The 57,671-nt window shown below is 45.4% G+C and carries 31 protein-coding genes (2 of these 31 cut by a window edge); 4 read left to right on the forward strand and 27 right to left on the reverse strand.

Annotated elements, in window-relative coordinates:
- From LKD42_RS02805 to LKD42_RS02820, 4 genes are all read right to left on the reverse strand, one after another.
- On the reverse strand, nt 1–2,545 hold the 5' portion of the coding sequence (locus tag LKD42_RS02805) for a DUF4430 domain-containing protein (RefSeq protein WP_248834758.1). It extends 2,369 nt beyond the left edge of the window; the window shows 2,545 of its 4,914 coding nt (coding positions 1–2,545); the start codon lies at nt 2,543–2,545; the stop codon falls past the left edge of the window.
- 151 nt (nt 2,546–2,696) lie between these two features.
- Complete coding sequence (locus LKD42_RS02810) at nt 2,697–5,954, reverse strand: hemoblobin-interacting domain-containing protein (protein WP_248834759.1); 3,258 nt, start codon at nt 5,952–5,954, stop codon at nt 2,697–2,699.
- Between the two features lie 70 nt (nt 5,955–6,024).
- Nucleotides 6,025–8,382, reverse strand: coding sequence for a leucine-rich repeat domain-containing protein (locus LKD42_RS02815; protein WP_248834760.1), 2,358 nt, complete (start codon nt 8,380–8,382; stop codon nt 6,025–6,027).
- Between the two features lie 42 nt (nt 8,383–8,424).
- On the reverse strand, nt 8,425–10,671 hold the full coding sequence (locus LKD42_RS02820; protein WP_248834761.1) for a S8 family serine peptidase: 2,247 nt from the start codon (nt 10,669–10,671) through the stop codon (nt 8,425–8,427).
- A 335-nt stretch (nt 10,672–11,006) separates the two neighbouring features.
- Between LKD42_RS02820 and LKD42_RS02825 the strand changes: the two genes are divergently transcribed.
- Complete coding sequence (locus tag LKD42_RS02825) at nt 11,007–11,624, forward strand: sensor histidine kinase (RefSeq protein ID WP_248834762.1); 618 nt, start codon at nt 11,007–11,009, stop codon at nt 11,622–11,624.
- Here LKD42_RS02825 and LKD42_RS02830 read toward each other — a convergent pair.
- The 7 genes from LKD42_RS02830 to LKD42_RS02860 all read right to left on the reverse strand — a co-directional run bounded on the left by LKD42_RS02830 (nt 11,621) and on the right by LKD42_RS02860 (nt 27,969).
- The gene (locus LKD42_RS02830) at nt 11,621–13,108 is read right to left on the reverse strand and encodes a glutamate synthase subunit beta (protein ID WP_248834763.1); all 1,488 of its coding nucleotides are present in this window, start codon (nt 13,106–13,108) and stop codon (nt 11,621–11,623) included. The genes LKD42_RS02825 and LKD42_RS02830 overlap by 4 nt on opposite strands.
- A 12-nt stretch (nt 13,109–13,120) precedes the next feature.
- The gene (gltB, locus tag LKD42_RS02835; RefSeq protein WP_248834764.1) at nt 13,121–17,674 is read right to left on the reverse strand and encodes a glutamate synthase large subunit; all 4,554 of its coding nucleotides are present in this window, start codon (nt 17,672–17,674) and stop codon (nt 13,121–13,123) included.
- Between the two features lie 464 nt (nt 17,675–18,138).
- The gene (locus LKD42_RS02840; protein WP_248834765.1) at nt 18,139–18,747 is read right to left on the reverse strand and encodes a CPBP family intramembrane glutamic endopeptidase; all 609 of its coding nucleotides are present in this window, start codon (nt 18,745–18,747) and stop codon (nt 18,139–18,141) included.
- A 64-nt stretch (nt 18,748–18,811) separates the two neighbouring features.
- On the reverse strand, nt 18,812–22,951 hold the full coding sequence (locus LKD42_RS02845) for a CBM35 domain-containing protein (RefSeq protein ID WP_248834766.1): 4,140 nt from the start codon (nt 22,949–22,951) through the stop codon (nt 18,812–18,814).
- 138 nt (nt 22,952–23,089) lie between these two features.
- Nucleotides 23,090–25,600 (reverse strand): hypothetical protein, encoded by a 2,511-nt coding sequence (locus LKD42_RS02850; protein WP_248834767.1) that lies wholly within the window; start codon nt 25,598–25,600, stop codon nt 23,090–23,092.
- 52 nt (nt 25,601–25,652) lie between these two features.
- A complete protein-coding gene (locus LKD42_RS02855; protein WP_248834768.1) occupies nt 25,653–27,041 on the reverse strand; it encodes a serine/threonine protein kinase in 1,389 nt (462 codons plus the stop codon).
- A gap of 1 nt (nt 27,042) precedes the next feature.
- Nucleotides 27,043–27,969: a hypothetical protein gene (locus LKD42_RS02860; RefSeq protein WP_248834782.1), complete on the reverse strand. Its 927-nt coding sequence runs from the start codon at nt 27,967–27,969 to the stop codon at nt 27,043–27,045.
- Between the two features lie 392 nt (nt 27,970–28,361).
- On the opposite strand from LKD42_RS02860, the gene tnpA reads away from it, so the two are divergent.
- Both tnpA and tnpB read left to right on the forward strand, forming a co-directional pair.
- Nucleotides 28,362–28,784: an IS200/IS605 family transposase gene (gene tnpA / locus LKD42_RS02865; protein WP_248834769.1), complete on the forward strand. Its 423-nt coding sequence runs from the start codon at nt 28,362–28,364 to the stop codon at nt 28,782–28,784.
- Nucleotides 28,784–29,881 carry an IS200/IS605 family element RNA-guided endonuclease TnpB gene (gene tnpB / locus LKD42_RS02870; protein WP_248834770.1) on the forward strand — a complete coding sequence of 366 codons (1,098 nt, stop codon included), beginning with the start codon at nt 28,784–28,786 and terminating at the stop codon, nt 29,879–29,881. Before tnpA ends, tnpB begins: the two co-directional genes overlap by 1 nt.
- Before the next feature lie 156 nt (nt 29,882–30,037).
- Here tnpB and LKD42_RS02875 read toward each other — a convergent pair whose 3' ends face one another.
- The 16 genes from LKD42_RS02875 to LKD42_RS02950 form a co-directional block, all read right to left on the reverse strand.
- Nucleotides 30,038–30,586 (reverse strand): hypothetical protein, encoded by a 549-nt coding sequence (locus LKD42_RS02875; protein ID WP_248834771.1) that lies wholly within the window; start codon nt 30,584–30,586, stop codon nt 30,038–30,040.
- Nucleotides 30,587–30,808: 222 nt separating this feature from the next.
- A complete protein-coding gene (gene argS, locus LKD42_RS02880; RefSeq protein ID WP_173897462.1) occupies nt 30,809–32,575 on the reverse strand; it encodes an arginine--tRNA ligase in 1,767 nt (588 codons plus the stop codon).
- A gap of 62 nt (nt 32,576–32,637) precedes the next feature.
- On the reverse strand, nt 32,638–33,402 hold the full coding sequence (gene truA, locus LKD42_RS02885; protein WP_147631760.1) for a tRNA pseudouridine(38-40) synthase TruA: 765 nt from the start codon (nt 33,400–33,402) through the stop codon (nt 32,638–32,640).
- Between the two features lie 410 nt (nt 33,403–33,812).
- On the reverse strand, nt 33,813–35,189 hold the full coding sequence (locus LKD42_RS02890) for an ABC transporter substrate-binding protein (RefSeq protein WP_248834783.1): 1,377 nt from the start codon (nt 35,187–35,189) through the stop codon (nt 33,813–33,815).
- Nucleotides 35,190–35,191: 2 nt separating this feature from the next.
- On the reverse strand, nt 35,192–36,964 hold the full coding sequence (locus tag LKD42_RS02895) for a sensor histidine kinase (protein WP_248834772.1): 1,773 nt from the start codon (nt 36,962–36,964) through the stop codon (nt 35,192–35,194).
- On the reverse strand, nt 36,961–38,478 hold the full coding sequence (locus LKD42_RS02900) for a response regulator transcription factor (protein WP_248834773.1): 1,518 nt from the start codon (nt 38,476–38,478) through the stop codon (nt 36,961–36,963). Before LKD42_RS02900 ends, LKD42_RS02895 begins: the two co-directional genes overlap by 4 nt.
- A gap of 73 nt (nt 38,479–38,551) precedes the next feature.
- Nucleotides 38,552–38,812, reverse strand: a complete 261-nt coding sequence (locus LKD42_RS02905; RefSeq protein ID WP_022119805.1) for an HPr family phosphocarrier protein — start codon at nt 38,810–38,812, stop codon at nt 38,552–38,554.
- Nucleotides 38,805–39,773: a DNA-binding protein WhiA gene (gene whiA, locus LKD42_RS02910; protein ID WP_147631756.1), complete on the reverse strand. Its 969-nt coding sequence runs from the start codon at nt 39,771–39,773 to the stop codon at nt 38,805–38,807. The genes LKD42_RS02905 and whiA overlap by 8 nt, the downstream gene beginning before the upstream one ends.
- Before the next feature lie 11 nt (nt 39,774–39,784).
- On the reverse strand, nt 39,785–40,642 hold the full coding sequence (rapZ, locus tag LKD42_RS02915; protein ID WP_022119807.1) for an RNase adapter RapZ: 858 nt from the start codon (nt 40,640–40,642) through the stop codon (nt 39,785–39,787).
- Nucleotides 40,643–41,554 (reverse strand): UDP-N-acetylmuramate dehydrogenase, encoded by a 912-nt coding sequence (gene murB, locus LKD42_RS02920; protein WP_248834774.1) that lies wholly within the window; start codon nt 41,552–41,554, stop codon nt 40,643–40,645.
- Nucleotide 41,555: 1 nt separating this feature from the next.
- Nucleotides 41,556–42,737 (reverse strand): aminotransferase class I/II-fold pyridoxal phosphate-dependent enzyme, encoded by a 1,182-nt coding sequence (locus tag LKD42_RS02925; protein WP_248834784.1) that lies wholly within the window; start codon nt 42,735–42,737, stop codon nt 41,556–41,558.
- A complete protein-coding gene (locus LKD42_RS02930) occupies nt 42,727–45,807 on the reverse strand; it encodes a GtrA family protein (protein WP_248834775.1) in 3,081 nt (1,026 codons plus the stop codon). The genes LKD42_RS02925 and LKD42_RS02930 overlap by 11 nt, the downstream gene beginning before the upstream one ends.
- Nucleotides 45,808–45,968: 161 nt before the next feature.
- Nucleotides 45,969–49,610 (reverse strand): helicase-exonuclease AddAB subunit AddA, encoded by a 3,642-nt coding sequence (gene addA / locus LKD42_RS02935; RefSeq protein ID WP_248834776.1) that lies wholly within the window; start codon nt 49,608–49,610, stop codon nt 45,969–45,971.
- A complete protein-coding gene (locus tag LKD42_RS02940) occupies nt 49,610–53,002 on the reverse strand; it encodes a PD-(D/E)XK nuclease family protein (RefSeq protein WP_248834777.1) in 3,393 nt (1,130 codons plus the stop codon). Before LKD42_RS02940 ends, addA begins: the two co-directional genes overlap by 1 nt.
- 107 nt (nt 53,003–53,109) lie before the next feature.
- A complete protein-coding gene (locus tag LKD42_RS02945) occupies nt 53,110–55,761 on the reverse strand; it encodes a valine--tRNA ligase (protein ID WP_248834778.1) in 2,652 nt (883 codons plus the stop codon).
- 149 nt (nt 55,762–55,910) lie between these two features.
- Complete coding sequence (locus tag LKD42_RS02950; protein WP_248834779.1) at nt 55,911–56,054, reverse strand: hypothetical protein; 144 nt, start codon at nt 56,052–56,054, stop codon at nt 55,911–55,913.
- A 258-nt stretch (nt 56,055–56,312) separates the two neighbouring features.
- Here LKD42_RS02950 and LKD42_RS02955 point away from each other — a divergent pair, with 258 nt between their 5' ends.
- Nucleotides 56,313–57,671 carry the 5' portion of an AAA family ATPase gene (locus LKD42_RS02955; protein WP_147631749.1) on the forward strand. The gene runs 135 nt beyond the window's last position, so only the first 1,359 of its 1,494 coding nucleotides appear in the window; the start codon lies at nt 56,313–56,315; its stop codon lies beyond the right edge, outside the window.

The raw sequence follows: 57,671 nt of genomic DNA on the forward strand, positions 1-57,671 counted from the left end.
TTGTATAGTATGCGATCGTTCCGTCCAGATCATCACTTGTGATCGTTACTTTATCTGCATTGGTTGCATTTGCCGGTGTGACAACTGCCGAACCAAGGATTGGATTAAATGCAACTCTGCCATCCGTTTCCTGTCCGTCGCTGTTTGCATTTCGGCTGTGTATTTCTTTTGTGCCGGAAATTGCCGGAACAACGGATGTTACCGGCACATAAGCAGAGGTTACCGTCACGGTTTTGTGAATTTCCGGCTGATTTTTTGCAGTTACTGTAAAGACTGCACTTCCGGTCTCTTTAAAGGAAAAGCCGCTGGAAGAATCGGTGCGGTTATGCAGAAGTTTTGCACCCGCTTCATCCGCTGCATAGATAAAGGAAGCGTAAGAAACATCCTGATACTCTTCACTGCCCTGATACTGTGCTTTTACGGTAATATGCTTGTATTCAGAACCCTGTACCGTAACTTTTCCGTCCGTTACATCTTCTCCATCCACATACAGTTTCATATCTGTCATCTGGATTCTGCTGGAACGGATCGCTACAGATGCCAGGATTTCCTGACTGCCGTCGCTGTTGTTCTTTACTGCCTGAAGCACTGCTGTTCCGGTTCCGTTTACACAGAATGTTCCATCTTCATAAATTTCAAAGGCACGTTCCGGTTTTCTCTGCTGAAAGCTCCAGGAAAGGCTCTCGCCTTCCGGCAGAGTATAATCCACAAGAGAAAAAGTTCCGGCTATGTTTGCCATTCCAACAGCATCCGGGCTTACTTCCAGTCTTGCATTCTCCAGAACGGTCGGTTCTGTTTCGTTATTTGCCTGAAATGCAATATCGTATTTGTTTTCGCCTGTCTCCGGCCATTCATACTGTCCCGGTGTATAATCCTGATTTTCGCCAAAGTATGGATAACCGTCACTTCCCTGTCCCCAGGAAGTTCCGTTTTCGCCTTTATTGGCATTTAACTTTTCTACCAGATCCAGCGTTTTTATGTCCTCTTCGGACATTGCACCGGAACCGCTGCCCAGTGTATCCAGCCAGTAGCAGTTCTCAACGATCGCCGCACCGCTGTTGTTGCTGCTGCTGTTACAGAGTGCCCCTTTTCCGGTATCTCCCACTGCGATACAGTTTGCGATCACACCGTCGCGGTCATCGGAAGCACTTGCTCCCATATAGGCTCCGGTCTTCCCGATAAATCCTGCCACGTTTGCTCCGCTGATCTCACTTTTACAGTTCAAAATGGAAGCACCATAGGCGGTCGTTCCAAACGGTCCGGTCACATTACTGCTGCTTCCGGTCATCGTTCCTTTTACCGTCAGGTTCTGGATCACAGCACCTGCTGACAGATTTGCAAACAGCGAGCCTGCGTTTTCAAACGTAATGGTATGTCCCTGTCCGTCCAGAACCCCGGCAAACGGAGAATAATTCATATAAAAACTTTTATCTTCATAATCACTGTTTACCGTGATATCCTGTGTCAGGACGAAATATTTGCCTTTTGCATTGTCCATCTTGGAAAAATCTGCCTGGGAAGAGATGGAGATCACATTCTCCGGCAGTGCCACCGGTTTTGTCGTCGGTCTGTTTTTCAGTGCTGCGATCGCATCGGTGATCGCCTTTGCTGCCGCTGTGATCTGCTCCTGTGTCACCTCTTCGCCTGCTTTTAAAGCATTTCCGGCTGCTACTGCATCAGAAAGTGTCTTCCAGCTCTCTTCCGTATAGTTTTCCTCTTCATAGCCTTCTGCCTGCTTCAGTGCATTTTCAAGCGGTGTCCAGCTGATTTCGGCCGCTCCCTTTACCAGAACCGGAAATCCACCATCTTCGGAGACTGCAAAGATATAGCCGGTATCGACGATACCTGTATTTAACAGAGCAACGGTGTCTGTTGTTTTTAATTCATCAGCAGATTTGGATGCACAGTCGCTGACATCTGCGTTGGAAGCTGCCATGGCAACTGTCTCAATCATAGTTCCGGACTGAAAATAGCTGTTTGAGATCTGCGATCTTGCATCACTTGCTGCATAGGCTGCAATTCCGCCATTCATCATCTCCAGCTCTGCTGCATAGTAACAGTTACGGACAGTTCCGCCTTTTATCGTTCCAGCCAGTCCGCCAACAGTATTCCAGTTGTCATTGATCTTTGCCTGAGAATAAGAATTCTGAATGGTTCCGGTCAGATTGTCTGCAATACTTCCTCTATAGCCGGAAGTAACATCAACAGATCCTGCAACTCCTAGGTTCTGGATCGTACCGGATACGTTTTCCGCCAGTGCTTTCCCGGAAAGGGTGATCACATGTCCCTGTCCGTCCAGAGTTCCGGCAAGATCTGTGATCTGCTGTCCGTCTGCCAGCTTAATATCCGCCGTCAGTGTATAGGTTTCACCTGCTGGAATTTTGGTCGGAAATTCTTCTGCAGTTGTGATTTCATTGCTGCTTTTTGTCGTACTCGCTGCATTTACGGTCAGGCTTGCTGTATTTGCCGGAAGAATGCCGGTAAACAGCAATGCCAGAGCAAGCATCCATGCAAAGATACGCTGTGTGACTGCTTTGTGCTTCATCGCTTTTCTCCTCTTCTTTGCTGATCTTATATTACAGAGAAACAAGCCCCGCTTTTGCGAGGCCTGCCTGTTACTGTTCTATATTGTAACACATTTTGAAGATATTTTTTCCAACCAGAAGGGGGAATTTTGTTATTATTTGCAGTTTTTGTTATTTTTTGATCTTCACTTTTCTGACAGCACTGAATTTTCCGTTTGCTTTGTTTCCTTTTACGGTCTTATAAGCTCTTACTTTATAATAGTAAGTTTTGCCTTTCTTTACTTTACTGTCTGTGAATTTTACAACAGATGCTTTTTTGATTGTTTTGATCTTTTTGTACTTGCCGTTTTTCTTTGTGGCACGATAGATTTCGTATCCGGTTGCTTTGCTGTTTTTCTTCCATTTCAGAGTTACTTTTTTCTTCTTGGAAGTTACGGTCAGTTTTGTTACTTTTGCCGGTTTGCTGACAGTCTGTGTTCCTGGACTCTGATTTCCGTTTGTGCCATTGTCTGTGTTGCTGTTATTATTATTGCTGTTATTATTTCCGTTGTTATTGTTGTTATTGTTGTTTCCGCTGTTTGCAGACAGATCGATCACGTTGGAATATGCAGTAAAGCGATACTGTTTGGAACCGTTCAGGGTTGTATTTACCATTTTCATGATACGGTATACGCCTTTATCCGTTACTTTGAAACTTCCGGTCAGTGCTTCCGCCTCTCTTGTTACGGTGTTGTCGGATACGGTTGTCCAGCTTCCGTCTGCATTTTTCTTCTGCACTTCTGTGATAACATCCCAGTCATAAGAATCGTTCTTTGCAAGAAGGATTTCTGTGATGGTTTTGCCTTTCCAGCCGTTCTGCTCCAGCATTGCCCGGTAATCTTCCGGTGTCTCCAGTTCTCTCTGCTCATCGCTTACGGTCTGATCAAACCAGAATACCAGATCCAGCATGCTCAGATCCTGACTCCAGCTGATCTGGGTGTCACTGTCTTTTTTCAATGTCAGGGAAAGTGCTGTCTTCTGCGGATAAAATTTGTTGATGGAGGTATCACATTTTTTCATTAAAGCCGGATCTACGACGCGGATGTTGTTGAGGGTGATATCCAGTTTCTGCAGTTTGCCATCTCCTCTGCTGTTCTCAAAGGTACCTGCAAATACACTTCCTGAGAGGTTTGTCAGCTGATTGTCATGCAGATCAACGGACAGCAGGTGGCTGTTCTTTGCAAAGGTTCCGTCTTTGATCTCTGCAATATAGTTTTTCATGAAGTTAATTTCCGTAAGATCTGCCATTTTACTGAAATCCACATCGGCAATGCTGGTCAGTACGTTATTGTATGCGATCAGTTTCTTTAATTTTACTGCATCGCTGATGGCAGATGGCAGTGTCTCAAACATATTTCCGGAAATATTCAAAAAGGTCATGGATGCTCCGGCATCTTTAAACAGACCTTCCGGAAGGCTTTCCAGGAAGTTGCCGGATAATCCAAACTGATCCAGTGCCGCATCGCCGTCAAAAGCTCCCTTTGCGATCGTTTCGATCTGATTGTTGTCCAGCTCCAGATATTTCAGCTCTGTAAGTCCCGCAAAATCGCTTTTGTTGATCTTCTTTAATTTATTTGCACGCATGGATACCCACTGCAGGTTTTTATTGTTTGCAAAGAAGTTTTCCGGAAGTTCTTCGATATAGTTGGAATCTGCATAAAAGCTGCTAAGTGCGGTCATATGATCCAGCAGTCCGTCCGGCAGGCTGGTGATCTGGTTTTCGGAAAGATCCAGGCTGGTTACTTTATCTGTCAGCCCTTTTAATAAGGAAACGTCTGTCAGTCCGCAGTTGGAAAGATCAACACTCTCAGAGATTGCTGCCAGCTCATCTGCACTGATCTCACCGTCATCATTCAGGTCATATCCCTGCTCGATCAGCTTGTTGATCAGTTTCTGCTCACCGCTCACTTCATCGGTATAACCTTTCCATCCTTTTGCAAGGGATGCGAAACTGATGTTTGCCTTCATATATTTATCATAATTACCTTTGTCCGCTTCGCTTCCGCCCATCATGGTAACGAGTGCTGCCGCAGAATGTACTTCTGACAGATCCGAGATTTCCATACTGTACTCGTATGCGGTATAAGAACCCTGTGCATCTGCCTCTCCGTATCCTTTCTTCTCAGCGGTCGGATAAGTGCCGTCTTTTCCGATCGTAAAGTCAAGCATCATTCTGGCACTTCCGGTATTTAACATGGTCAGTGTCATTTTTCCGTCTTTTACCTGCAGTTTTGCTTTTGCTGCAAAGAAACTGCCCAGCATGGAGTCTCCTTCACTGTCGGTTTTTGTTGTCTTAAAAGTTAAAGTATATACACCGTCTTCGGTCGGATCTTTGATGGTTGGCTGCGGCGGTGTGACAGGTTCGCTGTCCCCGTCTGTCTGACTGATCAGTACGCAGGTATCACCGGATTTTGCAAATACAACCGTTTTATCTTTGTAACCTTTTGCTTTGATCACGATCGCGTTTCTTCCTTCTGTAAATTTGCCGGAACCGATTGTCAGTCCGTGCAGTACAGAAAGGCTGTAAACGCTTTTCGGATCATCATCATTGGTGTATTCTTTGTATTCGGTTCCGTTTACGGTCACTCCGGAAATGGACTGTCCGTAAGCTTTCCAGTTGGCATCATCGGAATAATGATTGATCTCTTTGATGGTCAGTTCGTTGCCATCGTAAGCAACTGCGGTAACAGTCGGTGCAGTCAGCCCTGTGGTAAATTTCTCCATTGCTTTTGTCAGATCTTCCAGTGCAGTATTTAAGGAAGCCTGCGTGGTTGCCACGCTTAATGTATGTTCTGCTGCTGTGATCGCACTCTGGAGATCTTGCCATTCCTCGTCGCTCTTATCGCCTTGTATCAGTGCTTTTGCTTCTTCCAGTTTTTCCGTCAGAGCTGTTTTATCCAGTACTTCCGGTTCCTGACCACCGGTTCCGTCGGACTGGCTTACAAACGTGCACTCATTTTCTGCTTTTGTAAAGAGGATGGTTTTGTCCAGGTAACCGTCAGCTTTGATCACGATCGTATTTTCGCCTTCTTTGAATGCTCCGCTGTAGATCGTCATACCAAGCCAGCCGGCACTGTATACCAGTGTATCATCTTCTTCATTCCAGTCTGCCACATAATCTACACCGTTGACGCTGATGCCCGTAATCGCCTTGCAGTAAGCAGAATCGGAAGTAATCTCAGAAAGCACGATTTTTTCCAGGGTCCCTGTCATCCAGCTGGTTGATCCTTTAAGCTGTGTGATCTCTGTTCCGACTTTTGCTTCTTCTTTGAGCTGTGCCTGCTGTGTATTTGCTGCAGATGCGGCAAATACCGGCAGTCCTGCCTGTGGAACTGCCATGACAGCAGTCATGGAAAGGGCAAGCAGCTGGCATACAAATTTTTTCTTCATATTCTGTTTCCTCCTCGTTTTGGTACATTTTCCTTTAAATCTGTTGCGTTGTGATATCTTACTTTAATGTTTACTTTATTTTTACTTTTTTTGCAGCCGAATCGTTTCCATACACTTTCGCAACAGCTGTTTTTCTGTAAGCTCTGACTTTATAGTAATAAGCGAACCCTTTTTTCAGCTTTTTGTCTGTAAAACGAACCGTTCCTGCTTTTTTGATCGTCTTGATCTTTTTGTATTTTCCGTTTTTCTTTGTAGAACGGTAAACTTCATAACCGGATGCACCTTTTACCTTTTTCCAGCTGATCACTGCAGTGCGTTTTTTTGCCTTTGCCGTTACTTTTTTCACCTTTGCCGGTTTTTTCACCGCTGTATTTCCCGGATTTGCACTGTTTCCGTTGTTACCGCCGTTTGTATTGCTGTTACTTCCATTATTCGGCTTGTCTGTACCCGATGTCACATTGTTCTGCTGTGCTGTATTGACCTCGTTTGAAAATACGCTGAAACGATAGAACAGCAGTCCGCTGTTTCCGGAATACAGATCTTTTACGACGCGGTAGGTGCCTTTTTCTGCTGTTGCAAAGGCTCCTCCTGCCAGGTCTGCCTTATCATCATCCGTACTCTTCCATACGGTTTCGTAGGTTCCGTCTGCGTTTTTCTTTTCGATGCTGGTAATAATCTTCCAGTCATAGTACTGGTCATTTAAAACATCCACGATATCGCGGTCTTCATAGCCTTTGTCTTTCAGAAATTCTCTGTATTCATCAACAGACTGTGCTTCTTCGACTTTTGCATCGTTCGTTGCATCGAACCAGTACAGCAAATCCAGAATACTCAGTTCCTGTGACCATTTCACGCCGTTTTCGCCGTCTTTTTCGATCTTCAGACTCATCGCACTTTTCTGCGGATAGAATTTGTTAAAGCTCTGGCTTTTCATGATCAGTTTGCGGTCTACGACCTGAATGTTGTTCAGGCGGATATCCAGTTTTCTCAGAACTGCTGTTGCCGGAAGGGTATCCGGTGACATCGTAGTCAGCAGATTGTCATACAGATCCAGCCCTGCCAGCTTTTCATTCTTCGCAAACGTTCCGGACGGGATTTCACGAATCTCATTGTGCATGAAGTTGACTTCCTGAAGCTGTGGAAGTTTTGAAAAATCCACTTTTGTGATATCTTTCATACCGTTATCGTATGCATAGAGTTCCTCAAGGAAAAAAAGATCTTCCACGGTCTTTGGCAGGCTCTCGATGTTATTTTCCTGTAAAAACAGCCACCGCAGAGATCCGGCAAGCGGTTTTAACACATCATCCTGCAGATTTTCCAGTCCGTTTCCGGCAAAGGAGAGCTGCTGAAGTTTCGGCATGCCGGTCAGGGCATTTTGGGAAACCTCCCGGATCTGGTTTCCTTCCAGATCGAGGATCGTCAGAGCATCCAGCCCTTCAAAGGTGTTATTTTTCAAAGAGGAAATCTGATTGCCGGTAAAAGAAATCCAGTCCAGGCTGTGGTTGTTTTTAAACAGTCCTTCCGGAATTTCTGTGATCTTGTTGTGCTCGATATAGAAATTTTCCAGACTGGTCAGGTTATCCAGCAGTCCTTCCGGAATCGCTGTAATCTCATTGTTTGAGAGATTTAACGTTATGATCTGAGATGGCAAATAACGCAGAAGTCCGATCTCGCTTAAGTTGCACTCACTTAAATCCAGTGTGGTTCCGCCATACCGAGCTACTTCTTCTGCTGTAACGGTTCCGTCATTGTCTTTGTCCATGCCGTAATCGCGAAGTGCTTCGTTGAGTGCTGCTGCCCCGGTCGGTTTGTCTTCTGTTTTGGATGCATCGTATCCGCTCCAGCCTTTTTCCAGTGTCAGGAAAGTGAAGTCCGTCTTGAGGTATTTGTCAAAATTTCCAATGTCACTGTTCTGACCGCCCATCGCTGAGACAAGTGCTGCTCCTTTGTTGACTTCCGATGGCTTTGTGATCTCCATCTTGTACTCATACATGGCGTAGCTTCCGGTTCCGTCCGGCTCACCGAAACCGGTCTTCTCAGTCTGTGCATACGTTCCGTCTGATGCCACTGTGAAATCAAGAAGAAAATCGGAAAGCTTGGTATTTAAAAAGGTTACATACATTTTTCCGTTCTCAACGGTCAGTTTTGCTTTCGGGTCAAAATAGCCTGCCAGCATGGATTCTTCGTCGCTGCCTTCCTGTTTTGCCTCAAAGGTCAGAGTGTATTCTCCGTCCTCGGTCGGATCTACGGATGCGGCTTCTGCCTTCAGTTTTGCAGACTCCTGTGTTTCGACCGCTGTTTTCTGCTGCGGTGTCCGGATCTGCCCTTCGGCTGCTTTTGCCGTTGTCTGATACATTCCGGCTCCGGATACGATCATTGCCGCTGTAAAGATCGCTGCCATTGCCTGATAACCAAATTTCTTTCTCATGCTTTTCTTCCTTTCTCTGCAAAGATTTCTTCCTGTACTTTTCTATTTCACACGGACGCTCTTTTTCGTGCTCCATGCTCCCTTTTTCACTGCGGTGCCGTTCTTTTTCACAGCTCGTACCTGTATATAATATCTTTTACCTGATTTCAGCTTTTTGATGGTAATGCTGCTCTTTTTGCCGTTTACCTTCACCGTCTTTGCATTTTTCATGTTTTTCTTAAGTGCATAACGGATCTCGTAGCTGCCTGCTGCCGCCTGTTTTTTCCAGGTTACTTTGACCTGTGCTTTTTTCGGCTGCACTTTGCGGATCACTGCTTTTTTCACGGATGCCGTGTTCTGCTGATTCTGATCTCCGCTGCCGTTCTGATTCTGATCATCATCCGGCTTTGGCTGCGGTTTCGGATCTTCCTCTACGGTGACGGTGATTGCATCGCTGACCTGTCTTACAAAATTGTCGCTTGCTTTTGCCACTGCGTAGATCTGTGTTGTACCGGTTCCTAAAATGGTGACATAGCCATCTTCGGTCACTTCCAGCACATCGTTTTCATTTGCCAGAAATACCAGTTTGCCGTCGCCCGGTTTTTCGATGCTTGCCGTTACCTTGAAGTTTTTATCGGAGAGGTATTTGTGGTATTCGGTCACCGGAACGGTGATGGTCTGTTGTCCTTTTTCCACACGGATCCTTACCCTCTCTTCGGTTTGATAATACTGGTCTGTTTCGGATGCGGTGATCACGATCTCACAGCTGCCGACTCCCGTTACCTGAACCTGACTGCCGTTTACTTTTGCTACTTTTTCATCGGTACTTGCAAAGCTTAAGGTTCCGTTTCCTCTGGAAAACTCTATATCGATCGTAAATGGCTTATCCAGATCATTCATCGTTTTATTAATCTGAGCCGGTGCTGTGATCGCCTGATATTTTTTTGCTGTGTTCTGATCTTCTGCCGCATAATTTGTGAAATCTACGTATCCATATCCAAACTCGGTATCTTTGCCCGGCTCGCCAAGATCTACGGCATAATCACGGAAAACGGAGTAAACTTCTCTCTGGTTGTAATCCGGATGTTTCAGTTTGACATAGGCTGCTGCCGCTGCCAGATGCGGCGTTGCCATTGAGGTTCCGCTTGCGATCTCGGTTGTCTCGCCCTCGCCGATCCATGCACTGAAGATGTTTCTTCCCGGTGCTGCAAAATCAAGCAGGGTTCCGTTGTTGGAAAAATCAGAGCGAATGTAAGAATTTCCGTCTTTATCCGGCTCCAGAGATCCGACTGCGATCGTCCAGCGGCTGCTTGCCGGATAACTTCTTGCCGTATCGGTATACTCGTTTCCGGATGCCACGCAAACCGTTGTGCCGGCTTTTAAGGCTCTTGCAAAGGCTTCATCCATCAAATCGGTGTCATCGCTTTCAAATCCCGGCAGGATCTCAAATCCAAGACTCATGTTGATAACATCGGCATTATGCTGTACCGCATAGTCAACGCCAAGTGTGATCGTTGTGTAAGAAGCAGAACCAGTCAGGTCAAATACTCGCACGGCCATGATCTTGACCTGCACCGGTGTTGCCTGGGTTACGATGCCGGCAACGTGTGTGCCGTGTCCCTGGTTCGGATCATTGTATGCATCTTTGCCTAAACCGTCTGCTGCCAGATTGACACTGTTTTTGCGATCCAGTCTTGTTGTAAACCACGGATGATCCTCATCGATTCCGCTGTCGATGACTGCGACGGTTGCATCGCCGCTCCAGTCTTTTGCATCCTCTTTCAACTTGTCCATACCCATCATATGGATGCCGTCAAATGCCTGGATTTCCGTCTCTGTTTCGCTCTCGTCTTCTTTTTCGGCTGCATCCTGTATTTCTACCTGCACATCTGCATCGCCGTCTCTTGCTGCCTCTTCCAGTGTGACCGGGATATCCTGAAAAATGTGTACTCCCGGGTAATCTTTTTTCAGGTTTGTCACTGCAAGCTCTGCCTGATCTGCACTGTCATACAGTAAGATCTGGTAGCCACCCACCGTATAGTAATACGTCTTTACTGCTCCGTATGTATTTTCCAGAGTCTGTGCACTCTCTACGATCACACGTTTGCGAATCTCATTTTGTTGATCCTGTGCCGTGACCCCCTTACTCTTTCTAAGAGATGCATTCTGCCTGTAAAACACTTCTGCCACTTCTTCCGGTGTTTCCAGCAGATTTACGTTCGTTGTTCTCCCATTTGCCTTTACACTGCACGGCAGCAAAGATGCCAGCATACCGAAACAGCACACAAACGCCAGAAATCTTCGTCTCATTTTATTCTCCTCCATATCAGCCTCACACCGCACAGCTTTTCCGGTATATCTATTTGTATACTTGTAACTTTTGTACGTTTCAGCTTTCTTTTGTTAGTCTAAACTATTCTATGTTTTATATTGGTAACATATTTAAAAACGTCTGTCAAGCACAGAAAAAGGCTCCATGCCTGTGTAGCATGAAGCCCTTTTCGCCTGAAAAATCCGTTTTTTCAGCCTTTTATTTTTTTGTGTAAAGAAGGAAATTTTTTCAGGTTTTATTTCAAAAACCTGCTTTTAGAAGGAAGTGATCTCTTCTGCTGCGTACTGAAGAAGGCTTGCACTGTCTATGGCAAATGACAAGCGAATACAGCAGCCGCATACGGCTCCAGCTGATCAACCAGCAGAATGCCTATCAGAAGCAGCATATGAAGGAACTGAAAACGATCGTGACGGAATACCATCATCTGCGTCATGACACGAAAAATCATTTTGCCTGTATGGACCGTCTGCTCAGCCAGAACAACTACGATGCCCTGAAAGAATATTTTTACAGTCTTTCCAAGGAAATCTATGCTCTCGATAATCAGATTGAAACAGGAAATGAGATCGTCAACCAGGTGATCAACATCAAATATGCAATGGCACACAAGCATCAGATCCCGATGGATATTCAGATCGTACTGCCGCCACATTTGTCGATCCCCGATCATCATCTCTGTTCTCTTGTTGCGAATCTTCTGGACAATGCGATCGAAGCATCCAGAAAAATCGAAGATCCGAAAATTGTGATTGAAATGAAAATGGTCAAGGATTATCTCTCCCTGACCATTCGAAACAAAATGGATCCTTCCATGCAAGACAAGGCACTTACCATCCGCACGACCAAGGCGGATAAAAAGCAGCATGGGCTTGGCCGTCAGATCATCTATGATATCGTCCGCCGTTACAACGGTTGCGTTCGTTTTCTTTAAACGAGGTTGGTATATCCCATCAGGGATTCATCTACCGCCTTGGCCGCTTCCCTTCCTTCGTGGATCGCCCAGACAACAAGAGACTGTCCCCGGTGCATATCACCTGCCGTAAAGACATTCTTTACGGCAGTCTGATATTTTTCCGGTTCCGTTGCCACGTTCGTACGTGGTGTCAGGTCTACTTTAAAGGCATCGGTCACGTATTTCTGTGAGCCAAGAAAACCGGCTGCGATCAGTACGATATCCACTTCAACCGTCCATTCGCTCCCTTCCACCGGAACCATCATCATGCGACCTGTTTTCTCATCTTTTTTGCTCTGTAATTTGACCAGCACTGCTTTTTTCAGTCTGCCTTTGTCATCGGCAATGAACTCTTTTACGGTGGTCTGATAGATACGTGGATCGTGTCCGAATACAGTAATCGCTTCCTGCTGGCCATAATCAGTCTTGCAGACTCTCGGCCACTCCGGCCATGGATTGTTTGCCGCTCTCTGGTCCGGGGCTTTCGGCATCATCTCCAGCTGTACCACGGAAGATGCACCCAAGCGGATGGCTGTTCCGACACAGTCGTTTCCGGTATCACCGCCTCCGATGACCATCACTTTCTTATTCTTGCAGGCAACAAATTTCTGATCCGCCAGATCTGAATCCAGCAGGCTCTTTGTCACGCCTTTCAGAAAATCAACGGCAAAATAAATGCCTTCTGCCTCTCGTCCCGGCACTTTGATATCTCTTGGGTTTGATGCTCCGCAGCAGAGTACCACACGGTCGAAATCTTTCAGAAGTTTGGCTGCTTTGACATCCACGCCGACGTTGACATTGGTTTTAAAGATCACGCCTTCTTCTTCCATCAGACGGACACGGCGGTCGATCACGGATTTTTCCAACTTCATGTTCGGGATTCCGTAGCGGAGCAGACCTCCAAGGCGGTCATTTCGCTCAAATACGGTCACCTCATGACCACGGCGGTTCAGCTGCATGGCAACGGCAAGTCCGGACGGACCGCTTCCGATCACGGCTACTTTTTTGCCGGTACGCACTTTCGGCGGCTGTGCTTTCACAAGACCTGTCTCATAAGCACGCTCGATGATCGCACGTTCGTTCTCTTTTGTGGAGACCGGGTCTCCGTTTAAGTTGCAGGTGCAGGCTGCTTCACAGAGTGCCGGGCACACTCTGGAAGTAAATTCCGGAAAACAATGTGTTTTCATCAGACGGTTGTAAGCCTGTTCCCAGTTTCCGGTATAGACAAGATCATTCCATTCCGGGCAGAGGTTGTTCAGCGGACAGCCGGATGCCATGCCGTTTATCATTTTTCCGTACTGGCAGAACGGCACTCCGCATGCCATACAGCGTGCTCCCTGAAGCTGCTGTTTTTCCAGCGGCAGAGGGATATGAAATTCGTTAAAATTTTTAATACGTTCAAGCGGTGCGATCTCTTCACTCACTCTTCTTTCGTACTCTAAAAATCCGGTTGGTTTTCCCATTTCTTTTCCCTCCTATCTCGCTTTATTTGCATAAAATGCTTCAATCTGTGCCTGCTCACTGCTCAGACCTTTTTCTTCCATCTGCACGATCGCCATCATCATACGGTTATAATCATGCGGGATGATCTTCTTGAATTTCGGCAAGTATTCTTCAAAATGATTCAGGATTTCTTTTCCTTTTGCAGAATTGGTGTATGCCGTATGCTCTGCGATCATATCTTTTAATTCCTGCACATCGTATTTATTGCCAAGTTTTTCAACGGAAACCATCTGCTTGTTGACTTTTGTATACAGATCGTTGTTTTCATCCAGAACATAGGCAACACCGCCGCTCATACCGGCTGCAAAGTTCTTGCCGACTTTTCCGATGACAACAACACGACCGCCCGTCATATATTCACATCCGTGATCTCCGACGCCTTCTACTACAGCTTTTGCACCGGAATTTCGCACGCAGAAACGTTCTCCGGCAACACCGTTGATGTAGGCTTCTCCGCTTGTTGCACCGTACAGTGCCACGTTTCCGATAATGATGTTTTCATCTTCTTTGAATTTTACACCGGTTGGCGGATATACGATCAGCTTTCCGCCGGATAAACCTTTTCCGAAATAGTCATTGCTGTCGCCGACCAGCTCCAGTGTCAGTCCTTTCGGGATAAAAGCTCCAAAACTCTGTCCGCCTGCACCTTTACATTTTACAATGTAGGTATCAGCATCCAGTGTATCACCGTAACGTTTTGTAATCTCAGCACCAAACTGTGTGCCGAAAGCACGGTTGATGTTGGTGACATCGACTTCGATGCTCCGTTTCTGTTTTTTCTCCAGAGAAGCTTTCAGTTTCTTCATTAAAATGGTCTGATCCACCGTCTCTTCCAGTTTGAAATCATATACCTGAGAAGGATCGAATGTCACTTTCATCTCTTTGCCTGCATACGGGTTATCCAGAATGCGGTTTAAATCCACTTTCGCTGCATTTACATTTGCAGCATGTTCTTTTTTCTTCAGCAGTTCGCTGTGTCCAACCATCTCATCTACGCTGCAGAATCCAAGTTTTGCCATGTATTCACGCAGTTCCTGTGCAATGAACCGCATGAAGTTTTCCACGTATTCCGGTTTGCCGCGGAAACGTTTTCTCAGCTCCGGATTCTGTGTTGCCACGCCGACCGGACAGGTGTCCAGGTTGCAGACACGCATCATCACACATCCCATTGTAATCAGCGGTGCGGTTGCGAAACCGAATTCTTCTGCTCCAAGCAGTGCCGCGATCGCTACGTCACGTCCGCTCATCAGTTTTCCGTCTGTCTCAATGCGGACTTTGTTTCGAAGTCCGTTCATGATCAGCGTCTGATGGGTTTCTGCAAGTCCGAGCTCCCACGGAAGTCCGGCATTGTGGATGGAACTTCTCGGTGCAGCTCCGGTACCTCCGTCATAACCGGAGATCAGCACGACCTGTGCTCCTGCTTTTGCAACACCGGCTGCAACTGTTCCGACACCTGCTTCCGATACCAGTTTTACGGAAATTCTCGCGTCTTTGTTTGCATTCTTCAGGTCGTAGATCAGCTCTGCCAGATCCTCGATTGAATAAATATCGTGATGAGGCGGCGGTGAGATCAGGCTCACACCCGGTGTGGAATGTCTGGTCTTTGCGATCCACGGATAAACTTTTCCGCCCGGCAGATGACCGCCTTCACCCGGTTTTGCTCCCTGTGCCATTTTGATCTGGATCTCCTGTGCACTGACCAGATATTTGGAGGTAACTCCAAAACGTCCGGATGCTACCTGTTTGATTGCAGAACAACGGTTCCTGTTCGGATTGGTAACGATCATACGCTCCAGATCTTCGCCTCCTTCACCGCTGTTTGACTTACCATGCAGACGGTTCATGGCGATCGCCAGTGTTTCATGTGCTTCCTGAGAAATGGAACCGTAGGACATCGCTCCGGTCTTAAATCGTTTTACAATGGATTCGACACTCTCTACTTTCTCGATCGGCACACCTTTTTCCGGATAATCAAAATCCATCAGGCTTCGCAGATAACCGGTCTCTTCTTTGTCTACCAGATTCGTGTACTGTTTGAACAGGTTGTAATCGCCTCTCCAGGTCGACTGCTGCAGCAGATGAATGGTTTGCGGATTGTAACGGTGATGTTCTCCGGCACTTCTCATTTTGTGCCGTCCGATGCTGTACAGTGTTTCATCTACATCCAGTCCCAGCGGATCAAATGCTCCGGAATGCAGTTTATCCGTTTCTTCTGCAATATCTTTCATTGTGATACCACCGACACGGCTGACCGTATTTGTGAAATATTTATCGATCACTTCTTTATCAATGCCGATTGCCTCAAAAATCTGAGATCCCTGATAAGACTGGATTGTGGAAATACCCATTTTGGAAGCAATCTTTACGATTCCGCTAAGGACAGCCTGATTGTAATCTTCCACAGCTGCATAATAATCCTTATCCAGCATCTTGCTGTCGATCAGCTGATGGATCGTATCCAGTGCCAGATATGGGTTGATCGCACTTGCACCATAACCAAGCAGTGTAGCAAAATGATGTACTTCTCTTGGTTCGCCGGATTCCAGAACGATTGCAAGTGAAGTTCTCTTTTTCGTCTTTACAAGGTGCTGATGCACAGCGGATACTGCCAGCAGTGAAGGGATCGGCACACGGTTTTCATCAACGCCTCTGTCTGTCAGGATCAGGATGTTTGCTCCGTCTCTGTGTGCTCTGTCTACTTCGACAAACAGATAGTCAATGGCTTTTTCCAGGCTTGTGTTCTTATAATACGTGATCGGAATTTCCGCTACTTTAAAGCCTTCGACATCCAGATTTTTAATCTTCAGCATATCGGTATTTGTCAGGATCGGATTGTTGATCTTCAGTACCTGACAGTTCTTTGCCTCTTCCTGAAGCAGATTTCCGTCTTCACCGATGTAAATGGTCGTGGATGTTACCACTTCTTCACGGATTGCATCGATCGGCGGGTTCGTCACCTGTGCAAACAGCTGTTTGAAATAATTAAACAGCGGCACATGACATTCCGATAAAACAGCCAGCGGTGTGTCAATACCCATGGAAGCGATGCCTTCTGCACCGTTCTTTGCCATATTTAAAATAGAAGTACGGTACTCTTCGTAAGTATAGCCAAAGGCTTTCTGGAGTTTTGCACGCTCCTCATCGCTGTACTCTTCCACACGTTTATTCGGAATCTTCAGATCAGAAAGATTTACCAGATAACGATCCAGCCACTCACCATACGGCTGCTTTTTTGCATAACTTTCTTTCAGTTCATCGTCATCGATCACTCTTCCTTTTACCGTATCCACCAGAAGCATCTTGCCCGGATGCAGTCTTTCTTTGAGCACGATCCTGGTCGGATCGATATCCAGCACACCGACCTCAGAAGAGAGGATCAGATAACCGTCATCGGTGATATAGTATCTGGAAGGACGCAGACCGTTACGGTCAAGCACGGCTCCTACCACATCTCCGTCGCTGAACAGGATCGATGCCGGTCCGTCCCACGGCTCCATCATCGTTGCATGATACTGATAAAAATCTTTTTTGCTCTGGCTCATGGTCTTGTTGTTTGCCCATGGTTCCGGGATCGTGATCATCACGGCCAGCGGCAGATCCATACCACTCATCACCATAAATTCCAGTGTGTTGTCGAGCATTGCCGAGTCAGAACCGGAAGTATTGACAACCGGCAGAACTTTGTGCAGCTCTCCTTTGAAATGCTCGGAGAACATCGTCTCTTCGCGTGCAAGCATCTTGTCGGCATTTCCACGGATCGTGTTGATCTCACCGTTGTGTACGATAAAGCGGTTCGGATGTGCTCTCTCCCAGCTCGGATTTGTGTTGGTACTGAAACGGGAGTGTACGATTGCGATCGCAGATTCATAATCTGCATCCTGCAGATCACGGAAGAAGGTACGGAGCTGTCCTACGAGGAACATACCTTTGTATACGATCGTTCTGCTTGAAAGAGAAACCACATAGGAATTGTCATTGCTCTGTTCAAACACACGTCTTACCACATAAAGTCTGCGGTCAAAATCAATACCTTTTGCCAGGTGTTTTGGTTTTGCTACAAATCCCTGCATGATACACGGCATACATTCCAGTGCTTTGTGTCCGAGAACTTCCGGAACAACCGGAACTTCCCTCCATCCCAAAAATTTAAGACCTTCTTTTTCCACAATGATCTCAAACATTTTCTTTGCCTGGTTCTTTTTCAGTTCATCCTGAGGGAAGAAGAACATACCGATTCCGTATTCCCTCTCAGAACCTAAAAAGATGCCGAGGGACTCACAGGTTTTGGAGAAGAACTTGTGTGAAATCTGAAGCATGATTCCTACACCATCACCTGTTTTTCCTTCGGCATCTTTGCCAGCTCTATGTTCTAGATTTTCTACTATCTTTAATGCATTTTCGACGGTTCCGTGGGATTTGACACCCTTAATGTTTACGACTGCTCCTATACCGCAGTTATCGTGTTCAAATTCCGGCTGATACAGCCCAGGAGTCTGAACGGCTTCGTTCAATTTTGCTGTACTCATACGTCTTTCCTTTCTTAAGTTGTAATATTCTGTTCAGATAAGCGGACTGACCAGATTGCCATGTCCTGCTGCATCCTGCTAACTTCTGTGTTCGCTAATGCAACTTTTTCTCAAATCTTGTCATTGACTATACACCCATTTTTTTCATTTGTAAAGACGTATTTTTCTTTAAATTATCAGATTATTTGCGAATTCACTTTTAAAACTGTATTTTTTTGATTTTTTATTTATTATTTTTCTTTTGTTTCTATATTTTGCTAGTTGTGTCTATTTTGTTTCTCATGCAAATTTTAAAAATATATGCAACATTCTTCTGTGCACCTCTGTAATCTGCCAAAGACTCCTGTCAGATAGAGATTGCATCCCGCCACTGATGCAAATTTGCTGTTCTCCGTCTGTAAAGTTAAGGATCACCCACTGCTTATTGCTTTTCGCAATTGAAGCAGGGGACTTACTTGATTTGGTTAAATTGCAGCCAGTAAAACAGCCATCAGGTTAGAGACCGCATGAAACAGGACTGGCACTCTCAGATCTTCAAATCGATGGTAAAGCAGATTCAGGATGATCCCCATCGGAAAAGCAAACAGGATCTGCAGCAGATTGCCATGATAAACCGCAAAGATCGCCGCTCCCAAAAGGACTGCCTTCTTTACGGAAACATAGCGTTCCAACTTGCGGTAAACAAGTCCACGGAAAATCAGCTCTTCTGTGACCGGCACTGCGATACCCATTCCAAGGATCTGGAACAGCATCCGGCTTGAGAGCAGGGCATCCTGTGATTCACTGGTAATCCCATAATCCGATACCAGAAACGACATCAGTGCCGAAAACAGGATATTCAGTCCGGCCGCCGCCGCGATCACGATGATCCACTGTATCCAGGTTATCTTTCTTTTTTCTTTTCTCCACAGGTTCTGATCTTTCCGGTAGAGCCAGAAGAACAATGGCATTGTGATGACGGCCGCCAGCATGGTCTGAAAAGCCGCATCTCCAATGCCGAGTATTCCAGTAAGCTGCAATGCCAGAAAATGTACCAATATCGGAAAAACAAGATCTATGATTTTATATTCCAAAGCCCATCACCTCTTAAGTTTTGAACCATCATAGCATATTTTTCCGTTCAGAACAATCTCTTTCTTACTGTTCCGTTTTTTCAGATGCATACTGCAAAATCCATACTGCATCCTGGGTATCTGCCGCTTTATCTCCGTTCACATCCGCACTTTCTGCAGATATTTCATCCAGTACCGTCATTTCCGCTGCATACTGTAAGAGCAGAACACTGTCGGAAGTGCCAATCTTTCCATTGCCGTCCACATCGCCTTTCAAACGTGCTTCTGCAACTTTCAAAGTCAGACTTTTTACTGCTTCATTTACTTCCTGCTGCACGGCATCTTCCTTCTGATACACTTCTTTTGCATCAGCAAGTAGTTCTTCCAGTCCATCCAGGGTGGAAGCAGTATAGCAATCCGAAGATGCCAGAACTGCTTCTGCTCTTGCAATGACTGCCTGCAATGCTGCTTTGTTTGCTTTTCTCTCTAATCCGATGATCGCCTGCAGCAGTTCTTCGTATGCTTTTGCTATCTCATCTTCTTCTCGCTCTGTGTTGCTTAGAACTGCTTCTGCTTTTTCAATCTGATCCTGCAGATTTTTAAAGCTTCCAGATGTGAATTTCTCATTTGTAAACTTATTTGCCTGTTCGATCAGGCTTTCCAGTGATTTTACATCCGCTTTTTTGGATGATTTTGCAAGCAAAGTAAGAATCCTCTCTGCTGCCTGATCTGCCTCTTCCTGTGTCGCTGCCGTATTGGATAAAAGTGCTTTTCCTTCTTCCACCGCCATCTGCAGTGCATCCATATCTTCATAATTTACTGCTTCGGCAAGAAGCTGCTCTGCCGTCTGCACTGCAACTTCCAGATGTACTTTCTGTACTGCATATTCCAGATTTCCGAACGTCTTCAGCAGTGCATCCAGTGCCTGATCCAGCTTTTTCTGTGAAGAATGTTCATTTGCCCATACTGCTTTTGCCTCTTTTACAGCCGTCTCTAGGTCCTTCCAACTTTCATCTGTATACTGGGAATCATCCAGATTTTCCAGCATCGTGATGATCTGATCCAGACCTTTTGCTGCCGTTTCTCCTTTGCCTTTTCTCTCTCCTAAATACTGAAGTGTCAGTGAATCATAAGAAACACTGTTTTTCTTTGTTCCACGTATCGTTGCCATATTCGTATCATACCAGTCACTTACGTTATAACGAATTTCAACGGTATGTTTTCCTTTTTCCAGATTGACATACAGATGCGGACTCTGCTGGAAATCAAAGTTAACGATCGGGAAAATCAGGGTTCCTATCTCTTTTCCGTCTACATAAACCGAACGCATCGCACAGTCCTGACCGGTCGTTGCATTGCCGTAATTATTGTATATCATGCTGAGTTGATAATTGCCGGACTGCAATACATCCACCTCAATGGCCAGATCCGTCTTTCTGTCAAGGAAATCTACTACATAACCGCGTCCACTGTAACCCTGTGCCGTATTTTCAAAATTTTCGGCATTGTAAGTTCCGTCTTCTGCTTCGTACACCAGTTTGCTGTTCTCCGGAGATACCATGATTGGCTTCGACATTTCAGAGGTAACACCATTCTGATCTGTCGCTACCAGGCTGTATGTTCCATATTTGCTTCTGTCCGGCTGATAACTTCCACTGCTGACCGGAACGTATTCGCTTCCCGTCCAGAGTTTGTACGTATAATCCGGATTTTCATCCCAAGTCAATCTTCCGTCACTTTCTTCTGTCAGAACCGGCATATCCGGACATACTGCAAAACTGTCTTCCTCTAGATGGATCTTGCTTCGTTTTCCGCTGTCGCTTACTTTCATTACGATTTCATAGGTACCTGATGCATCCGCCGGCAGTACATAATCCAGCGGTTTCTCTTCTCCGTTTACCGTTATAGATTCAAGTGTGTCCCCTTTTCCGCTTACGGTAAGATTCAACACTGCATTGCGGTATTTGTAATTTTTCAGAACAAACGGACCATTCATCCACTCCGGAACATACGGTGTAAACAAAATGCCGTCCGTGTCATAATTCATACCGAACAGTACCCGGTAATATCCTGCCAGAGTGCCTGCAATAGACCAAAGCTGACGATCTGAATGAACTCCTTCTCCTGTTTCAAAGTTGATAACTTCTTTATTTGTCAGGCTCATACCTGCTCCCCGTACGCAGGACTTAAAGATTTCATCTGCCAGCTGGAGATTTCCATTTTCTTTTGCACCGATCATCATTGCTGTTTCCCATCCAGGCCATACACCGCGGTTATGGTAAATGGCAGAAGCCTGTCTTCCGTTTTTCTGCGGCCATACCGTATCTGCTCCATAAATAACCAGCGGATAATTCTCCATGATCTGCTGTTTCTGCGATTCGCTTGCAACATCTGACAGCAATGCGTAACCATTTGCGATCACATCTACTTTATCTGCTACCGGAGAGCCCATATACTGCGGATATTCCCAGGATGCATACATTTTCCGTTCTTCCAGCCAGAAATGTTCATTGATCGCCTTTTTCAGGGATTCATAGCGGCGATTCCACTCTTTCACTTCGCTTTCATCTTTTCCGAGAATCTCTGCTGACTCTTCCATGATCTGAAGTGCCTGTGCAAAAATGATATTTGCATTTGCTGCCTTTGATTCTGTAATGTTGTAAATGCTATTCTGTTCTCTTTCATCCATCCAGTCCGGATAAGTCTTTGAGCGGTGATCCAGTCCGCCTGTTTCTCCCTTGAACAGACCGCTCTGTTCATCGTATGCTACATGATAATCCTGCTCCAGTGTATTTTTTGATATTTCATAGATCTTTTCCAAGAATTCCTTATCTCCGGTTGTCTTATACAGTTCAAATCCGGCAATTTCCATGATAATACGATCCACGGAATTCGGATAAGAACCTCCTGTTCCGGTATCCTCTTCCCATACCCGCGGATTTTCGGTTCCGCCGACAATTTTTTCCAGAATACTGTTTTTTGTCTCTTCCGGAAATATCCACGCCAGCGAATATTGTACGGACATCGCAGTATCTCTTGTCCAGACTTTATGCCAGTTCGTACCTGTCCAGAATACTTTTCCGTAAAGTCCGTCATTGATGTTCAAAAGACTTTCTTCTATGCTCAGGTTATAAACTGCCTCCATGATCGGCATATTTTTCGCTTCAAAGATCGGCTCCCCGCTCACATCCTGTGACAAAGTCCATTCTTTCTTTTCGCCCTGCTGACTGACAGTGATGCTTTTTCCGTCTTTTGAGACCGCAAGACCTGCTGTACCTTCGATACGGTCACCCAAAATCTCATAGGTATGCTCTTTTGCCGGCGTATTTAATTTCCACTGTGCACTGTACCACTTGATCAGTGTATCACCGGTAGCCGTTACCTTTCCCGGATACTGTGACTGATACTCGACATTCAGACCGCATTTTGGATATTTTCGATTATAGAATACCAGATAACCATTAATATTGCCGATTTTCCACTGTCCTTCTTCCTGTACATTTCCATTTTCCGACGGTACTGTTTCCTGATTTTCGCCCTTTAAAATCATATAGTTTCCGGTCGATACATTCTGAATCGTATACCATCCGTCCTCATTTGGAATCAGATTCCACAAAGATGCCTCTGTATCATACGCTTCTGTTCCGGTATCTGCATAGGCAATCGAACCATTCTGCTCTGTGATTCTCTGGCTTTTCCAGCGATTCTCCATATGTACTTTCTGATAACTCTGCTGCTCGTCTGCAGTCTTTTCCGAATCAACATAAGTTAGCGTAAGTTTATCAATGTTCCAGGTTGCTCCCATATTGCTTACCGTTAAAACCTGTTCCCCTTCATCCAGCCACAGCGTTGCCGTCACATCCCGATAAGTATTCCAGTTCTTTGTATTTGGGATTGAAATTTTCTCTGAAACATTTCCTCCACAGTTCAGAAGAGCAATTCCTCCATCCTGTTTCGTTCCAACTGTCAGTGTAATCTGATAATTTCCTGCTTTTTCAATTTGAATCTTATAACTTAAGCAGTCCAGATTATCAAAATCTCCTACATACTTACCGCCGCTTGCGTTTTTGTTGTTGGTCATTACCTTTAATTTTCCCGAATAACTGCTATAATCTTCTGCTTCAATCAACATCGGTTCCGCTGCATATACTGCTGCCGGTATTGCCGGAACAGAAGTAATGACCATAGCTACTGCCAGGCTCGCTGCCCACCATTTCTTTTTCATATTGCACCTCCTGTTTTTCGTATAACGAACTTTCTTTTGCCCTTTCATTATACTGTACTTTTTTCAGAAAGTATATGCATTTTTATACGATTTTAACAATTTTTCTTGCGTTTTTGTTTGATTTTCAGTAATTTTATATTATATTTTCTCTTGTATTCTGTATTTACCCATCATCAAAATGCATAGAGAACACAATACCACGATCAGTGCTGCTGCCCCCTGCTCTTCTCCTTTCTTTTGATTCTGTTCTTGCTCTTTTGTCTCATTTGATAAAGGATCCATCTCTTTCTGCAAAAAGCCTGCTTTTTTCTGCTTTTCCCCATGTGTTTCGTTTTCTGTCTGTTTCTGTGTCTCAAAGATTCTGTTCTTGTGCTTCCCTTTCTTCTCCGGCAGCAGCTTTTTCCGTTCGAGTTCTTTTTCCAGTTCTTCTTTCAGAAGATAGCGTACTTCTTTATTTCCGGCTGTATCAAAAATTTTCAGCTGCCACTTTTCTCCATGGTCAAAGGAGATCTCCCAGCTGCTTTCCTGATTTTTGCTCTCTTTATACAGGCTGCCATTTTTGCAGAGCCAAATTTTTGCAAAATCAACATTATCTTCGCAGATCGTCTGAACCTGAAAGCCTTTTTCTGTTGCTTTTATTGGATCGATCACACAGATCGGCGGTGTCCGGTCAATCGCAAAGTCCCGGCACAATATTTTTTCTTTTTCCGGCAGCTGATGTCCTGCTTCATCCTCCAGAAAAAGCTTCAGACTGTACCTTCCTTCTTTTTCAAAGACGGTCTCCGCCAGTTCATAATCATATTCCATAAATCCTTCCGCTGTTTGTCTGTTTCGTTTCTGATAATCTTTCCCTTCTTCCAAATTTCTTGCTTTTCCGTCAAATATGCATTGCAGTTCTTCCTTTTGCATTTTGTTGACATCCCACACCCGTAATTTTAACTTCTGTCCCTGCTGTGCTGTTTTCTGTTTCAGAAATTTTTGCATGGAAGCATCCGTCGTAAGCTTCGGACCGGAGCGGTTCACTGCAAAACAGATTTCCTGCTCTTCCTGATTCCCTGCAAGATCTTCCGCATAGATTTTCAGCCGATACCAGCCATCTTTCAGATATACATCATCGCCGCTCTCCCCTGTATTACTGCCGCTGCTTTTCTTATCTTTCAATTCTGCCTTTCCCTTTTTCCAGTTTACAGGTATGTCCAAAAGCTGTTCTTCTTTTGCGGATCTTCCGGTTCTTTTGTACAGCTTTATGTAACTCTTCTTTTGATTTAAATAAAATTCTTCCAGGGAAATCTTTACTTTATAATCAGAAAGCAAGATCTGATTCTGCGGCATCCCCTGTATGACAATCTCCGGTGATGTACGGTCGATCACAACTTTTCCGACCGGAAGATATCTGGTATTTCCAAAGACATCTGTCAGTTTTACATACGGATACCAGATTCCTTCTTCCTGAATCTCAATCTGCTTTCCTTCTCTCCATTCTCCCTGCTTCTGTGTGATCTGTCCGTCATCCAGTTTTTCCCTTGCAAGATACCACTGAATCTGAACTTCTCCCTCTGTGTCATCCTGCACATTTTCTGCACTGCAAACACAGAAATCCGATGTAAAAAGCTGCTTCTGTTTCTTTCCGTTTAATCTGACTTCTGCACTCGGTGCTTCCTCATCCACTTCATATGAAATTTCTGTTTTCTTTGACCTCGCCTGCAGCTCCCCGTTTTTTTGGCGACGCTCCATCACAAAATTCCATCTTCCTTCTCCATAAAGAGGCTGTGATACGTTTGTCTGATTGTATCCGCTTCCTTTTGTCGGCTGTGCTTCCAGAATAGCACCTTTTGAGATACGATAAACCTTTCTTTTTGAATCATACACACATTTTCCATATCTTGCCCTGATTTTTATATTTTCCGGATTTGGATCTGTCTCCTCCAGAATAACATTTCCTTTTGCAGTATATCGTTTATCTTCCGGAGCATAACAATAATTGGCATTTTTGCCAGCGACTTCTTCTTTTAAAGTCAAAGCTCCCTGATATACCAGATACTGTCCATTCTGATATATCGGACTGTCTTTCTGTAAAACGTTCTCATCAATCCAGACTTTCGGCATTACAAACCCTCCCGGCGGCTGATTGCTCGCCTCTCCGTTTTTCATAAATCCACTGATCTGAATCGCATTTTTTTCATCCGAAAATCTTAAATTTTCTGTTTTGTTGTCCGCAAAATACCCTTTGTTTGCATCACTGATCGACACTTGAAGAATTTTCGGCACAATTTCCACCTTTGTCTCCAGAGCTGCCTTTCTGCACTCCAACACGTACGCATCCGCATCGGTCCCTGCAATTTCATACTCCACATCTACTCGCCAGATCCCGACATTTTTTGAAACAGCATAGCCACACACAACCAGATCGGCGGCTTCTGCGTCCGGTTTACCTCCTTCCCACTGTGCCCTCACTTCCAGATCTACTTTACGTGAATCGTCAAAGATCTTTTTTCCGTTTTTCGGATATGCCTCGTAGACGATCACTTTTTTCCTGTTTTTTACTTTTTCTCTATCGTGATCTTCTTCGCTGATTTTCGTAACTGCTTCTCTCCTTCTTTCTGTGGCACCTGTTTCCGCTTTCACTTTCAAAATATGAAAGCAAATCATACAACAACATATTCCCATCAAAAATATCATTTTGCATATTCTGCCCTTTTGCTTACTCCATTGTTTCTTTTCGATTGCTCACACCCCGTTTCCATTCCTGTACTTCTTCCTCTGTAATTTCATTTTTCTGAAACCATTCTCTGTATAAATCCATTATCCGCTGCATTTCTTCCTCTTCTTTTTTCTGTTGTTCCATTCTTTCATTTATCGTCGCTTTCTGCGGCATCTTATTTTTTGCTACACCATCTTTTTGTGTATCATCCTTCGTTTTTATAAATTTTTCAATCCAGTTTTCTGCATATTGTTCTCCTCCATTTTCCACATAAAAAAAGTGATAGATGACAGATAATTGCCCTGCGAAACGATGATAAGCTCTCCTGTTTTTCTGAAGATCACTTTCCGTATAGAAGAGAAGCGACATAAGTTCCTGGTGTTCCTGACGATCCACCTGTCCATCTTCCATGATACTTTCTAAAAATTGCTGATAACCTTCTTCCCGACCGGGAAATAAGAATATTGCTGATTTGTAATCTGATATGTCTTTCTGACTTAAATAAGTTTGATATAAGTGTTCTCGTTTCTGCTCATCCTGAATGGAAATTTCGATGCTTCCAAGTACGGATACGGTAATGATCATCAGAGCTGAAAACAGGCTCATCCTTCTTGTAATGTGCAGATAATCTCTGAATGCTTTTTTCACTTCTGCAACATTTTGAAACCGTTCATCCGGATCCTGTCTTGTGCACTTTTCCAGAATCCGTCCAAGCGGAGAATAACTCTTTTTTCTTTTCCGCTGCTTTTTTTCTAAAATCCACTGCAATGTTCTGCCAAGAGCGTAGATATCCGTTCTCGCATCAAGACTCCTCTGCTGCTCCTGTTCCGGTGCCATAAATCCTCTGGTACCCATAATGCAAAAATCGTCGTTCTGGAAACCCGCCCCGTCCGGATCAATGAGTTTTAATCTTCCCTCTTTTGTCAGAACCACATTGGAAGGTTTTAAATCCTGATAAAGAATCGCCGGCTGTGACATATGAAGGCAGTACAGTGCATCGCACAGCTCTATCCCCCATTTCGCTGCTTTTCTCCCGGAAATTCTTTTTTTCTTTTCTCCTGTCGTTAGGATATGCTCTTTCAGGCTCTCTCCTTCAAGATACTCCATAATAAAACAGCACATCTCCTGCTCCTGTAAAAGATCATAAATTTTCACAAGTCCGGAATGCTCCATACTTGCCCATGCCCGTAGAAGAGCTACTTTCTGTGAAGCTGCATCGATGGCTTTTGCCGCCCGCAAAGCACCGGTTGCCTGGTGAAACACAAGCCATACTGCTCCTGTCCTCCCCTGTCCTATCCTGCGGATCAGAAAATAACCATGGTGATTCAACAGATGTTCCATTTGCTTTTTGCACTGCACCTGCTCCTGATTTTGTTCTTTCGCCGTCATATTACTCTGATATGGCATTCTCAAATTGTCCGATATTATCTGCCATGACTGCAAATCTGAGCCATTTTTTTAAAGTTTTCGCATCTTGTTGTTTTAACTTTTCTTCCAGTTTTTCTGGTATATTGTCTTTATATTTCAGGATTTCCAGAAGAGCTTCCAGACAGCCTTCTTTTTCTCCTTCTTCATACGCTTCTTCTCTCTGTACGGCAATATCCATCTCATAATCGTATTCTGCTATCAACATATTGATGACCTCACTTCCCTTTTTGCGAATATATCCTGCCAGGATGCCTTTTTCGATACACTCCTGAATAGCATAGCGATATGCTTCTTTTGTCCCTGCATCCTGATACTTTCTTACAGTATCAATAAACAGACCATATTCCTTTAGCACATCACACTTATCCAAAATTTCATGCTTTGCACTCGGATTAATATTAATCACTCTGACTTTCAATTCAAGCATAGGATTCCCATCCTGCATAAGATAAACATCTGACAGTTTTAATTCTGATTCGTTCTCTAACTTTTCTGTTCCATTATAAAAAGTGTAAAACTCCGGCATTGGAAGTTTTACCATTCCTTTTCTGTAGCGTTCTCTTACCGGTACAAGTTGCTCATATGTCCTGCCAATATACAGAAGACTCCTGAGCGGCATATTCCGGTTGATCGTTGACTGATGTTCTGTCAAAACAAGTACTTTTCCATTTACACCAAAAGAAATATCATTCTGAAAATTTAAATACAGTGCATTTTCTACACGCATTTTCTGAATGACAGTTCCTTCCGGCAATGGTTCTTCATGCAGTGCATTATATAATGCAATATCATTTTCTTCTGCATTTTCATCATTATAAAACAAATCTACCAGTATACTGTTCTTAATTTCTCTGTTTTCTTTTGCTTTATAAGATACCTTCTCTGGCATATCATGAATAGCTACATCTGCGTATACAATCTGCTTTTGATTCTTTTGTTTTTGCATAAGACTGCCCCTTTCTTTTGTTTGTACGAAGCAGTCTGTCCGAATTCAGTATACACAAACCCAAGCAGTTTTTTCAAGCCGCTTCGCACAGGTTCCTTATTTTCTTTTCTCATTGGATTTTCCTGCCGAACGGCATTGAAAAACAGATTTTTTTGATATGTTGCTATTATAATGTAAAAGTGATATAATGTCAATAATAAGTTTTTATCCAATGCATCGTAAAACCCCTTGCTTTAGCTATGGGGATATAAGATGCGTCCATTGAATTTACGCAAGTAATTGAAATGGACAAAATAACAATTGTATTAATTTAAAAAGTATAATATAATACAAATATGAACACAATATATAAATCAAACCACAATATCGTCTATTCCTGCAAATATCATGTAGTATGGTGCCCAAAATATAGACGAAAAATATTAACGAATGGTGTGGATGTACGACTGAAGGAATTACTCACGGAGTATGCTGCAAATCTTTCTGTAGACATTCTGGAAATGGAGATCATGCCGGATCATGTTCATATGCTGCTGGAAGTAGATTCTCAGTTTGGCATCCACAAAACGGTAAAATCTTTTAAAGGCTATACGTCCAGAATTTTAAGACAGGAATTTCCATATCTCAAAACGAAAATGCCGACCCTCTGGACAAACAGCTATTTTATATCTACTGTGGGCGGAGCTCCAATGGAAGCAGTGAAACAGTATATCGAAAACCAGAAAACATCGCAAAGACAGAAGGATAAGATGGGATAATGCAAAAAGGGGTCAAATTCAGGATCTATCCGAACAGGGAACAGCAAAATTTAATTAATCAGACACTTGGCTGCTGCAGACTGGTCTACAACAGAGGACTTGCCATGCGTAAGGAAGCCTTTGAGAATGGAAGTAAGATCGGATATTCCCAGACTTCTGCAATGCTGACGGAACTGAAAAAGAGTGATGATTTTGCTTTTCTAAAAGCGGTGGATTCCATTGCCCTGCAACAGTCTTTGCGTGACCTCGACAGAGGTTTTGTGAACTTTTTTCAGAAACGTGCAGCACATCCGACATTCAAAAGTAAACACAATCGACACCAGTCCTATAGAACCATAAACCAGAGGGATAATATCCGTATTGCAGGAAGATACATAAAACTGCCAAAACTTGGATTTGTCAGGATACGCCAGTCTATGGAAGTGGGAAAAATCAATCATGTAACGATTGAACATACTCCTACAGATAAGTATTTTGTGGTTCTTAATGTGGAATTTGAGCCGCAGCCAAGACAAAACAATGGAGGCTGTATAGGCATTGATGTAGGCATTAAAGAGTTCTATACAGACAGTAACGGAAAGAGTGTGGCAAATCCGAAATATCTTGAAAAAACAATGTGTAAACTCATTCGTGAACAGCGTAGGCTGTCAAGAAAACAGAAAGGCTCTGGTAACCGCAGGAAACAGCGTGTTAAGGTTGCCCTGGTCCATGAAAAGATTACCAACCAGAGAAATGACTTCTTACAGAAGCAGTCCACTATGCTGATCCGTGAAAACCAAACAATCTGCATAGAGGACTTGAAAGTGAAGAACATGATGCGTAATCATAAACTGGCACAGCACATCGGTTCTGCGGCATGGGGTAAGTTTTTTGATATGCTTACATACAAGTCTGCCTGGTATGGGAATGATGTGGTCAAAGTGCCGACCATGTACCCAAGCAGTCAGACATGTTCCTGCTGTGGGTATAAAAATCCACTGGTAAAAAATCTGGCGGTCCGTGTATGGGAGTGCCCGGACTGTCATACCGTACATGACAGAGATGGCAATGCAAGTATAAATATTTTGAATAAAGGACTGCAAATGCAGTCGGCATAGATATACAAAACTGCACCGTAGGGCATACGGGAACAGTATAATCTAGCTTGTGGACACTGTGTAAGACATTTCGATACCGTAAGGTATTCTCTAATGCAGTAGTGGTTGAAACAAGAATCCCCCTGCTTTAGCTGTGGGGAGTGTCAAGTATGCAAATTATACTCCGTCAGCTGCCAGCTCCAGTCGAAACTGCAGATCTTCTGTCCATTCTTTCCATTTTGGGGGGACTGTGATTTTTGCCTGAAAATGTACTTTTTTTCCTTCACAAAGTTTTTCTGCACAGTAAAAATAGCCATCTTTTTCGCAATAGAACCAGTTTTCATCCATCTGAATGTTTTCTAACAGATCTCTCTGCTGCGGTGCCATGATCCCGTCTGCCAGTACTTTGACCCGCACCTGCACCTTCTCTTCACTTTTTTCAACGGTGATCCAGGCAGATTTTTCTATTTGCTCTCCCGGCTTTACTTCGATATTCTCCGTCTGTTCTTCCTCTTCTTCCAGTAAAATATGTACCGGCCCGTTCATTGTGATATGACGGCTCCTGGCTCCTGCCACGTATCCGAAAAGCAAAATGCCTGCGGATAACACTCCCCACAATGGAGCCAAAAATCTATACATTTTTTTCTTCTTATCTGCTGCCGGTTCTTTTCGATGATACCGCCTTGTTCTTCGTTTTGAATACAAGATCCTTTCTTTCAAAATCATAGCATGTTTCCTTTCCCGGCATGTTTTCTTTCCATGCCTGTCCTGTTTTACATCCTATGTTTCCAAAAAGGGCTGCATACTTCTTTTTTGTTTTTTTGCCGATCTTTCGAACGCAGAAAACTGCAAAAAAAGAGACACCATGACGCTTTTCGCCACAGTGTCTGATTTTTATCTTATCTCCGACTAAGATAAAGGCTCCGCAAGTTCCGTGTTTTACACTTCCTACATTCTCTCCGGTGATGTGAATCCAAGTACATGGATGCAGCTCTCAAGCACATCTCTTGTCAGCATCAGAAGTGCCAGGTAACCTTTTTTCTTTTCTTCGTTCTCTTCGCTTAAGATCTTGACTTCATGATAGAAATGATTGAAGTCATTTGCCAGCTCATAAATATAAGCACAGATTTTATGCGGTGCCAGTTCTTCAAAAGCATTTTCCATAACCGCATTGAATTTGGACAATGCCAGCATCAGAGCTTTCTCGCTCTCACTGTTTGGTGTCTGGATGGTGATTCCTTCCAGAGAACCGCCTTCTGCCTGATAACGTGCCAGGATGGATTTGATACGCACGATCGTATACAGAATGTATGGACCGGTATTTCCTTCAAAGGAAGTGAAGCGGTCTACGTCAAAGACATAGTCTTTGGATGCCTGGTTGGAAAGGTCTCCGTATTTGATTGCGGAAAGTCCGACGATCTGTGCCGTCTTTCTTGCTTCTTCCGGATCGGTCTCGTGGTTTTCCATGATCTTGCGATACATTTCTTCGTTGATCTCTTTGATCAGGTTTTCCAGACGCATAACGCCGCCGTCACGTGTCTTGAACGGCTTTCCGTCTTTGCCGTTCATCGTGCCGAAGCCAAGGAAGGTAAGTCTGGTATCATCCTCTACCAGTTTTGCCTTCTTTGCACAGCGGAAACACTGGATAAAGTGCAGTTCCTGACGTTTATCTACCACGTAGAGGATCTCATCCGGATGATACAGTTTCATTCGCTCGATGATCGTCGCAAGGTCTGTCGTATTATAGAGGGAAGCCCCGTCAGATTTCAGGATCATGCACGGCGGGATTTCCTTGGTGTCAGACTCTTCTTTGACATCTACTACAAGTGCTCCGTCATCGATATAGGCATAACCGTTATCTTTGAGGTATTTTACCATATCCGGGATGTACGGCTGTGCATCGGACTCGCCTTTCCAGAGATCAAAAGATACATCCAGACGTTCGTAATTCTTCTTCAAGTCTGTTACGGATACATTCAGGATGTGTTTTAAGATACCCTGATAACCTCTGTGACCGTGCTGAAGCTGATAGGTTGCCTGCATGGCAGCTTCTTTGTAGGCTTCATCTTCTTTGGATTTTCCGCTTGCAGTCGGGTAGATTTCTTCCAGCTCACTGATCGTAAATGGCGGCTCTTCCGGATATTCTCCGGTATAACTCTCATTAAAATAAACCAGATCCGGTTTTCTCTCACGCAGCTCTGTGATGATCAGTCCCATCTGCAGACCCCAGTCTCCAAGATGTACATCCCCGATCATCTCATGACCCATAAAACGTCCGAGACGTTTGATGCTCTCACCGATGATCGCAGAACGCAGATGTCCGACATGCAGCGGTTTTGCCACGTTTGGTCCGCCGTAGTCCAGGATGATCTTCTTTGGATGCTCTGCTTTTTCTACGGAAAGATTTTCATCTGCCTGCATCTGTTTTAAATACTCTGCCAGATAATCTCCGGAAAGCTTCAGGTTGATAAAGCCCGGACTGACTGCCTGTACTTCCTGGAAAATACCGTTTTCCTTCAGTTTTGCCACAACATCATTTGCGATCATGATCGGAGCTTTTTTGTAGGTTTTTGCTGCTGCCAGTGCACCATTACACTGATATTCACATAAATCAGGACGATTGGAAAGCGTCACTTTTGCAAAATCGGCACTGTAGCCGGCTTCTTCAAACGCTTTGACAACCTCTTCTGAAATCAGATCCAATATTTTTTTCATATGGTTTTCCTTTCCTCTAAACTGTTTATTTTCCGGTATCCTGCCGGAAACCCTGTTTTTTATTATAATGTTTCGCTTTCTTTTTGTAAAGGAGAATATAAGACCTTCTCAAGGGTAAGTCCCTTTGCCGGTGCCGTAAATCCTGCCTTTTCGCGGTCTCTAACTTCCAGCAGTTCTGCCACGGAGGAAAGACTTCTCTTTTTCATTCCAACTTCCAGAAGTGTTCCGGTAAGAATCCGGATCATATGATGCAGAAACCCATTTCCGGTGTATGTGATCACGATTTCCCCTTCTTTTTCTTTCAGATCAATGCTGTAGATTGTCCGCACCGTTGATTTTTTCATTCGCCTGTTGGCACAGAAGCTCTTAAAATCATGTGTCCCGGTAAGGATCTCTGCCGCCCGGCACATAAGCTCCATATCCGGCTTTTCTCCGAAATCATAGATATAACGCCTCTCAAATACCTTTTTGACTTCTCCTGTGGCGATTCGGTAAACATAAATCTTCCCGGTGGCATTCAGTCTGCTGTGAAAACGCTCCGGAACTTCTCTCACTTCGGATACGGCAATATCTTCCGGCAGATAACGGTTCAGATACTGTTTCACTTCCTGTGGATCGACCTGTTCCTTCAGATGTACATTTGCCACCTGCTCTTTTGCATGCACCCCCGCATCCGTGCGTCCGGCTCCCTGGATCTGCACTTCTTCCCCGCACATTTTGGACAGAACCGCTTCGATTTTTCCCTGAATGGTGGATTCGGTACGCTCCTGTCTCTGCCATCCTTCGTAGCGTGTTCCATCATATTGAACTAATATCTTATAATTCACCGTCACACTCTCCTTTCTTTTTCCGTCTTTTTCGTTCTTTTTCTATCTTTTTTATGCATAATGCTTCAAACTCATCATCGTTTTTCTTTCACTTTCGTTCTCAAACAGTCAATCCGTCCAATTCGGTCACCATTTTTTCTGCATTTCGTCCAATTCTTTCATAAACGTTCAAAATCTATTCACGATTTCTTCACAATCACAACACATGGATTTCATATTTTCATTTTATTATAATAACTGTCAAAGCAAGAAACACTTTAGACAATTTTTCTTTTTCATAACTCCCTCTTATTTTAACATTTGCGGAATGCTTCGGAAAGGCATTCCGCTTTTGTTTTATGATAAGATGGAAATTCAAGTCGAACGCACGTGAGACTTGGCACGCGATTTTGATCAGCTTTCTGCATTTTTTAATATACGGTAATATCTTTCAGCTCTTTTTGCAGTTCTTCTCTTAACAGTTCTTCCGCTTCTTCCGAAGAAAGATTTCGATCTCTGTTCAGGGCATTTAAAATCATCCACAAACATTCATGGATCACACCATCCTGCGAAGTAAGTGTACGTGTTTTAATGCTTGGTATGATATGATCCATATAATAGATGCCCAGATCCTGATTTCCGAACCAGCGGCTTTTATAGCTTTTCAGGGACGGATCTTCTTCGTATGGCTTTTTTGCCGTAGTCATAAGTCCCATGGAGTTGAGTGTCCTTGCCCCTTCGGTCGAAAGTGTCGCAAATTTCAGAAATTCCCACGCCAGACGTTTATCTTTGCAGGTTTTTGTGATCCCCATACTTGTCCCACCCCAGTTGGCATTTCCCTCCGGTGCACTCATCAGCCCCCAGCGTCCGAGATTTTTCTGCTGCGGATCGCTTGATTCAATGCTGGATTTGACGGACCAGGTTGCACAGGCAGTAAAAATGTGCCGGTCTTCCCGAAGTGCCTCATTCCATGCTGGTGTCCAGGTGATCAGATTATCTGAAATATGCTCATCACGGAAACGGGTAACCAGCGACAGGGAACGGCCGAAAACATTTTCCACATTGATCTTTCCATCATTTACCCAGGCCATATCGGACTGTTCCTGCGTAAACTGCCGGATATCCTCAAGTGAAAACCACATATAAACCTCGCCGTTGCTTTTTTCGTAAACTTCTTTCCCTTTCTGGATAAAGGCTTCCCAGGTTGGCATCATCTTTTCCAGCTCTTCCGGATCGTCTGTTCCAAGATATTTTTTTGCAAGATCTCTGCGGTACGCCAGCCCTGCTGGTGAGAGCGACTGTTCAATCCCACAGATATTTCCTTTGCTGTTGATCATATGCGGGTGCAGATATTCATAAACTTCCGAAAGGCGGAAATTGTATGGTTCCTGCTCCAGTGGCTCCCACATATCAAATTCAAACACTTCACCTCTGGAGTCGATGACAGACCAGGCAATGTCCGGAAGTTCTCCGCCGACGATCAGTGCTGTTTCATATTTTTTTGGCATATCTTTGTTTTCAACGGAAGTATATTCAAATGTAACGTTTGGATAGATCTTCTGAAACGCCTGTGTGACTGTCTGATAATAGTCGGTATCCCACCCCCACATGGTCAGTGTCCCTTCATAAGCTTTCGGAAGTTCTTCGTCAAAAGAAATTTCCTGTGTTGCTTTGTTTTTGCTCTCGGTTTTTGTTGCCTCTTCTTTTTGCTCTTTTTCCGGTAAAACCACGGTTTGCTTTTTCTGACATCCGGTCATCAGACCTCCGCTCAGAAACATCACCGTCAGAATCCTTCCGATTTTTCTCATTTTCAATCTTTTTCCTCCGCCCTTTTTACCGGAAGTGTCAGAATGACTGTCGTTCCTTTTCCTTGTGTGCTTTGTATCTCCATTCCAAATCCCTCTCCGTACAGGTAGTGGATACGGTCACGGACATTCTCCACACCGATGTGTTTTCGTGCCTTGTTTTCTGCCATGGTCTCTCCCTGCTTAAACCGCTTCAGCTGTTCTTTGCTGACACCAATCCCTTCATCTTTTACCATAATACAGAGTTTTTCTCCCTGCTTCTGAATGATGATCCAAATCTTTCCGGATGCTTCCGTCGGCAGGATCCCGTGCAGGATCGCATTTTCCACAAGCGGCTGGATCATGGTTTTCGGCACCAGGCAGTCCTTTAATCCCTCTTCGCATTTTACTTCCACCTGAAATACATCCGGATAGCGGTATCTTTGAATATCCAGATAACATTTTGTCAGTTCCAGTTCTTTTTCAATGGTGGTCTCCACATTTCCATCTCCGACTTTTAAAGTCTCGTGCAGCGTATAGATCAGGGAGTGTACGATCTTCACTACATCCTGATTTTTCCCGGCCGCCGATAAATATACTACTGTATTTAATACATTATAGAGATAATGTGGATTGATCTGTGAGAGCGTAATGTCATATTCCATATCACGTTTCTGTTTTTCATAGGCAATACGTTCCTGCTCTCCTTTGTACAGCTCCGTCATCATATCCTGGAAACATTGATATAAAATCTCGATCTCATCGCCGGTATAGACAATGTGGATCGGCTGCTGTTTGCCATACTCCGTGCGTTCCATCTGCTTTGACAGTTCCGTCACCGGACGCACCATATTCTCCAGGATTCTGGAAACAACGAGCAGCACCAGTCCTACGCAAAGTAAAAAGGAGAGCACAAAAAACTTCAGCACAAAACTGCTGTTTTCCAGAAGATCTGCATTGGTAAGGAACGTACAGAGCTTCCATCCGGTCCCGTCTACCGGTATGCAGATCAGATAACCGCCGGGAGTATGATAAATATTTTCCTGATCCAGCTCTTTTTCTTTTATGGCATTCCGCAGCACATTCTTTTTATCCTTCTGATACAGAATTTCCGAACCATTTCCGATCAGGGCAACCATATCCTGTGTCTCTGCATAAGCCTTCACCTGCGTCAGAAAGTACTCCAGGCTCATCTCCAGATAGAGTGTCGCTTTCAGATGACCGTAACGGCGTTTGTCATACATTGGGATCGCATAACAAATTTTTCTTGTATCATTTCCGGAGTCACTGTCATAATAGGGATCGGAATAGATCCATTCCTTCTTTGCAGTGTATTCTTCCAGTTCCTTCTGCTTTAATTTTTGCTTCAGATAGGCACTGTCCCTGGAGCTGTAACTGCTTCCGAAAAAATTTCCGTCTGCCATCCGAAGAACAGACCCTTCCAGATAGGTACGCAGATTATTATAAAACACCAGCCGTTTTGTCACCTTATCATACTGGTTCTGCCTGCGGAATTCATTCCCTTTGACGTTCTCTTCCAGAAGGTACTGTAGCTGTTCATCCACCAGAATACTCTGTGCAAACCGGCGGTTATCCTCCGCCTGAAATGCAATCTGGCTGCCAACCTGCATCAGACGGTTTTTTTCTTCTTCAAGCCTCTGTTTTCGCACCACCTGATTAAAATATAAATAGCCGATCAGCGTACTCAAAATCATGGAACATATCAAAATCAGAGAAATACTCCGCAGGATCCGTCCTTTTAAATGTTTTTTGTCTCTTTTCTTTCGCTCTGTTTTCATTCTTTCCTCTGTTTTTTATATTCCTGCGGTTTCATCCCTACGTTCCGCATAAAGATCTGGCTGAAATACTGGCTGGTGCGGTAGCCAACCATCTGGGCTGTTTCTGCGACCGTACTGTTCTCCTCCCATAGCAGACGCTTTGCCTCGGAAATTCTTACATTGGTCAGATATTTCAGAAAGGTCTGTCCGGTTTCTTTTTTAAAGATCTGTCCAAGATATACCCCGTTCATATGAAATTTCTCACCGAGCAGCTCCAGGCTTAACTCCTGCGGATAATTTTTTTCGATATAATCGATCATATCCAGCACCGTTCTGGAATAACCAAGCCGGGCTTTTCTTGCATATTTCTGCTGTATGTACGAAAAATTCCTGCAATAATACTGTTCAATCTCACGGATCGTATAAAGCGGTTCTTTCAGATCGATCTCTTTGCAGTTTTCACTCTCGCACAGTTCCCCGAGCAGATTGCTTAACGAAGGCAGGAGCATTTTGCAGTCTTCCAGATCTTCCTTTTCCCGGATTCCCGAAAAAATTACCTCGATCTGCTTTTCCAGCTCCTCTTCTGAACCATAGATCGCTTCCCGCAGTATGCGGATCTGTTCACCCCAGATTGCTTTCTTTTCTTTTTCCGGCATTTTTTCCATTGCACAGATCGCCTCATCTTCCCAGAACACGGAATAACGGATCTGGCGTGATATGGTGCGGAAAGTCTCACTGATCTCCTCCGGTGTGATTTCGTAGCTGTAGACCATGTTAAAATGCATCTGCAAACACAGCTCCAGCTGATCTGCGATCTGATGGCATTTTCGCAGGATCAGACTGTTCACCATGTATTTGCTCGCTGTATTTTCAATGCGGTAAAGTAAAATCCAGTTGTTCTCCGTGATCTGCACATCTGCCGCATAAAACACAATATTTTCCAGGCTCTCTTCCAGAATGTTCCGCACAGCCTCCTGCTCTTCTTCGGTCCACCTTGTCTCGGCAAACTCACCCTGAATGACCGGATTACGTTTGTGGAGAAGCAGAAGAAAGAAGCGATTGCCCAGGATGCTCTTATCCAGTTCTTCTGCCGTCACCCGATGGTAGATCAGCTGATTCATAAAATATTTCTGATATATTTTTTTCTTATTGCCTGCTCTCTCCAGCTTTTCTTTCACTTCTTCCAACTCTTTTAGAATCAGTTCCGAAGAAAGCTCGTGTTTCAGAAGATAATTGGATACGCCGTAGCGGATTCCCTTCTGGGCATAATCAAAATCACGGTACGCCGAAAGCAGGATCACAACGGTTTCTTTGTCTTTTTCTTTGATCTGTCTTGTCAGCTCCAGACCATCCGTTCCCGGCATGCGGATATCCGAGATCACGATCTGCGGATGCGTCCTGTCAAAAAGTTCCAGAGCCTTTTTCCCACTCGTCGCACATCCCACCACATGATAGCCGTTTCTTTCCCAATCCACCATGTTTTTCAGATATTCCAGTGCCAGTACTTCATCGTCTACCAGCATAATATCAGTCATAGCACTGCTACCTCCCTGTATAAAAACAGCCCCGAAAAAATCGGGGCTGCACATTTTCTTTTGCAGTTTGTATTTAATTTGCCTTGCCGCTTAAGTATTTCTCGATATTTGCAATTGCTTCCTGTTCATCTTCACCGCTGGCAGACACCATGATGTCTTCCCCTGATGTCAGTCCTAATGTCATCATACCCATGATACTCTTTGCATTGACGCGTCTCTGTTCGCTCTCTACATAGATATCACTTTCAAACTGGCTGGCAACCTGAACAAGCAGTGCTACCGGTCTTGCTTCCAGCCCACTTGGAATCTGAATGGTAATCGGTTTCTTAATCATAATAATTTTCCTCCTCATTATCTCTTAGCGTTTCCGCAATATCGCTTAATTTTCTCAGTCTGTGATTTACGCCGGACTTTCCGACCGGGGTTGAAAGCATCATCCCCAGCTCTTTGAGCGTTGCCTCCGGCTGCTCCAGACGCAGCCTTGCAATCTCTGCAAGTCCCTCGGACAGCTGCTCAAAACCGATCTTCTGCTGAATATAGCGGATATCTTCGATCTGTCTGACTGCCGCACTTACTGTCTTATGAATATTGGCTGTCTCACAGTTGACCTTGCGGTTGACCGAGTTACGCATCTCCTTCAAGATGCGTACATTCTCAAGCTCCATTAAAGAAACATGAGCTCCCATCACGTTTAACATATCTACGATCTGGGATCCTTCTTTGAGATACACTACAAAATGCTTTTTTCGCTGTACGATCTTCGCGTCCACGCCAAAATCATTCATGATCTCCTGAAGCTGAACTGCTTTGTGAACCGTCGCACATACGATTTCAAAATGATAAAATTTCTGCGGATCACTGATGGAACCCGCCGCCAGGAAAGCACCTCGTATAAAAGCCCGTCGGCAGCATGTTTTTTGAATCACCAGATTGTCCGAGATAGAAAACTGCTCCTCAATTTCCATATCCGCATTGAACAGCCTGGCCGCCTTCAGAATACGTATCGCATCTTCATGGTTCAACACCGCCACCGTATATGTACGGCTTCCTTTTGAAAATGTACCCTGCCTGATTGAAACTTCAACTTCTATATTAAATGCTTTTTTCAATAATGTAAAGTACTTTCTTGCAACATATACGTTTTCTGTCTGGATTTTTAAACTGTAATGATCTTTTTCGGATATGGAAACACCGCCGCACATGCTGATGATCGCCGCGATCTCGGCAATCTGGCAATGGCGTGCCAACGTCTGGTGTCTGGATAATTCGTCCTTCACTCCACTTGAAAATGACATGGCATCCTCCGTTATTTCCCGATATCTCTGTGTTCGATGCGAATGCCGTAATCATTCTGGAGACTCAGGCTTTCGAACAGCTTATTTGCCAGTGTCACAGAACGGTGTTTGCCGCCTGTACAGCCGATGCCGATGATCAGCTGATTTTTTCCTTCCTGCACATAGTTCGGCAGCAGAAACTGCACCATATCCGTCAGTTTATTTAAAAATACATGGGAAACATCAAATCCCATTACGTAATCCTGCACCGGTTTGTCATTTCCGGTCTGTTTTTTCAGTTCATCGATATAATACGGATTCGGCAGAAAACGCACATCAAATACCAGATCGGCATCCGCCGGAATTCCGTACTTGAACCCAAAAGAGAGTACCGTCACAACCAGGCTTTTAAACTCTCTTCCTTCCACAAAAATCTTTTCCAGCTCCATATTAAGCTCTCTTGTGAGCAGTTTGCTGGTATCGATGATATAGTCTGCATGACGCTTCAGAAACGCAAGTTTCTCACGCTCCTGTGCGATCCCGCGGTCCACGCGGCCGCCGCGTGCCAGCGGATGGGTCCTTCTCGTTTCTTTATAACGCTTCACCAGCACTTCATCAGCTGCATCCAGAAACAGGATCTCGTATTTCTGACTGGCTGCCGCCATGCCTTCCAGCACATCTTCCAGTTTTCCAAGTGCCTCGCCGCTTCTTACGTCCACGCCAAGTGCCACCCTCTGGATCTCACTTCCCGGTGTGTACGCCATCTCCGCAAATTTGGAAATCAGCGAGATCGGCAGGTTGTCCACGCAGAAATATCCCATATCTTCCAGTCTGTTTAATGCTGTACTTTTTCCGGCTCCTGACATACCGGTCACAATCACAAATCTCATTTAAAATTCTCCCAGTAATTTCACTTCCGGCTCCAGTGTCACACCACTTTGTGCTTTTACTCTTTCCGCCACCTGACGGATCAGTTCGGTGACATCTTCTGCCGTTGCATCGCCTGTATTGATCACAAAACCGCAGTGTTTTTCCGATACCTGTGCACCGCCGACCTGAAATCCGCGAAGTCCGGCATCCATGATCAGCTTTCCGGCAAAGTATCCTTTCGGACGTTTGAACGTACTTCCGGCACTCGGATATTCCAGCGGCTGTTTGGAAATCCGCTTTTTCTTCAGATCTTCCATCACGGCACGGATTTCTTTTAGATCTCCGTCTGTCAGCTGCAGAACAGCTTCCAGCACAAGATAGCCTTTTTCTGCAATGATGCTTGTCCGGTATCCCATCTTCAGTTCTTCTCTTTTTAAGGTTTTTACTTCGCCTTTTTCTGTCAGAACCGTGACTTCTTCTGTCACATCTTTCATTTCTCCGCCGTAGGCTCCGGCATTCATTACCATGGCTCCGCCGATGGTTCCCGGAATCCCGGCTGCAAATTCAAACCCTGTCAGGGATGCTTCCAGTGCCTTTTTCGCTGTCCTGGAAAGCAGTGTGCCAGCCTGCACATACAGCCTGTCTCCCTCCACGCGAAGATCTGAAAAATTTTTAAAAAGCTGAATGATCACTCCACGGAATCCACGGTCACTGACCAGAAGATTGCTTCCGTTTCCGATCACATACCATGGCATTGCCTCGCTTTTACATAATTCTATAATATTTTTTATCTGATCTGTTGTCTGTGGGGAAACAAAATAATCCGCCGCACCGCCGATGCGAAACGTTGTGTGCTGTTTCATCGGTTCGTCTGTTCTGACATTTTCTTTTCCCGCAATTTCACAAAGCTGCTTAAAAAAACCTGCCTTCACATCATTCTCCTTTTCTTTTCAACAATCCGCTCTCTGCGATTGCTTTTACAATTTCCTGCATCACCGGAACCGGTTCTACCAGGGCAAATCGCATAAATCCCTCTCCGAGACTTCCGAAACTGCTGCCCGGCACACCGATCAGTCCTGTTTTTTCCATCAGTTCCATACAGAATTCTTCCGATGTACCATGTCCTTTTGGCACCGGTGCCCATACAAACATCGTACCTTCGCTGTCCGGAACATCCCAGCCGATGCTGCGAAGTCCGCCGCAGAATGCCTGATTTCTTCTCTCATATTCTTCGCACTGTGCAAGCACTGCGTCCTGCGGACCGTTCAGTGCTGCTGCCGCACCGTACTGGATCGGCAGAAAAACACCATAATCAAACTGCGTTCTCACAGAACGGAATTTATCTACGATCTTCTGATTTCCAATCACAAAAGAAATTCTTGCACCGGTAAGGTTGTAAGACTTGGACAGAGAATAAAACTCCACACCGACCTCTTTTGCCCCTTCGTAGCTTAAAAAAGATTTTCCTTCTCTTCCTCCGTAGATAATATCAGAATATGCATTATCATGTAAAATAATGATATTATATTTTTTCGCAAATGCAATCAGCTCTTCATAAAAGGCATCATTCGCCGTTGCACAGACCGGATTTAACGGATAAGAAACCAGCATGTATTTTGCTGCTTTTGCCGTCTCTTCCGGAATATCAGAAAGCTTCGGCAGAAATCCGTTTTCACGGTACAAAGGATAAGTACGCACATCCGCACCGCACAGAGACGGACCGATGCTGAAGATCGGATACCCCGGATTCGGAGTTAAGACCACATCGCCCGGATTGCAGAGTGCCCAGGCAATATGAGCCATACCTTCCTGTGAACCGTTGATCGTCATGATCTCTTCCGGCTCAATGGATACACCAAATCTTCTCTTATAAAAATTCTGCACTGCCTCCAGAAGAAACGGGCGGTCTGTCAGTGCATATTTATAATTTTCCGGATCTTTTGCCGCCTCTGAAACAGCTTCCATGATATGAGGTGCCGGCTTGAAATCCGGTGTGCCGACGGAAAGATTATAAACTTTCTTTCCCGCCTTCACCATCTCTTCTTTCTTTTCATTTAATATTGCAAAAATTCCTGCCTGAAAGCTGTCCGCTTTCTTCGAGAACTCAAATTCCATGATCCTCTCCATCTCCTTCTTGTATATCTCCTGTATCCGCGTCCGCCTGATCCGCAGATACGGTTTCTTCTGCTGTTTCATCTTTCTCATCCGCATCTTTTTCTGCCTGTCCGTTTTCAAAGTCATATTCTTCAAACGCATCACTCGCAGATGAAAGTTCCGGCTTTTTACCTTTTCTGATCCAGATCGCACTGGTCAGCAGGTAAAGTGCCACACAGATCAGGCTGATCCAGGTACCCTTCCAGAGTCCTTCCGGCGTATATTCAAACGTGATCGTGTGTGTTCCTTCTGTCACATCAACACCGGTCAGTGCATCTCCGATCATATAATAATCATCGTCTTCGCCATCGATCTTGACGCTCCATCCTTCATCATATGGAAGAGAAAGCATCAGAACGCCGTCTTCGGCCGCTTCCACCGTTCCTTCAAACTTTCCGTCCTCAAATTTTGTGAGCTGTAACTGAGATTTGGCCAGCTCATCATGTACCTGCTGATAGAGTTCCTGATCGCAGGTCCACACTTCCGCTGTCACCGGTCCGCTCTGGTTTTCCTTAAAGGTGCAGGTGACTGTCGCATTGTCGATCGCATCAAAACATCCGAGGTCATACAAATGATCGTTATAAGTGTCATATGTTCTTGTATAATCCGGTGTCGTGATCTCAATGCTGGACACAGATGAGGTCACATCCAGATAAACCTGTTTGCCCGCCGGAAGCACGATTGTATAAGTGCCGCCGTCTTCCATGTCGATCGTCTCTTCCAGTTCAAAAAGATCTTCATCAATACCGGTTGCCATCGCCACGAAATCATTCTGTACCTCAAAATGATCGGTGCTGTCTGTCGTCCAGTCAATAATGTCATCTTTTACCATAAATCCAAGACCCAATGCCCCGCTGTTCTTATACAGATTCATATCGCCTTCCTGATCGACTTTCTCCATCTGATAGAGCTGATCGGTTCCGCGGCTCGAGAGCACATATTTTACGCCGAAAATATCATTGACCAGTTTGGTAAATCCATTATAACCGTTTTTATTCGTTCTCGCCTCAATACCGAGGCCTTTGCACATATCAACCGTAGCTGCCGGCATTGTAGAGGAAAACAGAACCACGCCGTCCGCTCCGAGAAACATATTCTCGTCACGCATACGGTTGCTGTCAATCTCGCTTCGATAGAAATGATCCTGATTTCCCTGTCTGCCTTCCTGTCGTTCGGTTGTTTTTTCATAGGCGATCTGTTCATCCAGATAGGTACTTCGTCCCACAGTTCCGTTGCAGAATACACCAAAGATCGCATAACTTACCATTTCCACCGCTGCCAGGAAAAAGAAAAGAGAGCGGAAGACCTCCCGGTGCATTTTCCCAAGGCGATAGATCAGCATCGCCATACCATAGAGGATCAGAAGTCCGATGGTGATGCCATACGTATACAGTTCCCGTTCGCCAAGTCCGGTCACTGCAGAATAGATGGCAAACGCAAGCGGTGCTGCCATCGCCAGAAGAATCTGCCATACCTTAAACTTATGCATATGCCTCCAGGCATCAAATGCCATCGTGAGCATCAGGAAAATATAGATAAATGCAAAACGGTTCGGCAGTCCGTTCTGTACATGGAAACCATGCCAGATATAGTTGAGCACATTGACATCAAAGCTTACATAGAGCAGCACAAGCAGTGCCGTCTTTGCGATCCGTTCACGCAGCTTGATATTTTTATCCAGCAGATACAGAACAGCCAGGATCAGCGTCACCGTTCCGCAGAATGCATTGACACCGATCTGGTCGTCCGCAATGTTGATCGGTTCGCAGAATGCAAACTGGCTCGTCAGCTGCGATAAATTATTAACAAACAGCTTGATCGGGCTTGGAAAACTGTTCTCCGCAGACTCCGTAACGCCAAGTGCGACATAAGCCGGCAGCAGTACCACGGCAGCCATACCTCCTGCAAGCAGGGCATGCCAGCCGAAATTGACTGCTGAAGTAATGATGTTTTTGATCTTGATCTCTCTTGCACTGATCCACAGAACCACAAAATAAAGGCAGGAAAACAGGCAGAGCATAAAGCCGATGTAATAGTTGCAGTATAATGCATAAAACAGGGAAATGCAGAACAGACTGCCCCTCTCTCCTTTTAAAATCCGCTCGATCCCCATCATCACAAGCGGCAGCATGGCAATGCTGTCCAGCCACATCAGGTTGAAATAGTATCCGATGATAAAGCTGCCAAGAGAAAACATCAGCGAGAACACAAGCGGCATGTAAGTCTGGCCTTTGCTCTTCGTACTGAAATACCAGGCAGAGGTAAGACCGCAAAGTCCGATCTTGATCACGATCAGAAGTGCCATCGCATCCATCATATTTCTCTTCGGGAAAAGCACAATCAGGAAATTCAGTGGGCTCGCCAGATAATAGGCATACGTTGCCCAGAAATTAAAGCCCAGTCCTCCTCCAAAAGAATAGCGAAGGGAACTTCCCTGTTCCAGTTTTTCATGGAATTCCGTAAAAAACGGAAGATACTGGTGGAGTGAATCGATGATCAGCACACCATGATCTCCAAACGGAAATACCTGATTGACTGCAAACGCCAGTGCGATCGTCAGTGCCGGAATGGCAAAGCCGAGGATGCAGCAGTTGCGTTTTACCGGATTTACCGGTGCCTTCTCTTTTTCCGAGAATACAAACACTTTACTGAAAATATAGTTCAGCACCAGCACAACCACCTGAAGTGCCAGCTTGGAACCCACTTCCGGAATGCCAAACAGACAGCTCAGAAAAACAACGCCGAACACTTCGATAAACATCGTGGAGAGACGCATTCCGATAAAACTGCCCATTTCCACGGCCAGTTCCCGCACTCCATGCGTGCGGCTTTCAAAAACAAACTGTTTGTTGACTGCGTATGCAAACAGGATAGAGAGAAAGATCGCCAGCACATTTGCAAGCGTCATATCAACCCCAAGTACAGTTCGCAGCAGGGCATAACTTCCAAGATTTACAAATGTCGTACACCCGCCAAAGAAAATATAGCGGATGCCCTGATTACGGTATAATTTTTTTATAAATTCTGCCATATTACCTTCCTTACTTTTTCTGTAAAGCGGATTCTTATGATCCGCCGCACTACGTTTTTTGGATGCTTTGATCTTTACACAGAACAAGAACAAAGTCCACACCCTGATCTTTGCATCCACATCTTTTCCAGTATATATCGACCGGCAGCAAAATGCAAGGTTTAAAGAGCGATGCCCTCCTGCAAAGAGAAGGCATAAATGATTTTTTCCTTTACTTCATGCCCGGTCGTCTGTTTCAGTGCCTTTGCATAGTAATCAAGCTGGGCCTGATAGCGGTCTTTTAACTTCTGTTCCTGTCCTTTTAAAACCCGGTCCGTCTTATAGTCCAGCAGAACGATCTGGTCTCCTTCATAAAACCATGCATCAATGATTCCCTGTACCAAAACCATTTCTTCTTTATCCCACTGCGGCCGGATATCCGATGCCGGCACACCGATCACAAACTGTTTTTCGCGATAAAGCTGACCTCTTCTGGCCGCATCTGCCGCCCGTTTCCCGATATCGGTTCGGAAAAAGTGCACGATCGCCGGAATGTTCAAAAGCGATATCTCTTCTTCGCTTATCTGTTTTTTCTTTTGAAGTTCCAAAAGCTGTGCTTCCACCTGTCGGACCGTATCCGCTGCCGTAAAATCAAGCCGCTGCATCACATGATGCATGGCAGTTCCTTTTACCGCCCCGCTCTTTTCTTCTTTTGCCTCCAAAAATTTTGGGACTGTTGCCGTATCTTCCGATTCTTTTATCAGTACGATCCCCTGATTTTTCGGTTCTTCTTTCTGCTCCTGTATCTGACTTTGACGCTTGATCTCTGAAACCGAACATTTTCCCTGGATCTCCAGCCTTCCTTCATATGGATAGATTTTCGCACTCTCCTGCGTCATCCAGGCAAGAAAAGCGGCATATCCTTCCTCCTTTTCAAAAAGGTGATCTCTGAACTGCCGCAAGATCGTATCGCCGTGGTTTTCCTCATCCAGTTTTTCCCGGTACAGGTCATCCACGCTATATTTGCGGATTGGAATTTCTGACTGTATCCCTTCTTCATAGAGCACAGAACGCAGAATCCATTCGAGCATCGATGCGGCATTTTTGATCTCCAGATAAGACAGCTGCTTTTTTCCTGCCCCGCCGCTCCATTTCGCGATCGTATCTTCCATTTTTTTGAGACTTCCGCTCAAATAGAGCTTTTCTTTTGCACGTGTCACCGCCACATAGAGGACTCGCAGTTCTTCCCCGAGACTTTCCGTCAGCAGGATCTGCTGGATCGCTTTCTTTAAGATTGTCGGTGCCTTGGTCCGAAGCAGCGGATCAACGACGTCACAGCCCACGCCATAATTCTGGTGGATGGCGATCGTACTTCTGGCATCCTGCCGGTTAAATGCTTTTCCGAGTCCTGCCACAAAGACGACCGGAAACTCCAGTCCCTTGCTCTTATGGATGCTCATGATCCGCACCGTATTCTCTTCTTCTCCGATCGTACTTGCCTCACCGAAATCCACTTCATATTTCTGCAGATTTTCGATATATCGCACAAAATTAAACAGGCCGCGGTAGCTGGTACTCTCATAAGCTGCCGCCTTTTCTGCGAGCATCTCAAGATTTGCCTTTCTCTGCGATCCCGCCGGCATCGCACATACATAGTCAAAATATCCGGTTTCTTCGTAAATTTTCCACAGAAGCTCGTGCATCGGCGTATACGGCACACAACTGCGAAAATATTCCAGCACTTTAAAAAACTTCTGAAGTTTTTCTCTTAAAATCCCGTCGCTGCCCGCATTTTCATACGCCCGGCACGCTTCATAATAAGAAACTTCGGGATTCTCCGTACGGATCTTCGCCAGTTCTTCTGTCGCAAACGTGCCGATTGGAGACGTCAGCACTGCGGTAAACGGAATGTCCTGTCTTGGATTATCCAGGACACGCAGAAAGGACAGCACCGTACGCACTTCCAGTGCCGAAAAATAACCGCTTCTCGTCCCGGTGTACGCCGGAATTCCCATATCCGATAAAACTGCCAGAAATTCTTCCGACCAGCCGCTTAAGGAACGCAGCAAAATGACGATATCGCGATATTCTGCTTTTCGGTAATGCCTGCTTTCTTTGTCATAGACCAGCTCTCTTCCGACGATCGCTTTGATCTGTCCGCCGATCATACGTGCTTCGGCCTCTCTTGCATTTGTCTCTGTCACTGAATCTGCATCAAAGAGCAGGATCTCACTTCCGGAAAGCGGAGATTTTGCTGCCGTCAGATCATCCGTCTCAACATTGGTGACCAGTTTCGGAAATTCGATCCCGGCATAGAGTGCCGCATTATCATCATATTCTACATTTCCGAGATTCCGGTGCATAATCTTGCGAAAAATAAAATTGACATCAAAGAGCACTTCCTTTCGGCTTCGGAAATTTTTGTGCAGCTCGATCTTCTGATTTTCGGAGTCTTCCGTCGTATAGGTATCGTATTTTTCCATGAACAGCTCCGGGCAGGCAAGACGGAACCGGTAAATACTCTGCTTGACATCACCGACCATAAACAGATTGTTCTGCCCCATGCTGCATCTGGAAATGCTGATCAGGATCAGCTCCTGGACCATGTTGCTGTCCTGATATTCATCGATCATGATCTCTTCGAACTGCTTTGAAAAAGCCAGTGCCGCTTCACCTGGCACCACATTTCCATTCTCTTTTTTCACCAGGATCTGCAGTGCCAGATGTTCCAGATCTGAGAAATCCAAAAGATTTCGCTCCCGTTTTTTCTCCGTAAACCGCATTCCAAACTCGGATGCCAGCATCAGAAGCATCTGTGCGGACACTTTTCCCGCCTTCAGCTCTTCTAACATCTCCTGCGGACTCTGGTAAAAATACTGCTCCTGCAAAGAGGCAATGCCTTTTTTGATCTGATCACGCAAAAGCTTTACCTGTTCCCGCTTTTCATCCGATACTTCTTCATCTTTTTTTCTGGAAAGCACTGCAAATTTTCTGATGTTCAGAAAACGTCTGGCATATTCTGCGTAATCATTGCCTTTCGAAAGCTGTTTTAAGATCTCGCCATCCTGCTCCAGGGCATCTGCGTACATCCACGGTCCGTACGGCGAATTTGCGACTTTCAGGGCTTCTTTTCGGATCATTTCCAGATCATTCAGGGTCTGATCGACCTGCTCACAGATCATTTTCATCCATTCACTTGAGATCAGATCTTCCAGTGTATCAATATCATAATTTTTCTTACATTCTTTCAGCCATTCTTCCGGCCATGGATGACTTCTGGAAAATTCATAGACCTGCCAGATCATTTCGATCAGATTCTCATCATTTTTTCCGTTTGCAAAACATTCCACAAACTGTAAAAAGTCCGTATCGCCCTCCCGATACTTTTCTTCCAGAAGCTCTTCCGCCGTATCTCGCCGTAGAAGTTTTGCCTCTCCTTCATCCACGATAGAAAACGCCGGATCCAGATCGATCAGATGAAAATATGTCCGAAGCACCGACTGACAGAAACTGTCGATCGTCGTGATCTGTGCATGGAAAAGCAGCGTTTCCTGTCTTTGCAGATTCTCGTTATCCGGATCTGCGAGCAGCCTTTTCTGGATTTCCAGTCCGATCCGCTCACGCATCTCTGCCGCCGCAGCTCTTGTAAACGTCACGATCAGCAGACGGTCAATATCCACCGGATGTTCCCTGTCCGTGATCTTCTGCAAAATACGCTCTACCAGAACGGCTGTCTTTCCGGAACCTGCCGCCGCCGAGACCAGAATATTCCGGTTTCGAAGCCAGATGACCTGCTTCTGTTCTTCTGTCCACAGATTTCCCATCAAAAATCCCCTCCTTCTCGCAAAAATTCCCAGATATCATCCGGATCCAGTTCTTTGAGCCTCCGGTAATGCATGCCCGGTATTTTCCGATCAAAACCGCAGATATCTTTAAATTCACAGTAATCGCAGGCTGTTTTTCCTTTCTTTTCATAAGGATTGATCTTTACATCTCCCTCAAGGATCGCACATCCGATCGCCCGCATCTTCTCTTCCACAAATTTCGAAAGTGTCAAAAACTGCTCTTCGGATGCCACACTCGCATAGCGAGAATAGCTGCCGTCTTTGTTTCTGGCAACCGGAATGACCTCGGATGTTTTCTCCAGACTGCGGTCAAGTGCTTCTACCACTTCACTTTCTGCATTGACAAGACCATTTGGACGCAGCTCTTTCAAAATCCGTTTTTCCAGCTCTTCTTCGCTCTCCCCATGCTTCTGATCCACGATCGGATCTTTCATTGCATAATAGAAGATGCCTGCCGGTTTTATTTTTTTATCCGTATGAATGCGTTGTTCCATCTCCAGTGCCGCATTCAGATAAACGACAAGCTGCATCTGCAGTCCGTAATAAAATTCCTGTAGATCAAACACTTTATTTCCTGATTTATAATCTACGACTTTTACCAGAACTTCATCCTCCGTTTCGTACAGATCAATGCGGTCGATCCGCCCTTTCAGCCGCATCGTCTCTTCGTCCGAAAGTGCGATATTCACCGCCTTCAAGTCCGAAGAACTTAAAAACGGCACTTCAAAATTGGACGGAATAAAGTTTCCGGCACGCACCTGCCTGGTCAGTGCCCAGATCGTGCGTTCCATGATCCGCTTCATGCGGCGGATCACATATTCATTTCTGGCACTGGAATGCAGAAGGGTTGATGCATAAGCTTCGGAAACCTCTTCTACCGTCTCCGCCGCCAGACGTTTCTGTTCTTTCTCCGGAATGTTAAACCAGGTATATTCGCTCGCTTCCACTTTTCGTGCGTAAGACTCCAGCACCTTATGGAAAATATTCCCCATATCCACCGGCTGGAATACAAACAGATCTCTTTGCGATACCCGAAGACCATAATTCAGAAAATGTGCATAGGAGCACGCCGAAAATTTCTCCAGCCGGCTGACACTGTTGACCAGCGTCTGTCCGTAAAGCCGTTTTGCCGTCGTCTTTGACATCGGCTCCGTCTTTCCATGCAGAAAGGCCGCATCCAGCAGCTTTTTCGCCAGATCCTGATATTTTTCCTGTCCTTCGTACCATCCAAACAGACTGGCCGCCGTCTTCTCCACGTTTCCAAGTGCCGCTTTTCTCAGTCCGTCCGCCAGATGCACAATCCCGCTCTCTGCCGTTGTGATCCTTGCAAGCGGATCTTCAATCAGATCTTCATCCTGAAGCGTCAGCTGCGGAAACATCCTTAAAATACTTCCGACCACATAGGAAGGACGCAGCACTCGTCCGTCCAGCCCCATCCTTCCGTAAGAAAGATAAAGCTTTGCCGATGGTTTTGTCAGATTCAGATACAGATAAAACTTCTGGATATAACTGTTTTCCCTTGCCGTCGGTGCCAGTTCCATGCCAAGCTCGGATAAGGTTTCCCGGTCCATATCGGAGAGAATACTGGTTTTTTCTTCTTTTTTCGGCACCCAGCCGTCATTCAGTCCCAGAAAAAACAGTACTTTGATGTCCTTTAACCTGGTACGCTCGATATCACCGACCAGCACACAGTCCATCGTCGGAGGGATCATGCCAACCTTGGCCTCCTCAAATCCGGCATCGAGGATTTCAGTATATTCCTGAAGGCTCATCGGCTCATCACCAAGCAGCTCCACCAGTTTGTCAAACAGCTCGATCACTATGCCGTAGATCTGCTCGTATTCTCTTGCAAGGTCATAAGCCTCTTCCTGCTCAAATTTTTCCCGGTAATCCTGCATTTTCTGCTCAATACCATAATGCACCATCAGATCATAAAGTGCTTCTGTTTTCTGACGCACCGTCCCGTCCTTTTCTCTGACCTGATCCACAAAGGCAAGCAGCGGCGGCAGGATCTTCTCTTTGAACGGTTCTTCCTGTTCATCCCACGGCTCTTCCCAGCGTCTGCGGCTGTTGATCCCATTTGCCAGCACATAGTTTTCCAGCTGGTCGATCTCATCCTTTTTTAGCCCCGCAAGCCCGGTTCGCAGATAACGGAACATACTTTCATAGCGAAAGCTTTTGGCTGCGATCTGAAGGGCCGCCCGCAGAAATTCAACCAGCGGATTTAAGAGGAGCTTCCTGGTGCGGTCGATAAAACACGGAATGCCTTTCTGCTGCAATTCCTTTTTCATATGGTCACCAAATGATTCCATATCCCCGGTGATCACGGCAATATCCCGGTAACGCAGATTCTCTTCACGCACCAGATGCCAGATCGTCCGTGCCGCAAATTCTGCCTCTGCTTTCGCATCTCTTGCCACATGCAAAGACAGCTCCCGCTCCAGCTTCTGTGAATCTTGGGCTTCATAAATCTGATTGCCCGGTCGGAACAGATGTCTCTCCAGAAAGCGAAGTGCCGGTGCACTTCTGAAACGGATGCTTCCTTCTTTTCCGAGCACTTCCGGCTTTTCCAGCATACAGCCACATTCTTTTGCCGCCCCGGCCAGCTGCTGTATCGTCTTTTTGCTCAGATAAGAGAGTTTATGCATGGAAACCTTTTTCATCGGATCTTCCCAGGCATCCAACGTCACCGTGACATAGATTTTCTCCGCCGTCTGCATCAGTTCCCTCAGCAGCTTGTTCTGGATCGGCGTAAATCCGGTAAATCCATCCAGGGCGACCACACAGCCTTTTAAAATTTCAGATTTTTTTACGACATAACAGAGCTCTTCCAGGATCTCTTCCGAAGTAATGTACTTTCCCTGAAGTTCTTCCTGAAATCCCTCATACAGGTTTCGAATATCCTGTAATTTATAAGATAATGCATCTTTTTTCCCCGAACGCAGCTGTTCATCCAGTTCTTCCAGTGAAACATCATACTGCTTCAGCTCAGAAATGATGGATTTGACCTGCGAAATATAGCCGGGCTTGCGAAAATTTCGTCCAAGCACCGTCAGATCATTTTTCTGACGGGATGCCACACGCCGCAGCAGCAGATTCTTTCCGGTGTCCTCCAGAACGGTGTGTGTATCCACCCCGACTTCCTCAAAGATCCTCCATGCCAGACGCAAAAAGCTCTGCACATCAATATTTAAAATTCCCCTGTTTGGATGCAGTTCTACGAGTTCCCGCTGTGTCTGCATGGTAAACTGCTCCGGAACGATCACGATAAACTCCCGGTCCGGCTCCCGTATGGACTGCTCTATGATTTTTTTATAAAGTGTATACGATTTTCCACTGCCGGATGGACCGTAGATCAACTGCAATGACATAAGCATTTCCCTTCCTGTGTCCTGTTTTGCCTGATGCTGCAAAGTGGTCCCGCACAAAGTACAGAACCACTTTTTTCACAGTAAGAATGCCGGAGGCATCCTGTTTCCTATCTTGCCTGAAGATGAGTCAGTCTTTCTTTTACCTGATCCATCATCTGGCTGTATTTCTCTAATTTTGCACGTTCCTCTGCAACTTTGCTCTCCGGTGCCTTGCTCATGAAACGCTCATTGCTCAGCATGCCGTTGACACGTGCCAGCTCTTTTGTCAGACGCTGTTCTTCTTTTTGCAGACGCTCGATCTCTTTGTCGATGTCAACCAGTTCTGCAAACGGCATATAGATGACTGCCTCCGGAAGCACGGCAGATACTGCATCTTCGTCGATGCCGCTGCGGTCTGCCTGAACCGTCACTTCGCTTGCACTTCCAAGGGTTGCAAAGAATACTTTTCCGTTTTCGAACGTATTTCTCACATTCTCGCTTTCGGATACGACAAATACTTTTGCTTTCTTGCTTGGCGGTACGTTCATGCCTGTACGCACGTTTCGGATACCGCGGACTGCCTCTTTGATCATCTCAACGGCTGCCTCATCCTCTGCAAAATGCCACTCTTTAGTGAACTCCGGCCATTTGGAGATCATGATGGATTCTTCCTCGGACTGCAGCGTGCAGAAGATCTCTTCTGTGATAAACGGCATATACGGATGCAGCAGTTTCAGAGCATTTACCAGAACCGTCTTCAGTGTCCAAAGTGCTGCTGATTTTGTGGTATCCCCGTCATTGTACAGACGCGGTTTTACCATCTCGATGTACCAGTCGCAGAATTCTTCCCAGATAAAATCATACACTTTCTGAACGGCAATACCCAGTTCATATTTATCCATGTTCTCGGTTACTTCTTTTGCCAGTGTATTGACTTTGGAGAGGATCCATTTATCGGCTGCCGTCAGCTGATCTTTCGGCATTTCACCCGGAACTTCTGCTTTTTCAAGGTTCATCATGATAAATCTGGATGCATTCCATACCTTGTTTGCGAAGTTACGGCTTGCCTCCACACGCTCCATGTAGAAACGCATGTCATTTCCTGGAGCATTTCCGGTGATCAGTGTCAGACGCAGGGCATCTGCTCCGTACTGGTCAATGATTTCCAGCGGATCAATACCGTTTCCTAAAGATTTACTCATCTTTCTTCCCTGGGAATCACGCACCAGACCATGGATCAGTACATGATGGAACGGCACTTTTCCGGTCTGCTCGATCGCAGAAAATACCATACGGATCACCCAGAAGAAAATGATGTCATATCCGGTTACCAGCACATCGGTCGGATAGAAGTAATCAAAATCTTCGGTCTTATCCGGCCAGCCAAGTGTGGAGAACGGCCACAGTGCGGAAGAGAACCAGGTATCCAGTGTGTCTTCATCCTGTTTAAAGTGTGTGCATCCGCATTTCGGGCAGACCTTCGGCATTTCTTTTGCAACGACCACTTCGCCGCACTCGTCACAGTAATATGCCGGGATACGATGTCCCCACCAGAGCTGTCTGGAAATACACCAGTCACGGATGTTCTCCAGCCAGTGCAGATAGATCTTGTCAAAACGATCCGGTACAAAATTCAACTCGTTCTTTTTCAGAGCTTCGATCGCCGGTTTCGCCATCTCCTGCATCTTTACAAACCACTGCGGTTTGATCATCGGCTCAACGGTTGTCTTACAGCGGTCGTGTGTACCGACGCTGTGTGTATGCGGAACAACTTTTACCAGAAGTCCCAGTGCATCCAGGTCTGCTACCATGGCTTTTCTTGCCTCATAACGATCCATGCCTGCATATTTGCCGCCCAGTTCATTGATGGTCGCATCGTCATTCATGATATTGATTTCCGGCAGATTATGTCTCTTGCCAACCTCAAAGTCGTTCGGGTCGTGTGCCGGTGTGATCTTTACGCATCCAGTTCCAAATTCTTTATCTACGTAAGAATCCGCGATCACCGGGATCTCACGGTCTGTCAGCGGCAGCTTCAGCATCTTGCCGACCAGATCCTGGTATCTTTCATCTTCCGGGTTTACGGCAACGGCCGTATCTCCAAGCAGTGTCTCCGGACGAGTGGTCGCGATCTCCACGAAACGTCCTTCTTCTCCGACGATCGGGTAATTGATATGCCAGAAGAATCCGTCCTGATCCACATGTTCTACCTCTGCATCTGAAATGGAAGTTTTACATACTGGACACCAGTTGATGATCCTGGAACCTTTGTAAATATATCCCTTATTATATAATTTCACGAAAACTTCTTCTACCGCTTTGGAGCATCCTTCGTCCATCGTGAAACGTTCTCTGTCCCAGTCAGCAGAAGAACCCAGTTTTTTCAGCTGATTTACGATACGTCCGCCGTATTCTTCTTTCCACTCCCAGGCGTGTTTTAAAAACTCCTCACGTCCGATATCATTTTTATCAATGCCCTGCTCTTTGAGTTTCTGGATGACCTTTACTTCCGTAGCGATCGCCGCGTGGTCGGTTCCCGGCTGCCACAGTGCATTATAGCCCTGCATTCTTTTATAGCGGATCAAAATATCCTGCATCGTGTTGTCCAGTGCATGTCCCATATGCAGCTGACCGGTTACGTTTGGCGGCGGCATAACGATCGTAAACGGTTTCTTACTGCGGTCGACTTCCGCATGGAAATATTTCTTATCCAGCCAGTTCTGATAAATACGATCCTCGATTCCCTTCGGATCATAAGTCTTTGCCAATTCTTTGCTCATGTTGTCCTCCTGCTGTTGTTTGTTCTGCACATTAAATCAAATACACTCCAGACGGAATGTTTCAACGAAAAAAGCCCTCTGCATCATCCCCGGAAACGGAGATTCTGCAAAGGGCGTCATTTACGCGGTACCACCTTTTTTCATATACATCACAGACGGATGCATACCTCATTTCCCTTTAACGTCGGGTCACGTGAAAGCTTACTGTCCTGTCCGCGTATACTTATCTGCATACCGCCTGTCACAGAACTCGTTCTGCCCTCCGGCTCCAAAGCTACCTTCCAGCCACGCATCCTTAGGTTTCCTTCCAGCCTGCGAAAAACCCTCTCTGAAAGAGCTGTGTATGTACTCCTCTTCTTCCTCGCCTTTGTCCACGTTAATCATAGCGAAGGCAGACGGATTTGTCAAGAGATGACTGTGGATTTTGTTCCGGTGAAATTGATGCGAAAATACTATTGAGCCGGCCAGCAATCCATGATACACTTGACACACAGAAGATTTTGCAATATTTCGCTTTTCTTTCTGGTGCTAATGATGAAAGGAGTTTTTTTATGCCTGTATTTGATTTCAATAACACCCCGGAACCGGATGCTGTTCCGGAATGTACTTATACCACCTTTGCTTCCGACGAAAATGTTTCTTCCGCAGACAAACCGCTTCTTGTCCTTGACAACAGCAAAAAAGCCTGGAAACATCACTCCTGCGGAACGTTTACCAATCAGAACAAGCGTACCGCTTTTGAATTTAAAGAAGATGATGGTTCTACTGTAATCGCTGATATCAAAAAAGTGGATGCCCGCTTTGTAAGCCTGCTCCGCTGGCTCGGCGAAAATCACATTCCGGTTCGTTTATCCGGTGAAAACCGGGAGGGCGGCTATATGGTTTACCGTATCCGCGAGACTGCTTTCGGCGGCGGCACCAAGCTTTCTGCAGAGGATGGTTTCCTTCAGTTCATGATTGAACGTCTGCTTGCAAGCAATGCTCCGCTTCTGGAAGAATGTGAAGACGAAGATCTGGAGGAAGTCGGCGATGAGATGAAACTGACCAGCCTTCAGAGCATCACAGACTTTATGATCTGTGCCGGCCGCACCCTGCCGGATAATATCCGCCTGTGGGCAAGACGCAACCTTGCCGTTGCACGTTCCCATGAAGTTTCCCCTGAAGAACGCCGCCATGCCCAGCGTGCCCTCTCCATCATGATGAACATTCAGTGGAAGAGCAATTACTTCGAAGCCATCGATCCGGTTGCTGCACGCCGTATTCTCGATGAAGAACTTTACGGTATGGAACGCGTCAAACAGCGTATCATGGAGACGATCATCCAGATCAACCGCACGCATACCCTGCCGGCATATGGTCTGCTGCTGGTCGGCCCTGCCGGAACCGGTAAATCTCAGATTGCCTATGCCGTTGCACGTATCCTGCGTCTTCCTTGGACGACGCTTGACATGAGCTCCATCAACGATCCGGAACAGCTGACCGGAAGCTCCCGTGTCTATGCAAACGCAAAACCCGGAATCATTATGGAGGCTTTCTCAGTATCCGGAGAGTCCAATCTGGTCTTCATCATCAACGAGCTGGATAAGGCAGCCTCCGGCAAGGGAAACGGCAATCCGGCAGACGTGCTTCTGACCTTGCTTGACAACCTCGGCTTTACCGATAACTATATGGAATGTATGATTCCAACGACCGGCGTTTATCCTATCGCCACAGCCAACAACAAAGAGCAGATCAGTGCACCTCTGATGTCACGTTTTGCCGTGATCGACATCCCGGATTACACACCGGATGAGAAAAAGATCATCTTCTCCAAATTTGCACTGCCGAAGATTCTCAAACGTATGAGCCTCAAAGAGAATGAGTGCAAGATGACAGACGAAGCACTGGATGCTGTAATTGAACTGTTCTCC

Origin of the sequence: Hominisplanchenecus faecis, assembly GCF_020687205.1 — a bacterium.
Classification (GTDB): domain Bacteria; phylum Bacillota; class Clostridia; order Lachnospirales; family Lachnospiraceae; genus Hominisplanchenecus; species Hominisplanchenecus faecis.

Excerpts from the sequence above, each read along its gene's own strand:
- LKD42_RS02810 (WP_248834759.1), bottom strand. The coding sequence starts at position 5,954 with ATGAAGAAAAAATTTGTATGCCAGCTGCTTGCCCTTTCCATGACTGCT.
- LKD42_RS02815 (WP_248834760.1), bottom strand. The coding sequence starts at position 8,382 with ATGAGAAAGAAATTTGGTTATCAGGCAATGGCAGCGATCTTTACAGCG.
- LKD42_RS02820 (WP_248834761.1), bottom strand. The coding sequence starts at position 10,671 with ATGAGACGAAGATTTCTGGCGTTTGTGTGCTGTTTCGGTATGCTGGCA.
- LKD42_RS02825 (WP_248834762.1), top strand. The coding sequence starts at position 11,007 with ATGACAAGCGAATACAGCAGCCGCATACGGCTCCAGCTGATCAACCAG.
- LKD42_RS02830 (WP_248834763.1), bottom strand. The coding sequence starts at position 13,108 with ATGGGAAAACCAACCGGATTTTTAGAGTACGAAAGAAGAGTGAGTGAA.
- gltB (WP_248834764.1), bottom strand. The coding sequence starts at position 17,674 with ATGAGTACAGCAAAATTGAACGAAGCCGTTCAGACTCCTGGGCTGTAT.
- LKD42_RS02845 (WP_248834766.1), bottom strand. The coding sequence starts at position 22,951 with ATGAAAAAGAAATGGTGGGCAGCGAGCCTGGCAGTAGCTATGGTCATT.
- LKD42_RS02850 (WP_248834767.1), bottom strand. The coding sequence starts at position 25,600 with ATGATTTGCTTTCATATTTTGAAAGTGAAAGCGGAAACAGGTGCCACA.
- LKD42_RS02855 (WP_248834768.1), bottom strand. The coding sequence starts at position 27,041 with ATGACGGCGAAAGAACAAAATCAGGAGCAGGTGCAGTGCAAAAAGCAA.
- LKD42_RS02860 (WP_248834782.1), bottom strand. The coding sequence starts at position 27,969 with ATGCCAGAGAAGGTATCTTATAAAGCAAAAGAAAACAGAGAAATTAAG.
- tnpA (WP_248834769.1), top strand. The coding sequence starts at position 28,362 with ATGAACACAATATATAAATCAAACCACAATATCGTCTATTCCTGCAAA.
- tnpB (WP_248834770.1), top strand. The coding sequence starts at position 28,784 with ATGCAAAAAGGGGTCAAATTCAGGATCTATCCGAACAGGGAACAGCAA.
- LKD42_RS02875 (WP_248834771.1), bottom strand. The coding sequence starts at position 30,586 with ATGATTTTGAAAGAAAGGATCTTGTATTCAAAACGAAGAACAAGGCGG.
- argS (WP_173897462.1), bottom strand. The coding sequence starts at position 32,575 with ATGAAAAAAATATTGGATCTGATTTCAGAAGAGGTTGTCAAAGCGTTT.
- LKD42_RS02890 (WP_248834783.1), bottom strand. The coding sequence starts at position 35,189 with ATGAGAAAAATCGGAAGGATTCTGACGGTGATGTTTCTGAGCGGAGGT.
- LKD42_RS02895 (WP_248834772.1), bottom strand. The coding sequence starts at position 36,964 with ATGAAAACAGAGCGAAAGAAAAGAGACAAAAAACATTTAAAAGGACGG.
- LKD42_RS02900 (WP_248834773.1), bottom strand. The coding sequence starts at position 38,478 with ATGACTGATATTATGCTGGTAGACGATGAAGTACTGGCACTGGAATAT.
- LKD42_RS02905 (WP_022119805.1), bottom strand. The coding sequence starts at position 38,812 with ATGATTAAGAAACCGATTACCATTCAGATTCCAAGTGGGCTGGAAGCA.
- whiA (WP_147631756.1), bottom strand. The coding sequence starts at position 39,773 with ATGTCATTTTCAAGTGGAGTGAAGGACGAATTATCCAGACACCAGACG.
- rapZ (WP_022119807.1), bottom strand. The coding sequence starts at position 40,642 with ATGAGATTTGTGATTGTGACCGGTATGTCAGGAGCCGGAAAAAGTACA.
- LKD42_RS02925 (WP_248834784.1), bottom strand. The coding sequence starts at position 42,737 with ATGGAATTTGAGTTCTCGAAGAAAGCGGACAGCTTTCAGGCAGGAATT.
- LKD42_RS02930 (WP_248834775.1), bottom strand. The coding sequence starts at position 45,807 with ATGGCAGAATTTATAAAAAAATTATACCGTAATCAGGGCATCCGCTAT.
- addA (WP_248834776.1), bottom strand. The coding sequence starts at position 49,610 with ATGGGAAATCTGTGGACAGAAGAACAGAAGCAGGTCATCTGGCTTCGA.
- LKD42_RS02940 (WP_248834777.1), bottom strand. The coding sequence starts at position 53,002 with ATGTCATTGCAGTTGATCTACGGTCCATCCGGCAGTGGAAAATCGTAT.
- LKD42_RS02945 (WP_248834778.1), bottom strand. The coding sequence starts at position 55,761 with ATGAGCAAAGAATTGGCAAAGACTTATGATCCGAAGGGAATCGAGGAT.
- LKD42_RS02950 (WP_248834779.1), bottom strand. The coding sequence starts at position 56,054 with ATGCGTGGCTGGAAGGTAGCTTTGGAGCCGGAGGGCAGAACGAGTTCT.